General features: G+C 43.2%; 57 protein-coding genes (2 of these 57 cut by a window edge). 31 read left to right on the plus strand and 26 right to left on the minus strand.

Going from position 1 to position 57671, the window contains the following annotated elements; translation table 11 throughout:
- Positions 1-519: the 3' end of a response regulator gene (locus tag QQL36_RS22710; protein WP_321566868.1), read on the plus strand. It extends 528 nt beyond the left edge of the window; the window shows 519 of its 1047 coding nt (coding positions 529-1047); the start codon falls outside the window, past its left edge; the stop codon is at positions 517-519.
- A 141-nt stretch (positions 520-660) separates the two neighbouring features.
- Here the strand turns inward: QQL36_RS22710 and QQL36_RS22715 are convergent, their stop codons facing one another.
- From QQL36_RS22715 to QQL36_RS22735, 5 genes are all read right to left on the minus strand, one after another.
- A complete protein-coding gene (locus tag QQL36_RS22715) occupies positions 661-1704 on the minus strand; it encodes a zinc-dependent alcohol dehydrogenase family protein (protein ID WP_321566869.1) in 1044 nt (347 codons plus the stop codon).
- Between the two features lie 11 nt (positions 1705-1715).
- Positions 1716-2120, minus strand: a complete 405-nt coding sequence (locus QQL36_RS22720; RefSeq protein ID WP_321566870.1) for a response regulator — start codon at positions 2118-2120, stop codon at positions 1716-1718.
- A 16-nt stretch (positions 2121-2136) separates the two neighbouring features.
- The gene (locus tag QQL36_RS22725; RefSeq protein ID WP_321566871.1) at positions 2137-2859 is read right to left on the minus strand and encodes a polysaccharide deacetylase family protein; all 723 of its coding nucleotides are present in this window, start codon (positions 2857-2859) and stop codon (positions 2137-2139) included.
- 2 nt (positions 2860-2861) lie between these two features.
- Positions 2862-4898, minus strand: a complete 2037-nt coding sequence (locus QQL36_RS22730; RefSeq protein WP_179091242.1) for a site-2 protease family protein — start codon at positions 4896-4898, stop codon at positions 2862-2864.
- Positions 4899-5062: 164 nt separating this feature from the next.
- On the minus strand, positions 5063-5713 hold the full coding sequence (locus QQL36_RS22735) for a BON domain-containing protein (RefSeq protein WP_083726727.1): 651 nt from the start codon (positions 5711-5713) through the stop codon (positions 5063-5065).
- A gap of 494 nt (positions 5714-6207) precedes the next feature.
- Here QQL36_RS22735 and QQL36_RS22740 point away from each other — a divergent pair, with 494 nt between their 5' ends.
- The 6 genes from QQL36_RS22740 to ppsA all read left to right on the plus strand — a co-directional run bounded on the left by QQL36_RS22740 (position 6208) and on the right by ppsA (position 13280).
- Entirely contained in the window at positions 6208-7635 is a 1428-nt protein-coding gene (locus QQL36_RS22740; protein ID WP_321566872.1) for a L,D-transpeptidase family protein, read from the plus strand.
- 10 nt (positions 7636-7645) lie between these two features.
- Positions 7646-8599, plus strand: a complete 954-nt coding sequence (locus QQL36_RS22745; RefSeq protein ID WP_083726731.1) for a 1-phosphofructokinase family hexose kinase — start codon at positions 7646-7648, stop codon at positions 8597-8599.
- Positions 8600-8737: 138 nt separating this feature from the next.
- Positions 8738-9169: an Hsp20/alpha crystallin family protein gene (locus tag QQL36_RS22750; protein WP_083726733.1), complete on the plus strand. Its 432-nt coding sequence runs from the start codon at positions 8738-8740 to the stop codon at positions 9167-9169.
- A gap of 59 nt (positions 9170-9228) precedes the next feature.
- Entirely contained in the window at positions 9229-10059 is an 831-nt protein-coding gene (locus QQL36_RS22755; RefSeq protein ID WP_321566873.1) for a universal stress protein, read from the plus strand.
- Positions 10060-10069: 10 nt separating this feature from the next.
- Positions 10070-10909, plus strand: coding sequence for a universal stress protein (locus QQL36_RS22760; RefSeq protein WP_321566874.1), 840 nt, complete (start codon positions 10070-10072; stop codon positions 10907-10909).
- A 7-nt stretch (positions 10910-10916) separates the two neighbouring features.
- Positions 10917-13280 carry a phosphoenolpyruvate synthase gene (gene ppsA, locus QQL36_RS22765; RefSeq protein WP_083726739.1) on the plus strand — a complete coding sequence of 788 codons (2364 nt, stop codon included), beginning with the start codon at positions 10917-10919 and terminating at the stop codon, positions 13278-13280.
- Positions 13281-13636: 356 nt separating this feature from the next.
- Here the strand turns inward: ppsA and QQL36_RS22770 are convergent, their stop codons facing one another.
- Positions 13637-14611: a helix-turn-helix domain-containing protein gene (locus tag QQL36_RS22770; protein ID WP_321566875.1), complete on the minus strand. Its 975-nt coding sequence runs from the start codon at positions 14609-14611 to the stop codon at positions 13637-13639.
- Between the two features lie 182 nt (positions 14612-14793).
- Here QQL36_RS22770 and QQL36_RS22775 point away from each other — a divergent pair, with 182 nt between their 5' ends.
- The 4 genes from QQL36_RS22775 to QQL36_RS22790 all read left to right on the plus strand — a co-directional run bounded on the left by QQL36_RS22775 (position 14794) and on the right by QQL36_RS22790 (position 17118).
- Positions 14794-15645 carry an aldo/keto reductase gene (locus tag QQL36_RS22775; protein ID WP_321566876.1) on the plus strand — a complete coding sequence of 284 codons (852 nt, stop codon included), beginning with the start codon at positions 14794-14796 and terminating at the stop codon, positions 15643-15645.
- Between the two features lie 202 nt (positions 15646-15847).
- The gene (locus QQL36_RS22780; RefSeq protein WP_083726743.1) at positions 15848-16345 is read left to right on the plus strand and encodes a nuclear transport factor 2 family protein; all 498 of its coding nucleotides are present in this window, start codon (positions 15848-15850) and stop codon (positions 16343-16345) included.
- 13 nt (positions 16346-16358) lie between these two features.
- Positions 16359-16508 carry a hypothetical protein gene (locus tag QQL36_RS22785; RefSeq protein WP_321566877.1) on the plus strand — a complete coding sequence of 50 codons (150 nt, stop codon included), beginning with the start codon at positions 16359-16361 and terminating at the stop codon, positions 16506-16508.
- Positions 16498-17118: an ATP/GTP-binding protein gene (locus QQL36_RS22790; protein WP_321566878.1), complete on the plus strand. Its 621-nt coding sequence runs from the start codon at positions 16498-16500 to the stop codon at positions 17116-17118. The genes QQL36_RS22785 and QQL36_RS22790 overlap by 11 nt, the downstream gene beginning before the upstream one ends.
- A 190-nt stretch (positions 17119-17308) precedes the next feature.
- On the opposite strand, the gene QQL36_RS22795 is transcribed toward QQL36_RS22790, so the two are convergent.
- The 4 genes from QQL36_RS22795 to QQL36_RS22810 all read right to left on the minus strand — a co-directional run bounded on the left by QQL36_RS22795 (position 17309) and on the right by QQL36_RS22810 (position 20670).
- A complete protein-coding gene (locus QQL36_RS22795) occupies positions 17309-17899 on the minus strand; it encodes an HD domain-containing protein (protein WP_321566879.1) in 591 nt (196 codons plus the stop codon).
- A 2-nt stretch (positions 17900-17901) separates the two neighbouring features.
- A complete protein-coding gene (locus QQL36_RS22800; RefSeq protein WP_321566880.1) occupies positions 17902-18588 on the minus strand; it encodes a phosphatase PAP2 family protein in 687 nt (228 codons plus the stop codon).
- A gap of 526 nt (positions 18589-19114) precedes the next feature.
- Entirely contained in the window at positions 19115-20020 is a 906-nt protein-coding gene (locus QQL36_RS22805) for an EamA family transporter (RefSeq protein ID WP_321566881.1), read from the minus strand.
- 290 nt (positions 20021-20310) lie between these two features.
- Entirely contained in the window at positions 20311-20670 is a 360-nt protein-coding gene (locus tag QQL36_RS22810; RefSeq protein ID WP_179091244.1) for a MerC domain-containing protein, read from the minus strand.
- A gap of 259 nt (positions 20671-20929) precedes the next feature.
- Here QQL36_RS22810 and QQL36_RS22815 point away from each other — a divergent pair, with 259 nt between their 5' ends.
- The 5 genes from QQL36_RS22815 to QQL36_RS22835 all read left to right on the plus strand — a co-directional run bounded on the left by QQL36_RS22815 (position 20930) and on the right by QQL36_RS22835 (position 24836).
- Positions 20930-21076, plus strand: a complete 147-nt coding sequence (locus QQL36_RS22815; RefSeq protein ID WP_179091245.1) for a hypothetical protein — start codon at positions 20930-20932, stop codon at positions 21074-21076.
- A 187-nt stretch (positions 21077-21263) separates the two neighbouring features.
- On the plus strand, positions 21264-22025 hold the full coding sequence (gene cysQ / locus QQL36_RS22820; protein ID WP_220388823.1) for a 3'(2'),5'-bisphosphate nucleotidase CysQ: 762 nt from the start codon (positions 21264-21266) through the stop codon (positions 22023-22025).
- A gap of 116 nt (positions 22026-22141) precedes the next feature.
- Complete coding sequence (locus tag QQL36_RS22825; RefSeq protein ID WP_083726754.1) at positions 22142-23140, plus strand: response regulator; 999 nt, start codon at positions 22142-22144, stop codon at positions 23138-23140.
- Positions 23141-23222: 82 nt separating this feature from the next.
- Positions 23223-24032, plus strand: coding sequence for a universal stress protein (locus tag QQL36_RS22830; RefSeq protein ID WP_083726756.1), 810 nt, complete (start codon positions 23223-23225; stop codon positions 24030-24032).
- 24 nt (positions 24033-24056) lie between these two features.
- A complete protein-coding gene (locus QQL36_RS22835; RefSeq protein ID WP_083726758.1) occupies positions 24057-24836 on the plus strand; it encodes a universal stress protein in 780 nt (259 codons plus the stop codon).
- A 157-nt stretch (positions 24837-24993) separates the two neighbouring features.
- Here the strand turns inward: QQL36_RS22835 and QQL36_RS22840 are convergent, their stop codons facing one another.
- Together QQL36_RS22840 and QQL36_RS22845 are read right to left on the minus strand one after the other, a co-directional pair.
- On the minus strand, positions 24994-25230 hold the full coding sequence (locus QQL36_RS22840; RefSeq protein WP_321566882.1) for a hypothetical protein: 237 nt from the start codon (positions 25228-25230) through the stop codon (positions 24994-24996).
- Positions 25231-25292: 62 nt separating this feature from the next.
- Positions 25293-25649, minus strand: coding sequence for a hypothetical protein (locus tag QQL36_RS22845; RefSeq protein ID WP_083726762.1), 357 nt, complete (start codon positions 25647-25649; stop codon positions 25293-25295).
- A gap of 226 nt (positions 25650-25875) precedes the next feature.
- On the opposite strand from QQL36_RS22845, the gene QQL36_RS22850 reads away from it, so the two are divergent.
- Both QQL36_RS22850 and QQL36_RS22855 read left to right on the plus strand, forming a co-directional pair.
- Complete coding sequence (locus QQL36_RS22850) at positions 25876-26850, plus strand: ribonucleotide-diphosphate reductase subunit beta (RefSeq protein ID WP_321566883.1); 975 nt, start codon at positions 25876-25878, stop codon at positions 26848-26850.
- A gap of 22 nt (positions 26851-26872) precedes the next feature.
- Complete coding sequence (locus tag QQL36_RS22855; protein ID WP_235643935.1) at positions 26873-28576, plus strand: ribonucleoside-diphosphate reductase subunit alpha; 1704 nt, start codon at positions 26873-26875, stop codon at positions 28574-28576.
- 463 nt (positions 28577-29039) lie between these two features.
- Here QQL36_RS22855 and QQL36_RS22860 read toward each other — a convergent pair whose 3' ends face one another.
- Positions 29040-29222, minus strand: coding sequence for a hypothetical protein (locus tag QQL36_RS22860; protein WP_321566884.1), 183 nt, complete (start codon positions 29220-29222; stop codon positions 29040-29042).
- 48 nt (positions 29223-29270) lie between these two features.
- Entirely contained in the window at positions 29271-29798 is a 528-nt protein-coding gene (locus QQL36_RS22865; RefSeq protein ID WP_321566885.1) for a dihydrofolate reductase family protein, read from the minus strand.
- 104 nt (positions 29799-29902) lie between these two features.
- Here QQL36_RS22865 and QQL36_RS22870 point away from each other — a divergent pair, with 104 nt between their 5' ends.
- Positions 29903-30781 carry a LysR family transcriptional regulator gene (locus QQL36_RS22870; RefSeq protein ID WP_083726768.1) on the plus strand — a complete coding sequence of 293 codons (879 nt, stop codon included), beginning with the start codon at positions 29903-29905 and terminating at the stop codon, positions 30779-30781.
- Here the strand turns inward: QQL36_RS22870 and QQL36_RS22875 are convergent.
- The 6 genes from QQL36_RS22875 to ilvC all read right to left on the minus strand — a co-directional run bounded on the left by QQL36_RS22875 (position 30765) and on the right by ilvC (position 37824).
- On the minus strand, positions 30765-31283 hold the full coding sequence (locus QQL36_RS22875; RefSeq protein WP_321566886.1) for a GNAT family N-acetyltransferase: 519 nt from the start codon (positions 31281-31283) through the stop codon (positions 30765-30767). The genes QQL36_RS22870 and QQL36_RS22875 overlap by 17 nt on opposite strands.
- Positions 31258-32433: an MFS transporter gene (locus QQL36_RS22880; RefSeq protein WP_321566887.1), complete on the minus strand. Its 1176-nt coding sequence runs from the start codon at positions 32431-32433 to the stop codon at positions 31258-31260. Before QQL36_RS22880 ends, QQL36_RS22875 begins: the two co-directional genes overlap by 26 nt.
- 319 nt (positions 32434-32752) lie before the next feature.
- Positions 32753-34072 carry a serine hydrolase gene (locus QQL36_RS22885; protein WP_083726774.1) on the minus strand — a complete coding sequence of 440 codons (1320 nt, stop codon included), beginning with the start codon at positions 34070-34072 and terminating at the stop codon, positions 32753-32755.
- A gap of 30 nt (positions 34073-34102) precedes the next feature.
- Entirely contained in the window at positions 34103-34756 is a 654-nt protein-coding gene (locus tag QQL36_RS22890; RefSeq protein WP_083726776.1) for a FadR/GntR family transcriptional regulator, read from the minus strand.
- Positions 34757-34761: 5 nt separating this feature from the next.
- Complete coding sequence (locus QQL36_RS22895) at positions 34762-36216, minus strand: ATP-binding cassette domain-containing protein (RefSeq protein WP_321566888.1); 1455 nt, start codon at positions 36214-36216, stop codon at positions 34762-34764.
- Positions 36217-36342: 126 nt separating this feature from the next.
- Entirely contained in the window at positions 36343-37824 is a 1482-nt protein-coding gene (gene ilvC / locus QQL36_RS22900; RefSeq protein ID WP_321566889.1) for a ketol-acid reductoisomerase, read from the minus strand.
- Positions 37825-38294: 470 nt separating this feature from the next.
- Between ilvC and QQL36_RS22905 the strand changes: the two genes are divergently transcribed.
- The 5 genes from QQL36_RS22905 (at position 38295) to QQL36_RS22925 (ending at position 42587) form a co-directional block, all read left to right on the plus strand.
- Complete coding sequence (locus QQL36_RS22905) at positions 38295-39254, plus strand: sensor histidine kinase (protein ID WP_321566890.1); 960 nt, start codon at positions 38295-38297, stop codon at positions 39252-39254.
- Positions 39251-39934, plus strand: coding sequence for a LytR/AlgR family response regulator transcription factor (locus tag QQL36_RS22910; RefSeq protein WP_083726784.1), 684 nt, complete (start codon positions 39251-39253; stop codon positions 39932-39934). The genes QQL36_RS22905 and QQL36_RS22910 overlap by 4 nt, the downstream gene beginning before the upstream one ends.
- A 59-nt stretch (positions 39935-39993) precedes the next feature.
- Complete coding sequence (locus QQL36_RS22915) at positions 39994-41556, plus strand: hypothetical protein (RefSeq protein ID WP_143708997.1); 1563 nt, start codon at positions 39994-39996, stop codon at positions 41554-41556.
- A gap of 54 nt (positions 41557-41610) precedes the next feature.
- Positions 41611-41982: a hypothetical protein gene (locus QQL36_RS22920; RefSeq protein ID WP_083726788.1), complete on the plus strand. Its 372-nt coding sequence runs from the start codon at positions 41611-41613 to the stop codon at positions 41980-41982.
- A gap of 197 nt (positions 41983-42179) precedes the next feature.
- Complete coding sequence (locus QQL36_RS22925) at positions 42180-42587, plus strand: response regulator (RefSeq protein ID WP_083726790.1); 408 nt, start codon at positions 42180-42182, stop codon at positions 42585-42587.
- A 101-nt stretch (positions 42588-42688) separates the two neighbouring features.
- Here QQL36_RS22925 and QQL36_RS22930 read toward each other — a convergent pair whose 3' ends face one another.
- Together QQL36_RS22930 and QQL36_RS22935 are read right to left on the minus strand one after the other, a co-directional pair.
- Complete coding sequence (locus QQL36_RS22930; protein ID WP_321566891.1) at positions 42689-43525, minus strand: DUF2911 domain-containing protein; 837 nt, start codon at positions 43523-43525, stop codon at positions 42689-42691.
- 14 nt (positions 43526-43539) lie between these two features.
- Positions 43540-44310 (minus strand): response regulator transcription factor, encoded by a 771-nt coding sequence (locus tag QQL36_RS22935; RefSeq protein ID WP_321566892.1) that lies wholly within the window; start codon positions 44308-44310, stop codon positions 43540-43542.
- Between the two features lie 40 nt (positions 44311-44350).
- On the opposite strand from QQL36_RS22935, the gene QQL36_RS22940 reads away from it, so the two are divergent.
- The 4 genes from QQL36_RS22940 (at position 44351) to QQL36_RS22955 (ending at position 50997) form a co-directional block, all read left to right on the plus strand.
- A complete protein-coding gene (locus QQL36_RS22940) occupies positions 44351-44995 on the plus strand; it encodes a DUF1349 domain-containing protein (protein ID WP_083726793.1) in 645 nt (214 codons plus the stop codon).
- Between the two features lie 4 nt (positions 44996-44999).
- Positions 45000-45368: a hypothetical protein gene (locus QQL36_RS22945; RefSeq protein WP_321566893.1), complete on the plus strand. Its 369-nt coding sequence runs from the start codon at positions 45000-45002 to the stop codon at positions 45366-45368.
- Between the two features lie 65 nt (positions 45369-45433).
- Entirely contained in the window at positions 45434-47473 is a 2040-nt protein-coding gene (locus tag QQL36_RS22950; RefSeq protein ID WP_321566894.1) for a TonB-dependent receptor, read from the plus strand.
- Positions 47470-50997: a cobaltochelatase subunit CobN gene (locus QQL36_RS22955; RefSeq protein ID WP_321566895.1), complete on the plus strand. Its 3528-nt coding sequence runs from the start codon at positions 47470-47472 to the stop codon at positions 50995-50997. Before QQL36_RS22950 ends, QQL36_RS22955 begins: the two co-directional genes overlap by 4 nt.
- 11 nt (positions 50998-51008) lie before the next feature.
- Here the strand turns inward: QQL36_RS22955 and QQL36_RS22960 are convergent, their stop codons facing one another.
- Complete coding sequence (locus tag QQL36_RS22960; RefSeq protein ID WP_321566896.1) at positions 51009-51500, minus strand: C40 family peptidase; 492 nt, start codon at positions 51498-51500, stop codon at positions 51009-51011.
- Positions 51501-51558: 58 nt separating this feature from the next.
- On the minus strand, positions 51559-51753 hold the full coding sequence (locus QQL36_RS22965; RefSeq protein WP_083726803.1) for a hypothetical protein: 195 nt from the start codon (positions 51751-51753) through the stop codon (positions 51559-51561).
- 39 nt (positions 51754-51792) lie between these two features.
- On the opposite strand from QQL36_RS22965, the gene QQL36_RS22970 reads away from it, so the two are divergent.
- Positions 51793-53343: a S41 family peptidase gene (locus QQL36_RS22970; protein ID WP_083726805.1), complete on the plus strand. Its 1551-nt coding sequence runs from the start codon at positions 51793-51795 to the stop codon at positions 53341-53343.
- Positions 53344-53466: 123 nt separating this feature from the next.
- Here the strand turns inward: QQL36_RS22970 and QQL36_RS22975 are convergent, their stop codons facing one another.
- Positions 53467-54324 (minus strand): helix-turn-helix transcriptional regulator, encoded by an 858-nt coding sequence (locus tag QQL36_RS22975; protein WP_083726807.1) that lies wholly within the window; start codon positions 54322-54324, stop codon positions 53467-53469.
- A 70-nt stretch (positions 54325-54394) separates the two neighbouring features.
- Here QQL36_RS22975 and QQL36_RS22980 point away from each other — a divergent pair, with 70 nt between their 5' ends.
- Complete coding sequence (locus QQL36_RS22980) at positions 54395-56173, plus strand: cation-translocating P-type ATPase (RefSeq protein ID WP_321566897.1); 1779 nt, start codon at positions 54395-54397, stop codon at positions 56171-56173.
- Positions 56174-56369: 196 nt separating this feature from the next.
- Here QQL36_RS22980 and QQL36_RS22985 read toward each other — a convergent pair whose 3' ends face one another.
- The gene (locus QQL36_RS22985; RefSeq protein ID WP_083726811.1) at positions 56370-56792 is read right to left on the minus strand and encodes a hypothetical protein; all 423 of its coding nucleotides are present in this window, start codon (positions 56790-56792) and stop codon (positions 56370-56372) included.
- A gap of 340 nt (positions 56793-57132) precedes the next feature.
- Between QQL36_RS22985 and QQL36_RS22990 the strand changes: the two genes are divergently transcribed.
- Positions 57133-57671, plus strand: the 5' portion of a protein-coding gene (locus QQL36_RS22990) for a DJ-1/PfpI family protein (RefSeq protein ID WP_321566898.1). The gene runs 295 nt beyond the window's last position; 539 of the gene's 834 nt are visible here — the first part of the coding sequence; its start codon is at positions 57133-57135; its stop codon lies beyond the right edge, outside the window.

Consider the following 57671-nt stretch of genomic DNA (forward strand, 5'->3'; position numbering starts at 1 on the left):
TTGAAAGGATTTGTAAAATCCTTCAGGATTGATGAAGATGGAAAAGAATTTATTACCGGATTATTTAAGGAAGGTGATTTTCTCGGATATATTCCTATACTTGACAAAACCCACTTCAGCGATTCGGCGCAGGCTATTGATCACGTGGTGCTGGCAGTTATTCCGATTAGTGACTTCGAAGAATTGACCAACCTAAATAAACATGCCCAGGAACAGATCATCAGAATGTTGACGCATACCATTGAGGAAAAAGAAGTCCAACTCTTAAGAGTGGCTTACGATTCATTAAGAAAGAGAGCCGCAGATACCCTACTTTCCGTCTTCAATAAGTATAATGTGGCAGGAGATAACAACGTAGGAATAAAATTCAGCAGGGGAAACCTTGCGGCAATCGCAGGTGTGGCAAAAGAATCCTTTGCCCGTACACTAGCAGATTTTCGGGATGAACACCTGATTGACATCAGGAAAGGGGTTATCTATTTGCTCGATATTGGTAAACTGAACCAATTGAGTAATTAAAACATTCATGAAAGAGGGAATTCACCAACTGGGAATGAAAACCATTTTCAGGAAAAGGGACTGTAGTGAACAAGCTCTTTTATGCGGATAGCAGACTTTGTCTGACCGCCTATTATTGAATCCACTTTAATACATTCATTTTTATAGTTCATTGCTAATAATTACCTTCAGTGCTTTTTCTTTTGCAGCATTGCCAAATGTGTTGTACGCAGTTTCTATTTCAGATAATTTAAACCGGTGTGTTATAAATACTCCCGGATCCAATTTATTGCTGGTAACTGTTTTTAGTAGCATTGGCGTGGTATAGGTATCTACCAGCCTGGTAGTAATAGTGATATTCTTTGACCATAAATCTTCCAGCGCCAGGGATACTGACTTACCATGTACACCTATATTGGCAATTTTACCGCCGGGCCGGATGATTTGTGTACACAATTCAAATGTGGCCGGTATTCCCACAGCTTCCATAGCTGTATCTACCCCTTCATATTCAGTAAGGGCCATAATAGCTTTGATCGCATTTTCCTGGCTACTGTTAATTGCATGGGTCGCGCCCATTTGTTTAGCCACTTCCAGACGGTTATTATCAGTGTCAATCATAATGATAATGGCAGGAGAAAAGAACTGCGCTGTGGTAAGCGCTGCCAGTCCTATTGGTCCTGCACCCACTATTGCCACTGTTGTACCCGGTTGTACCTGTCCGTTCAGTACCCCGCATTCATAACCCGTAGGCAGAATATCACTCAACATGACCAGGGACTCTTCATTTGTGCCTGCGGGTATATGGTACAGGCTTGTATCTGCATAAGGTATTCTCACATATTCTGCCTGTGTCCCATCTATCAGGTGCCCCAGTATCCAGCCGCCGTTCCTGCAATGGGAATACATCCCTTTCCTGCAGTATTCACACTTACCACAGGATGTAATACATGAGATCAATACATGGTCTCCTTTTTGGAAATTGCTGACATTACTCCCTGTTTCTTCCACGATCCCTATGCCTTCATGTCCAAGGATGGTACCGTGCACGACCTCCTTTACATCTCCCTTTAATATATGCAGGTCTGTACCACAGATGGTTGTTTTTATAACCTTCACGATAGCATCTGTCGATGCAATCAGTCCTGGTTTTTCTTTTTCTTCAAGCATTACCTTGCCGGTGCTCTTGTAAACGAGTGCTTTCATAGCATAATTTTTTATATAATATACCCCAGCATATTGGCAGCTACCTGACAATATCCTGAGTAGTTATCTGGTTTCTCATAATAATTAGTTGCACCATTGGTGATGCAATCGTTCCTGGTAATATAGTCGCAGGCCGTGCTCCATATGATTTTAGGTATCCCCGGCAGCCGATGATGGTCATTCAGTTTTTTTAATACCTCAGCACCCGAATAATAAGGCATGTTGTAATCAAGAATGATGAGTGAAGGGCTGTCCGAACAGTTATCCATATCTACACGGTTCATGAAATCTCTTCCATTTTTAAATACCTCCATCATGATACCGGGATTTATCTGATGAATTGCGTCTATCAGAATTTCCTGGTCATCTGAATCATCATCGATCAGAAAAACAACCTTGTTAGCTTCTTTTTCCATTGCGGTATATTTTTGTTTAAGGAAGAATAAATGCTTTATCTATTGCTTCTTTCAATTGGACTGCAGTCCATTTACCGGATACCATTATACGCCTGACGGTGAAGTTGGGATCCGTAGATTGCTGATGACTAGCCAGCTGGAAGGCGCCGATATAATTAGCCTGTTTCAGGTCTTTGATAGCCTGTTCATTCCACTCGCCATACGGAAATGCAAAATAGCAGACAGATGTGCCGGTTATTTTTTCTAGAAGTGCTTTGGGTTTTACTATTTGCTCATTTACATTATAGGAGGGATGTAAGGCCAGGTTGGTATGATCCCAGGTATGGCAGGCGATAATATGTCCCTGGTCCGACATGTCCCGGATTTCAGAGGCGGTAAGCCACCCTGTTTTATTCAGGCAGACGGTCATAATGAAAAACACGCCCCTGAAATGGAATTGGTTCAATACTGGTACCGCCAGACTGTAATGTGTTTCATGGCTGTCATCAAAGGTGATCATGATTGATTTGGACGGCAGGGGAGCGCCTCCGTTCATGTGGGCATATAACCCGTCGGGGGTAATGGCAGTATATCCGTTATTATACAGGTATTGCATTTGTTGCTGAAAATGTTTTTCACTGATATGTAAAAGATCTTCTTTACCATCATCAGCCTTACTGATATTATGATAACAAAGGATAGGTACCTGCTGGTACTGCAGGCAGTATGACAATAACATGTATATGATCGTATATCCCATTTCTATTGATATTGAATGTAAACAGGTATTGGGTACAATCTGAGAATTTCCTCCGGCTGCATGATGGTCTGCCGGATGGGTGTAATATCATTTTTGTAAAACAGCTTAAAACCCGTATACTGAACTGGTTCTTTCGCAATAAAATATTTATAGGAATCCCTCTTTTTAGCAGGAAAACCAAATCCATCCATATTGATGACTATTTGTACCTGCTCGCAGGGATGTATTTCTCTGTAATTGGTAATCATACCTTGTGTGAACCGGTGTACTACCAATATTTTAGGTGGGAGATGGTATTTCAGTACGAGTGTTTTCAGGTAATCGCAGGCAAAATTTATATCTGCTGCGTCGAAAGTGCCAATTTCTGAACTGGGTACGGCATTGTTCTTCATGGAATATTCAGGATCTATTCCCAGGTGAACATCCGGAAGCTGCAGGTATTTTTCCAGTGTAGTCAGCTCTTCCTGTAGGGTGCTATGGCCCACCTGAACATCCAGTATGATGATGGCATTTATCTCTCTCGCCATTTTAATAATACTGTCTATTTGCTGCCCAGGCATCCGGAGCCGGTACTTTTTATCTCTCCCCGGGTTTCTTTGTGCTGTAATCGCAATGTAATGCAGTGCTGGCTGTACCCGAAACAGTGGGTCCGCAAGCTCCCATTTTCCAGCCTCAGCGAGTAACTGGGCTTTCATTTTATCCGGCGGTAATTCTCCCAATATTCCCATCTTCGGAGAGTACAGGTTGCCATAGAATGCAACAATCCTTTTGTATGGAAGTATTGCACCCGGCAGGGGAGCGGTAGGATTATACTTCCATGCCAGGGTAGGCGTGTCATGCAATAATCTCATGGCATGCTGATGGTAACCAGTGGTATCGGAATGACCTTTTTGCTGTACTGAAAATAGTGAAAGCAGCAATGGAAATGTCCAGGCAAGCGCATATGGTTTTTTATGCTTTTCCGTTGCATGTTTAAGTACCGAACTGAGGATGTTATCCCTGCTGACCACCCCGATCAATTTATTGGTTGAAGTAGTAACCGGCAATATCAGATCTGCTTTGTCTGGCAACCGATTCCATATTTCAATTAACTTACTATCCGCCCTCACAGCAGACAGATCAGGGATGACCAGATCCTGCAGGGTTATTTCGTTCCTGTTGGTCAGTAGTCTGTATAAAATTGTTTCTTTGTCCAATATGCCAATGATGTTTCCATTGTCGGTCAATACATAATACCGGTCATTGCCCATGCCAAGGGTATGAAGGATCTCTTCCGGGGTTGCCCGTACATTTAATGTTTTAAAATCCCGGGATATCACATCACCTACATTTTCATCCTTCATCAGAAATGAGATCAGGTAGTTATCCTTTTCCATGCCTGACATTAAAAGCAGGAAGCAGCCATATAGAATGAATAGCAGATTACCTGTCAGCAATCCGGCTATTGTCAGTAGCAAACTGATAGCCCTGCTTATAAAAAGCGAAGTTTTCAAAGCAGTGTATGGCGTAAAGCGAAGTCCCAGTAATCCTTTTAACATTTTTCCCCCGTCAAGAGGTAATGCGGGCAGCAGGTTGATAATTGCCAGTGTAATATTGATGTTATACAGAAAATGGGAAAAGTTGGCGCTATGAATGCTTGTTATAATCGTACCCAATTTCCAGAAAGGCGTGCCCGCCGGCAGAAATGGTATCAATAAGGTTGCAATTGTGATATTGACCAAAGGCCCTGCCATGCTGACTATTATTTCCTGGCGCGGATTTCCTGGCTGGCCGGAAAAGAATGTGATTCCACCAAAGGGGAGCAACTGGATCTTTTTGATAGGGATGTTGTAGTGAAGAGCAGCAAAGGTATGTCCCAGTTCATGCAACAATACACATACAAATACAGCTAACATTTCACTGATAGTCAGTAATACGATGCTGGCGTGTTCTCTGGCTATTAGTTGCATGAGCAATACCCAGGATATCAATAACAGAAATGTCCAATGTAATTCAATCGGAATTCCTCTGATGAAAAATATTTTAAGTGAATTTTTCATACGAAACTTTTTATCCTGATTATAAAGGAATCGAATTCGTGCATTCACCCGGATCATTAAAGCCTATTATCGGAAAAAAAAGGCCAGTCCGTGAAACGGTGTCGGACTGGCCTGTAGATGTATTGGGCTCTTGATCAGGGTTTTCTTGTCACCGGTACAAGGATTTATGAGATGGTCAGTTCATCATGAACAGTTGTAACACCAGGTGTTGACCACACTGCTCTTTCTACCTCCGCCCGTTCAAGCCATGAATGTACATTACCTGTCAGTTTGATATCGCTGCCTGTAGTCATTACATTTATTTTGTCTGCTTCAAGGTTGGCGATCCGCTGCAAGGCTTTCCGTATATTGTTATTAATAATTTTGCTGCCAGGTCGTGGTTTTACGTGAATAAGGTTTGTAATCCCTTTTATTCCCTGAAGATCTTTTATCGCACTCGTTACAGAATCTTTCTGATATTGCCATTCCACTTCACCTTCCACAGATATATATCCGTTTTCTACCTGTATCATCAATTTTTCGTCAGGAATAATATTGGACCATTTCAGCGCATCGAACGCAGCTTTTGCTATTTCGGCGTCTGTTCTGAGATGTTTTCCCGGCAATTTAATGTCAATATTTACAGCTACAGCTATAACTTCTTTTACTCTTTTGGCGGCACTTTCTGCGGCTATTTTTTTGCTGAAACTATCAACGATCCCAGTCAGCGTCACCACACCATCCTTTACTATAACCCCTATTTCCGGTACGTTGAGTAAAGGATCCCACATCAGTTCATCCTGCACATCCTGTTGTAATTCGTAGTCTGTTTTCATGATTAAGGTTTTTGAGGTAAATAATTGGGATTAGATAGTTGTTGTAAAGAAAGATAGCAATTACGGTTACTACCTTTCTTTCGCTGTTCATTTTATCGGTTATGAAAAAAGCACATCGTTGCTTGCACTAAAGGATTGTAACAAATTATATAGATTCTGCAATCGTAACCGTGGAATTCATTTTGTTTTCGAACTGAAAGGTAGTTTTCTATCTCTATTAAAATCAATGATTTTTGTCATGTTTTTCATTGATATTGCAACCTTCTCTTGCATCAAAGTCAGACTTCTGTATGATCAGTATCATTTTTGTTGGCGCTGGTTATTGCGAATTTTATGTTGTTCCCCAATTATTCCTCTGATATTTCAAAAGCCATGAGAAAAGTATGGCGCACATTATTCTAATAGAGCATATGAATTGGCAAAAAGGATAAATGAAAAGATACTATTGATCGGAGTATTCCTGGCAGGATTATATCGCACATAATATTTTAGATATGAAATATTGGTTTTTGACAATAATATTTTTATCACTGGCGATATCGACAGCCACTGGCCAACATATCGGATGGTTATCGGATACTGTGAACCTGCGCATACTTGTCAGCTTCTTCTCACAGGCCTCTCTGTCAGGCCTTAATGAAAAAGACTATGCTTATAAAACGGTGCAGCAGCTTACATCCGGGATAAAAATTGACGATACTGCCAGTATTGATAAAGAACTGACAAATGCTGCAATCAGTTATTTTTCTGATATCGTTTATGGTAATCAGGAAGTGCGTGTGCCTTATAATGGAATTAACTATTACCCCGCTTGTTTGAATATCCGCGACAGCATATTGACTGCTATGGCAGAAGATCAGTTTGCCACCTTGCCTGCCAGGTTGGAACCGCACAATGTAATGTACATGGAGTTGAAAGAAAAGATAGCTGTGCTGGAAAACCGTAAGAAATTTATATTCTCTCCAGTCACCAGTGATAAGCTGGATACCACTAATCATCCCCTTATCGAAAAGTTATTTCAACTGGGTATTACAGATACCCCTGATTATACCATTCACGAAGATACACTCAGGAATAAACTGAGGTTAGCACAAGGTATGTTTGAAATGCTGGAAGATGGCACACTTCGCCCGGGCATCCTGGAAGAACTAAATATATCCGTAGAAAAAAGACTATATGAACTAAAACATGCTTTAAATACCTGGCGCTGGCTGGATTGTATTCAACAGGAACAACCTGTGATCATCGTTAATATTCCGGCGGCGAATCTTTTTTATATATGTAAAGATTCAGTTTTGTTCTACACCCGCTGTATTGTGGGCAAAGCTGCTACGCCCAGTATACCACTAGCCAGCAGCGTACATGAGGTAATATTATTCCCATATTGGAATGTACCGCGTAGCATCGCTGTAAACGAATTATTACCTGCCATTCAATCTGCTCCGCTGGACTATTTGGACTACGGTAATTATCAGGTGCTGGACAAAGCCGGTAAGGTATTAGATCCGTCCACTATCAAATGGCAGCAGCTGAACAGTAGGAATTTTCCATATACACTAAGGCAGCTATTTGGATGTGATAATTCTCTGGGCATCATCAAACTCAATTTTTTCAGCCCTTACAGCACGTATCTGCATGATACGCCCAATAAAAGCTACTTCATGTTCAACAGCCGGTATTTCAGTCATGGGTGTATACGGGTAGAAGATGTCGATTCGCTGGCAGAAATGCTGGAACCTGCATTGCACCCATTTCTGGCCAATGCTGCGACTAAGGTATGTGATTTAGCGTCAGATAGCGGACAGCTGATCTTTCCCCTGAAACATAAAATTCCACTATTTATTCTATATGAAGTAGCCTGGCCAGATGGAAAAGGGAAAATCTGTTTTTATGACGACGTATATAATAAAATAAAACTTTAAACCCAGTGTTATGAACCGTATCATCACCTTCACTTTTAATCCGGCAATTGACAAAAGTACTACTATCAACCACCTGGTGCCTGAAAAGAAACTGGCCTGTTCACCTCCTGTATTTGAGCCGGGTGGCGGAGGTATAAATGTTGCCAGGGCTATCAGGAACCTGGGTGGTCATGCTACCGCCGTTTATCTTTCCGGTGGGTATACCGGCCGTTTTTTTTCTTCTTTGATTGAAAAGGAACACCTGGATGCTATCAATGTTACCATCAGTGGCAAAACAAGGGAGAACCTGGTGGTAATGGATGTGTCTACTAATCAGCAATATCGTTTTGGCATGCCAGGGCCCACTGTCAGTGAAAAAGAATGGCAGCCCTGTCTTGAAATAATAGGTAAATGTGCAGCAGATGATTTTATTGTGGTAAGTGGTAGTTTACCACCTGGTATGCCTCCCGAAGTAATGGGAGAGATCGCTGCTATCGTAAAAAAAAGAAGAGCCAGGCTTGTGGTAGATATATCTGGTGAAGCCCTCGCCTGTGCGCTAAAAGAAGGAGTGTATCTTATCAAACCCAATCTCACAGAATTAGAATTATTAATTGGCAATTCACACTTATCTGAGCAGGATGTATACCAGGAATCCAGGCAAATCATAAACAGAGGACAGAGCGCGGCTGTAGTCGTATCGCTGGGTGCTGCCGGTGCTATACTGGTTACAAAAGATGAGCAGGTCATGATCCCTGCTCCACTCGTGAAATCTGTCAGTACCGTGGGGGCTGGTGATGCGATGCTTGCCGGTATTGTATATAAGCTTTCAAAAGGTGCGGGATTTTTAGGTGCAATACGTTATGGCATTGCCTGTGGAGCCGCCGCCACCCTGCATCCCGGAACCGCCTTGTGCCAGCCGGAAGATGTAGAGAAATTATTTCAGCAGGTATTGAACAATGCCACGGTAACAATGGCTGCATGGTGATGAGAATCAATGTTTCGGATACTCCAGATCATTGTTTTCAGTATTAAACAAGATGTAAATTCATATTGTAAACGACCCTGAAATTTTCGAAAATATAATCCCAATATTCTTCACAATTTTTAAAACAAGGAGGTAACTATGTCTAAAGAATTAACTAAGGCAACTTCCATTCTGCCATCTGCATTCGATGATTATTTTAAACCCTGGAAAGATTTATTTGATTTTAATGGCGGCAAAACATATACTGCTACCGTTCCTGCTGTAAATATTACAGAAGAAAAAGATCAGTTTAAGCTGACTGTGGCTGCCCCAGGTATGGATAAGGATGACTTTAGGATCGATATTGATAATGATGTGCTGACGATCAGTGCTGAAACAGAAGAAACTGAAGAAACCCCTACCAGGCAGGAATACAACTACAGTAGCTTCTCCCGGAGCTTCAGACTGCCTGTCAGTGTAGTTAAAGATAAAGTGGAAGCAAAATATAAAGATGGTATACTGAAATTATACCTGCCAAAGACTGAAGAAGCCAGGAAGGCAAATGGTACAAAACACGTAGTGATTCAGTAATGAATTCATGGTGTCAGCCCTTTAATGGGCTGACACCTTTATCTGAAAACCTCATTGTTATGAAAAAGATATTGTATGTAACGGATGCACTCGACCTGCATCTTGATAACCTGGATTTTGCAGGTTATATCTGTGAGTTGGCCCAATCGAAGCTCCTCGCTGTTTTTCTTGAAAACGATGAATCAGAAATGCGTACGGACAGTATGATCAGAACTGCCGCCGTTAATGCTGGTCTGAATGTAACTGAAGAACCTTTGTCCCTCAAACAACATACCTGTGATACAAATATTCAACGTTTCAAAACCGCCTGCGAAATCAAAGGCATTGATTGTGTTGTGCACCGGGACCGTGGTAACCCGTTATCCGAACTGATCCTGGAAAGCCGGTATGCCGATCTTTTGCTTCTGAATGTAAGTACTACATTCAGCCCAAATAACGAAGGCACACCCACCGATTTTGTGAAGGATGTCATGAGCAATGCTGAATGCCCTGTTATGCTCATGCCGGCAAGTTTTAACGGCATCGGGGAAATCGTATTCACCTACGATGGCAAACCATCTTCTATTCACGCTATTAAACAATTTACCTACCTCTTTCCACAACTCAATGAACTCAAGACTGTCGTGGTCAGCGTGAACCCCGAAGAAGTAAGTCCTGAAGAACGCTACAAATTCAGGGAATGGATGCATGCTCATTACAATTACCTCGACTTTCTCTCTTCTGAAGGAAATGTAAAAATGGGGCTCGTGGAATTATTGTTTGACAGGGATAAATCTATCGTAGTAATGGGCGCTTATGGGCGGAGTATGATTTCAAATTTCCTTAGTCCCAGTCATGCTAACCCGGTTATTAAAGTGATTAGCCAGGCGGTGTTTATTGCTCACAATTGAATCGTTGGTTATGAAAAAGATTCTGGCTGTTTTTGATGGCTTAAAGTTCTCAGACAGCACCCTGCAATATGCTGTGAAAATGGGCATTCAACACAATGCCATGATTACAGGTGTTTTCCTGGAAGATATGACGTATTCAAGCCGTGGAATCTACCAGTTGTACAGTGAAAAAGAATATGCCGTGGATAATGTTAAACATCTTGTAGAAGAAGACCGGCATGAGCGGGATGCCGCTGTAGACCGGTTTGAAAATGCCTGTAAAGACGCAAGTATAGCATACATGGTTCACCGGGACAAACAACTGGCTGTCCGCGATCTGCTAAAGGAAAGCCGTTATGCAGATCTGTTGCTCCTTGATGCCAGCGAATCTATGAATAGGTATACAGAAGAATCGCCTACTCACTTTGTACGGGAAATTCTGGAAGGTACCAGGTGCCCGGTTTTATTATTGCCCAGGCATTTTACAGATATCAGGAGAGTATTCTGGTTGCATGATGGTTCACCTGTTTCCATATATGCGTTCAAAATGTTTAATTATCTCCTGCCTGTACTGAATGTATTGCCTATGGAGATAATCACCGCACATTTTCCCGGTAGGGAGGAAGAAACGGTAAACAGTGTGCTGTTTAAAGAACTGGTGTCCCTACATACTCCACATGCCGGTTTCATTTCTCTTATAGGGCAGCCGGATGTAGAAATACCCCTGTTCCTCCGAAAACAGGATAAGGAATCTTTGTTGATCTTAGGCGCTTATCAGCGCAATGTATTCTCCATGCTTTTTAAACCAAGTATGGCAGATGTACTGGTAAGGGAACATCAGTGGCCTCTTTTTATCGCTCACAATAAATAGCAAAGAGATGGAAAGCTTTATCATGCATTTTTCAGGTATCGGATTAAAAAACGTACCGGATGTGGGAGGTAAAAATGCCTCACTGGGAGAATTATACAATTCATTTCACCAGGAAGGTATCAACGTACCGGATGGTTTTGCTACCAATGCTTTTGCATTCTGGTCCTTTCTCGATTATAATAATTTGTGGGAACCCCTGCAGCAACTGATGATGGAGCTGGACAGAGAGAATTGGACCAACCTGGCAGAAAAAGGTGAGGCGGCAAGAAAAATGATCCTGAAAGCTAACCTCCCGGAAGAAGTAATTCTTGAAATTTTGGGTGCATACCGTCTTCTATGTGGTAATGATAATAAAGCGGTGGCAGTAAGAAGCAGTGCTACCGCTGAAGATCTTCCCAATGCCAGTTTTGCAGGGCAGCATGACTCATTCTTAAATATCAGGGGAGAAGATGCTCTTATCAGTGCAATTATAAAGTGTTATGCTTCCCTGTATACTGACAGAGCTATCAAATATCGGGAAGATAATGGTTTTAAACATGAAAAGGTGGCATTGTCTGTGGGCATACAGCTTATGGTCAGGTCAGATCTGGCTGCATCCGGTGTTTGCTTTACGCTGGATCCGGATTCTGGTTTCAGAGATCTCGTATTAATAAATGGTATATGGGGGTTGGGTGAAAACATTGTACAGGGTGCTGTGGTGCCCGATGAATACGTTGTATTCAAACCCACGCATGCTATCATCCGGAAGAGTATCGGTAGCAAAGATAAGATGCTTTGCTTTGCAGAAAATGGCGGATCACTGGAAAATGTGCCAGTGTCTACAGCCCGGCAGCAGGAAATGGTGCTCTCCGACAAGGAAATAGCACAACTGGCCGACTGGGCTATCAAAATAGAACAACATTACGGCCGGCCAATGGATATAGAGTGGGCAAAAGATGGTATCGACGAACAGCTATATATTGTACAGGCACGTCCGGAAACTGTCCACTCACGAAAAAAGAAAAGGTATTTGTCTGCCTGGCACCTCGAAAAGAAAGGAAACGTCATGGCCCGGGGATTCGCCATTGGCAATAAAGTTGTCGCTGGCAAAGCGCGTATATTATCTTCCCCTGCCGACGCGTGGCAGATAAAAACAGGCGATATCGTAGTAACCAATACCACCAGTCCTGACTGGGATCCTGTTTTTAAGAAAGCAGGCGCCCTGATCACCAACACCGGCGGGCGCACCAGTCACGCTGCCATTGTAGCCCGCGAAACCGGTATTGCTGCCATCGTAGGATGCAAAGATGCTACTACTACCATTCGGGAGGGGCAAGACATTACTGTGTCCTGTTGCGAAGGAGATACAGGATTTGTTTATGAAGGTATCCTGCCATTCCATGAAGAAAAAAAGGACCTTGAGAGCATATCCATTCCGGAAGGTGTATTGCCTATGCTTATTATCAGCGATCCGGCACAGGCGTTCAGGTTATCCTTTTATCCAAATGCCGGTGTAGGATTGCTGCGGATGGAATTTATTATCGCATCCTTTATAGGAGTACATCCTATGGCACTGGTTAAGTTTAATGAATTGAAAGACCAGGCAGCCCGCGAAAAGATCGAACTACTCACTGCCGCCTATCCGGATAAAACTTCCTATTTTATAGATCGCCTGTCACAGGGAATTGCCACGATTGCAGCGGCCTTTTACCCCAAGCAGGTCATCGTGCGTATGAGTGATTTTAAAACAAATGAATATGCTGCACTGTTGGGCGGGAAACAGTTTGAGCCGGTAGAACCTAATCCTATGCTCGGATTCAGGGGCGCATCCAGGTATTGTCATGATCTATATAAAGATGGCTTCAAACTTGAGTGTGCTGCCATCAGAAAAGTAAGGGACGAGATGGGCTTAACAAATGTAAAGGTGATGATCCCATTCTGCCGTACGGTGGAAGAAGGAGAGAAGGTGCTGGATTATATGGGTGAATTAGGCCTTAAGAGAGGGCAAAACGGGCTAGAAGTATATGTGATGATTGAAATACCTTCCAATGTAATTATGGCTGAAAAACTGGCCGCTATATTCGATGGTTTCTCCATAGGGTCCAACGACCTTACGCAACTTGTATTGGGAATAGACAGGGATGCCACTCTGATAGCAGACCTGTTCAATGAAAAGGACCCCGCTGTATTGAAAATGATTGGAGAAACTATACGGAAAGCGCACGAAAAAATAGTACCTGTTGGTTTTTGTGGTCAGGCTGCCAGCGACTTCCCCGAAATAGCCCTGTTCCTGGTAAGGAATGGTATCACGAGCATTTCATACATGCCGGATGCTATTTTGAAAGGAATTGAGCAGATTAATCTGGCTCTTATTCCGGAACAAATGTTATGATGTAACAAGTTCCCATTTCGCTCGTTTTTTATAAGGCTGTTTCAATCTCACCATTGAAACAGCCTTTGATATTCCGATTTTATTTACTTTTTATCTTTGCATACAAACCTGCCATTTTCATTTCTGACAGGCTTTCGGGATGATAAAGAGAATTTTCCGGAGGAAAAAAATGCCCTTCGGGTCTTCCCGTCAATTTCACGATAAGTGATAATATCATATTTTCCCTCCCTGATAAGATCCTTTGCAGCAGCGGAGATCAATAAATGTGGGACGTTTGTTGTATCTATAGCTGAACACCCGGGCGCGGCCTGGCTTGTTAACTTTTAATATTAGGCCAATGGTAGTGAACTGCATTGTTAATTGGCAGCCCGGAACTCCTGTGGAGTACAGCCAATCTTTTGTTTAAATAAACGTGTGAAGTGTGCCTGGTACTTAAAACCCAATTCAGCTGCCACCTGACTAAGCGATTTGCTTGGGTCAAAGATCTTTTCTTTGGCCACCGCTATGATTTTTGACTGAATATAGTCCTGTGCTGATCTGCCGGTTTCCTTTTTCACCAGGTCACCAAAGTAGTTTGGAGAGAGGTTTAACTCACCGGCGAAGTAGGCTACCGATGGTAGTCCGATGGTAAATGTTTTATCTGAAATAAAATAGTCGTTCAGTATTTGTTCAAATTGGGATAGTATTCCCCTGTGTACGTGTTCGCGGGTAATGAACTGCCGTTCATAAAAACGGGTGCAATATTCAAGGAATAATTCAATATTAGAGGCTATGAGTTTTTTACTGTGGTTATCAATTGGGCGTTGTAGTTCGTATTCAATTTTGGCAAAACAGTCCAGCACGATCTGTCGTTCTTTTTCAGACAGGTGTAGTGCCTCTCTGGTCTGGTAGCCAAAGAAGCCGTAATCATTGATATGTTTACCAAGGATTGTGCCCAGTAAGAAGTCGGAATGAAATACCAATGCATTGCCTTTGGGTTGGTAGGTTTCCCCATTGCTATTGATGCCAGCTACCTGTCCCGGCGCCAGGAATACCAACGTTCCCTCCTGATAATCGTAGGTATGACGTCCATACACCATGTCCCCGCATTTCAAATCCTTGAGAAAGACGGTATAGAATCCAAAGTACATACACCTTCCCTGCCGTGGACTGGCTTTGGAAAGGTCCACCACACTTACGAGCGGATGCAGGGTTTCATTGTTGTTAAAGGCATTGTATTCGCCAATTGTATTAAATCGCAACATATTGTCCATAATACCACTGTTGTTCTTCTCTAAAATTACGGCATATTTTAACCATTTGTTGTTGTCGGGTGCCTGATCTGTAATCAAGGTAAAAAGTGCAGTAATTCAGGTAAGTATCCAGACCCCAATAAGCGTGACATTTGTTTGGCGATGTAGTTAGGTGGAGGTAGCGGACTTTACAGCTGAGTTTATAAGATAGGTTCAGATTGATCAAAGAGGCAGAAAATCCCGGAATAGCTTATAAGTTCAACACAAAATAAAAATAGTATATGCAGAAGATGATTCTAAATAATGGTGTAGAAATGCCCGTGCTGGGCTTTGGCGTATTTCAGGTAACTGATATGGCAGAGTGTGAAAGGAGTGTAATGGATGCCATCGCCACCGGCTACCGGTTAGTTGATACAGCGGCCTCTTATGGCAATGAAGAAGCAGTAGGCCGCGCGATTAAAAAGTGTGGTGTAGCCCGCGATCAGCTTTTTATTACGACCAAACTTTGGATCCAGTCAAATGGATATGAAGATACTAAAAAGGCATTTGAAGAATCGCTTAAACGCCTGCAACTTGATTACCTGGATTTGTACCTGATCCACCAGCCTTACGGAGATGTGTATGGTGAATGGCGTGCTATGCAGGACCTCTATAGGGAAGGCCGGGTAAGGGCAATCGGTGTTAGCAATTTTTATCCTGACCGGCTAATTGACCTGATTATTCATAACGATATAGTACCAGCGGTTAATCAGGTAGAAACGCATCCTTTCCATCAGCAAAATGAAGCGCAGGGATTCATGGCAGAACAAAATGTACAAATCGAATCCTGGGGGCCGTTTGCAGAAGGCAAGAATAATATCTTCAAAAATGAACTTCTGGCTTCCATTGGTGCAAAATATAATAAATCCGTAGCACAGGTGATACTGCGCTGGCTAACGCAACGGTGGGTAGTGGCTATACCAAAGTCTGTACGTAAAGAACGCATGGAAGAGAATTTTAGCATTTTCGATTTTGAACTGAGTACGGCTGATTTAGATGCTATCAAGACGTTGGATACTGCTACCTCTTCATTTTTTGATCATCGCGATCCGGCAATGGTGAAGTGGTTGGGAAATAGAAAGCTCAATGATTAATGATCAGAACTATGAGGGCCTGAACAGGGCATTTATGATCGGTATACAGCATGCTATTAGGCTTATATGCTGACGATCACATTGATGAATGGATGATATTAAAGAACCTCATAGATTAGTTTGTTAATTATGCCTGCCATGTCGGGAGATGATATTTTAATTCTGCTTTGTTATAACCAATAAACCTTTAATTGATAAGACTATGAAAAAACGATTGATCCTTTTCGTTTTACTTGTTTCGGGTTTCCAACTGTGCCGCGCTCAGGCCAATCTGCCTGGCGATTCAGCAACACCCGGCAAACAGGAACAGGAGATCCTTGATCTGTCAAAAGCCAAATGGACTTGGATGGCAGATAAGAATGTGGATGCACTTAACAACCTGTTTACGGACAAGTGTGTTTTTGTGCACATGGGTGGAAGCTGGGGCAAAACGCAGGAGCTAAATACTATTAAGGGCGGCATGATATGGTATAAGAAGGCTGCGGTGTATGGAGCGGCAGTTAATATTTTCGGCAACAATGCTATTTTGTTAAACGATATTGATCTTATTGCTGTAGTGGGTGGTAACGAAGTGGTTCACTCCTTTATGGTGACTGAAGTGTACCTTAAAGAAGATGGTAAATGGAAGATGGGTTCTCTTACTTTTTCTCAACTGCTCAGGCCTGTTAAAATGCCTGATGCAATTAATCAGCAACATTAAAATTACAATTACAATGAATCGTCGCAGCCTTTTAAAAACTGGTTTAACGATAGCTGGTGGCTCACTGCTGGCTTCGGGGAGCAACGCAAGAGAACCGGCGCTTTCTGCAGGTGGAGGATCCTCAAAAGCAGAACCATCAAAGGCCGGATTACATGGGCACTGATGGAAGGATCATTACTAAAGAGTGGTTAACAGGACTTAATTCGAACATGGGGTCTGCGTTGTTCAAAGGACTATTCTATACTACTGCCCCTTCAGGGATTGCGGTTGTTGATGTTGAAAAGGCAGCTGTGATTAAACAGATCCTTATCGATAGTATAGGAAGGCTCAATGATGTAGCTGTAGATAGCAGGGGAGTGGTGTATGTGAGTGATACCAGGACGGGCAAGGTGTATCGTGTTGAGAATGAAAAAGCTATTTTGTACCTGGAAAATATGTCTGGCGCTAACGGTTTGCTGACTGTTAATGATGATCTGTATGTGATAACTACAAATACATTGTATAAGGTGAATGCTAATAAGAAAGTGACAAAAGTTGCTGATGGTTTTGAAAACGGTCTTGATGGTATTGTTATGGTTAGTCCGAATGAATTTATTGTCAGCAACTACACGGGGATCTTATACTATGTGAAGGCCGATGGTAGCAAGGAACTGCTGTTGGATACCCGGGCAGATCGTTTGATGGCTAATGATATTAGCTATGACAGCAAAACAAAAACACTTTATGTTCCGGTATTTAACAGGAACCGCATTATTGCTTACCAGGTAAAATAAGCAGGGGTATGAGAAGGGTGTGATTCCTGAGCAGATTCAGATAAGTGTTTACATCGTGTTTGGCAGATACTGTATCCAACATAAAGTGAAGTTTTCTGCTATATTCGGCCATTTTGTTCCGCATCTGACCACAGCATAGTTTCGTCTGTCACCACCTCCGCAGATAGAATGTCACGGTACTACACAAGAATCATCCACCTATTGATTCATTTAGCCGCTTTACATTTTCTCTTTTCCCTTCAGACAAATGTTGGATACAATAAGAAGTGAAAAATATATGCTGCTCCATAAACCTGAGACTTAAAGCAGGTTTATTATCAAATATTTTTCCTTTTCTTGCTTCGACCTCCTGCCATACTTTATGGTCCTCCCCGAAAAAATCTGTTGTGCCAAGGTGCCAGGTGTCTGCATCACAGATAATCATTTCCAGTAAATTGCCAGGGTGAACCGGCATTTTGGTGGCCATGATGCACTGACGAATATGGTTTAAATAAATTTTAGAAATTGTATCGCCCAGATATTTTTCCATGAGGGTCGCACTAAGGGCTTCATGACCTTCGATCTCTCCGAATAGATGCCCAGTGTCATGAAACCATGCTGCTGCCATAATAATGAAATGACTGTGTGGTTTCAGGTCGTAATATTCCGACAATCTAGCTGTATACCTCACCACATTCTCCGTATGGGAGAGATTGTGGTAAACCAGGTAAGGATGCATATGGATGGCAAATAGATTGCGTACGTGGGCCTCTATTTTCACCAGCAATGATGCGTATGGCATTATTATGGATTTTCAAGATTAATAGCCTGAGTGCGCTTACCCCATTTGTATTGATGGGTCCAATATGCCACTTTCATAGAAAGAATTCCAATACCGGCACCCAGCAATACATCAGAAATGTAATGGCGGTTATTCGCCATTCTAAGCATGCCTACGCCACTGGCTAATCCATAGGCAGCATAGGGCATCCAGTGAAACCGGTCTTTGTATTCTTCACTGAGCAGGGTGGCAGCGGCAAATGCCTGTGCGGTATGTCCGGAAGGGAAGGAGTTATATGTAGAGCCATCCGGGCGAAGCTGATGTGTGTATTTTTTCAGTACATAGACAGATCCCAGCATGAGCAGTTCGCCTTTCATGAGGATGGCCGATCGGTTCAGCAGGTCTGTTTTTGATTTTACTCCCGCAGCATCCAGCCCATAAGCGATGACCAGTGGTGCAAACTGAAGGTAATTGTCTATACTGGTATGGAACTTTGGCATCATTTCATTCCTTTCCTCTACTACTTCCTTTTTGAATGCCTCGTTGCCATTGCCGTTAGAGGCGAGTCCTAAAACAGCCAATGTTAAAGGCAGACTGAGCTGCCGGACTGTAAATGCCGGATAAGTACGAACAATGATGCTATCCCTTGTCTGGGCATGTACTAATGAGATAAAGCAGGTACAAAAATAAAATAGGAGACACTTTTTCATATGCTACTTAGTTGAAGTACAAAATTGAACCCCAATTTGGTAGAAATTCTGGATTGGGCTTCCAACATTTCTGCAAAATCACCAGGTAGCTTGCTGCCTGTGAAATACATGAAATCGGTGTGATAGTAAGCATGGTAGCTGTTTTTGGGGTGAGTCTGGCGCTGCTGGTATCCGGAAATGGATTGAAGCAGGTTAATATAGAAATGTTAAAGTTTATCAACTTACAGCGGATTAGAGGGCTGGATCCTCTCTTTATAGCTTATTACCAATAGCGTTTCCTACAAGGGATTACTTTATTTGTTTCAATATCCATCATCCCGGCCGGTCCGCTAATGCCAGTAGTAATAACGGCAAACCCGTAATAAAGCCTCCAATTACAGTAACCGATAATGATGACAATAATCGGTATTGGTTGCTTCATTTGTGCACCCATTACCGATTACTGTGACCAATAGCATGAGGTCCGGTATAGCATCAATTGCCGGCTTCTGCTTAGGGTGCAGACGTAAGGCATGTTGGTTAAATTTTAGCTGGCTGCCGGGCTCAATTTAAATTGTGTCAGGTTATTCATCGCCACTCCTATTACAATAACTGTTATGCCAATAGCCTGACCGAAAGAGAGGGCTTCGCCTGCAATCAGGGTGCCCGCCAGTACCGCTACGATAGGGTTAATGAACGTGTGTGTACTTACCATAGCCGGAGGCTTGATGGATAACAACCAGATAAAAGACAAATGGGCCAATATCGAACCAAAGAAGATGAGGTATACCAGCGCACTCCAGGATGCCAATGGAATTGCTCCCCATTGAATAACGTGCCATTCTCCCTGTACGGTGGCGATGATTAAGCTAATCACTCCGCCGATAAACAGTTGTTGTGAAACGTTCATCAATAGTGAGGCTTTTGTCGGTTTTTTGGAATGAAATGCACCCAATACCCATACGATCGTTCCAAAGATCATGACCATGAAACCTACTGTTCTGGCGTGATCCATACCTGCCTGCACCGCCAGACTGTCTCTGAAAAAGATCAATAGTCCTACAAAACCGATGATAATTCCAAGTACGGATATCTTATTCGCAAAGTAGAATTTCCAGCTTTTTTTGTCGATGAGCATGAACCAGAAGGGTTCCAGTGCGGCCACAATCGCTGCTTCTGTGGATGTAATGTATTGCTCCGCATAGGTCAGGCTACCGATACCCATGGTCAGGATTAAGATGCCGGAAATGCTGTTTTGTTTCCATGTTTCAAATCCTGTTGGCTTTTCTCCCTTATATATAAGCCAGGATAAAAGCAGGACGCCTGCGGTAGTGAATCGGAGTCCTAATAGAATAAATGGTGGAAAGCCTTTGAGGGCATAGGAAATGCCTAAGAAGGTGGTACCCCAGATAATGTAAATGCATAAGAATGCTGAGATTTCTTTCAGTTTCATGAAAAATGGCAATAGGTATCCCTTGCGGAATTAGATAAGAAAATAAAAGAGTGTGTAGATAGTGAATAGATCAGAACAATGTAACCGGGTAGTTACATCTGGTGTCTTAAGACGGCTGTTCTGAATGCAGATTTCATGTTGGACTTATTAGTAATAATAGGGTGCAAAGGTAGGGGTTGAATATCAGAATTGCAAATTACAAATTACAAAGTAGTGTATCATTTTGAATTTAGTCAAGCAGGCCGCAGGCCCCTGCGATAACTTAATCGACCCCTACCAGCAACCATTTATTAATGCTTGCAGAAATAAATATTCCTGACATGGGCGGTAATGATTAATACAGCACCGGCTAATTTGCACAGAATCTCGGCAAACTGGCCATGCATAAAATTCCCTGCTATCATCAATAGTAAGCCAATAATGAAGTACAATACCAACGACAACCGGTGGTGGTGTTTGCGATAGCCCCTGATCAAAGCCCAGCTTCCTGCACACATGGATAAGACAATCGTCAGTACTTCCAGCAGTTTATTCTCAATAAACTCAACGCCACACAAAGTCAGTGTTGTAAATAGCAAGGGTAATAGCACACAATGTATGGCACAGGCTAATGATGCTCCAATTCCGATAGCATCCCATCCTTTATTCATAAGCATTCACATTTTTTCAGACATTTTGTACGCCTGCGGCCTGCAACATCAATTGATGCAGGCCTGGATTTAAATAAACGGTATATCTATTGCATCGGTGTTGCAAATATAGTAACGATTGTTAAACAATGTTGCAAATATTTTTATTTTCTTGTAAATCAACCAAATACATGACTGATCCTAATCAATCTTTTGCTTGCCGGCCATCATTTCCCGCCATCTATACCCTTGGTAACTTCATATTGTAAACCCGTACATCATGAAAAAGTACATCAAAGCAATCTCCTTTATTGCATGTCTGACAATAATTGGAAACACGGTCAATTTCTTATTAACTAAAACGGTGAAAGGTAGAAAGGTTGCTGCCGGATACAAAACCATGCAGTGCCTGGACGTGCTGGAATAAAAATGATTTCGATAGCAATAATGATTGACAGATTACCCGTGAAGATGTGATGGTCATTATCGTTTCAGGAGCCAAATGCTGGTTACTTTTAGGTGCTAAAATGCTTCGATTTGAAGTTCATACAGCATTTTGTTCCAAAGGTTACGGTGGGTGGATTTCTCTACCCACTCTTTTCTATCTTTGCCACATGATGAGGCAATTATTAGAAATCGCAAATAAGGCTGCTATTGAGGCAGGAAAGGCTATTTTAGATGTATACCATTCGGATAATTTCGATACTGAAAAAAAAGCAGACGAATCTCCCGTTACGGCTGCTGACAAAGCTGCTCACACTATTATCTCCCAAATATTAGCACAGACGGATCTCCCTATTTTATCAGAAGAAGGCAAACACCAGGATTTTCAAATAAGATCTGCATGGGAATATTACTGGTTGGTAGATCCGCTGGATGGTACTAAGGAGTTTATCAATAAAAATGGAGAATTCACCGTCAATATAGCATTGATGCATCATAATAAACCTGTGGGCGGCGTGGTGTATGCCCCTGTATTGGGAGATCTTTATTATGGGAGTGAGGAGACGGGGGTATATAAAAATGATCACGCAATTCCTCCTTTAAAATCCAGACGCACTTTACAGGAGCTATTAATTAAACCTTCTATCACCATCATCGCTTCCCGTTCTCATTTATCAGACGAAACAAAACAATTCATCTCTCAATTCTCCAACGTTACACTTACCTCCATGGGCAGCTCTCTCAAATTCATGCTCCTGGTGGAAGACAAAGCCGATCTGTACCCACGCCTCTTCCCAACTATGGAATGGGACACTGCTGCAGCACACGCTATATTAAACGCATCTAACCGGGGCGTTTATCATACCACTGTCAAAGAAGAACTCACTTATAACAAGCCCGAACTCACCAATTCCTATTTTCTGTCATATTAATTATATTAACTGATATTTATCATAGATAGTTGTTTCCTTGTTGGTTGACAGCCATCAACTAATAGGTCTGCGATTGTGCGTAGTTTTGAGTGAACTCAAAAAAAATCCACAGCTGTATGTCTACTATTCTTGTTATCGAAGATAACACTGCTGTACGGGAGGAAATTGTTGAAATACTTGGGCTGGCAAATTATATGGTATTAGAGGCAGTTGACGGTAAAGAGGGGATATTGCTTGCTGAAGAAAAACATCCTGACCTTATTATTTGTGACCTGACTTTACCCATTTTAGATGGGTTTGTCGTCCTCCAGGTATTGAATAATAATAAGGAAACCAGTAGTATTCCATTTATTTTTCTAACGTCGAGGTCCGACCGGGCAGAGGTTCGGAGAGGCATGGACCTTGGTGCAGATGATTATATTACCAAGCCCTTTGAATCATCGGAACTGTTAAACTCGATAGAATGCAGACTCAAAAAATCTGCGGTAAAAAAAGGGAATCTCCTGTTGGACGATCCTTTGCAGGACCTGATCCGAAACCGGAATATCCGTTATTATAAAAACAAACAACTCATTTACCAGGAGGGCAATCATCCTTCCTGTCTGTTCTATATCTTAAAAGGAAAAGTTAAAACTTTCAAGGTATGTGAAGATGGCCGTGAACTTATCACTGCACTTTATAATGAAGGTTTTCTTGGCCATGTGGCTATTATTAATAAAACCAGTTACCACGAAAGCGCTGAAGCGGTAGACGATGTAGAACTGGCTGTGATACCGAATGCCGACTTTGACCGCATGGTCACTGAAAACAACTATGCCCAGAATCAGCTTATAAAGATCCTCGCCCAGAATGTAGATGATAAAGAAGGACAATTACTAAAAGTGGCATATGATTCACTAAGAAAAAAGACGGCGGACACCCTACTGGCTGTCAATAAGAAATATAACAACGAAGGCATTCGCATTAGCAGAAGTAACCTGGCGGCTCTGGCCGGCGTGGCGAAAGAATCCTTTGCCCGTACATTGTCCGACTTCAGGGATGAGCAGCTGATTGACATCAAGAAAGGAGTCATTTATATTCTGGATGTAGATAAACTAAGCAGAGTCATTTATTAGATTGATGACGGTCATATTTATTGCCGTCTCTTTTAATGAAATTGAAGGCGTTCCCCAATTATTCATTTCTTAATTCAACGCCATGAGAAAAGTAATCGTTGCCTTTGATGGTACACATTATTCTAATGGAGCAATTGGATTGGCTAAAAAATTGAATGAAAGTGAAAAGATCCTATTGGTTGGCGCCTTCCTGCCTGAACTTGATTTTTCGGGACTTGGGTATGTATTTGGAGGCGGAGGGCTCTATGTTCCATTACAGATTGAAATTGATGAAGAAAAGGTAGATGAAAATATTCAGCTGTTCGAAGAGGAGTGTGTCAGGAATAACATTGAATTCCGTATACACAAAGATCATTCGCCGCATGCCATTTCGAAATTGCAGAAAGAGAGTAGGTTTGCAGATCTCATGATACTGGGTAGCCAGAAATTTTATGAGAATCTACGGCTGGAAGTACCCAGCGAATACCTGCGCGATGTGTTGCATGATACAGAATGTCCCGTTATCGTAGCGCCGGAAAAGTTCGACTATCCGGAGAATGTCATACTTGCATATGATGGCACCCGGTCATCGGTATTCGCCATCAAAATGTTTTCTTACCTCTTTAGTGATCTCTGTGATTGCAGTACCACATTGGTATATGCTACGCATAAGCATCAGCCCGAGATACCGGATGAAGATTATATCAGGGAGCTGGCAGGCCGGCATTACAATAATCTTACTTTTCTGCAGTTAGAACTGCAGGAGATGGGTCAGTTTTTAGAAGGCATTTCCAGGCCAATGCTGGTAACAGGGGCTTTTGGAAGGTCGGGTTTGTCTAATCTGTTTAAGAGAAGTTTTTGCACCAGTTACATTTCAGAGTACAGGTATCCTGTATTTATTGCGCATAAATAAAGCGTTATTTTAAATTTCACGGTTATGAAAAAAATAGTGGCTGTTTTCGACGGGTCAAAGTTTAGTGACAGTACCCTGCAATATGCAATAAGAATGGGGTTGCAACATAATGCGACCATTACAGGTGTTTTTGCACAGAAGATGGAATTTGCCTATGCCGGTGGCGGAGGCAGGAGAAGCGTGGATGGGAGTGCGCAGTTTGAACATGCCTGTCAGCATGCGGGTATTCATTACAATGTACGCAGAGGAAGTGATGCGGTTACCCAGAGTATTTTGAAAGAAAGCAGGTATGCGGATATGCTGCTGATAGATGCGAGTGAAACAATGAACCCTTTTACAGAAGAATCGCCGACACCTTTTGTAAAAGATATTCTGGCGAATGCAAAGTGCCCGGTATTATTGTTACCCAGACATTTTACGGATGTACGGAAGATCTGCTGGTTGTATGATGGTTCTCCGGTTTCCATTTTTGCATTTAAGATGTTTTCTTATATCCTGCCGGTGTTTAATGCGTTGCCATTGAATGTGGTGACGGTACAGCCAGGAACGCATGCGCAGGAATTGCCGTATGAGGGCATGGTGAAAGAGTTGATCGGGATGCATGCGCCGCAGGCCCATTTTATATCCTTGAAAGGGCAGCCGGAGGTAGAGATCGCTCATTATCTGAAAGAGCAGGCAATGGAATCACTCGTTATATTGGGAGCGTATCAGCGGAATGCCTTGTCCATGTTATTCAGGCCCAGTATGGCGGATATATTGGTGAGAGAACACCAGTGGCCACTGTTTATAGCACATAATAAATAGGGTACATGTAAGTGTGATTGAAGAGGAGACTTTATAAAAGAGGATGAATTAAAAATAAATAAAAGCACTGAGCATCGCATAAAGGATTATCTGCCTCCATCAGGTATCCGAAATAGAAGAGGGTATATCAAAAGTTTGATACACCCTCTTTTTAATTTTATTGAATCATAAACTGAAACTGATTACTTATCTGCTTACTATCATCCACCAGCACATTATACACTATCAATGTATACGTTCCTGCCGGCAAACCTGACTTTAACCGCAATTGTATTACATGACTTCCCATCGTCCGGTAAAAGGCCGTAGATGCTGTTTCACAATCAGTCGTAGACCTGCTCAGTTCTACATCAATAGACCTTACAATCATTCCCTGGCTGTCACTGATGCTCATATGGGTTTGCACCACTTTAATAGGAATATTGTAAATGTAAGGAGCGAACACATTGAAACCCGCTACACCAAAATTTCCCCAGAAGTAGTCACCTCCATCTTTACATCGTAGGTGCTCAGGTGTTCCAGCCCCTCTGTCAGGTGCATGGTATCGCCTGTAATGGTAAGTTTTTTCCATTCAGTCCAGGCCTTGTCGCTGGTTTTGATGTAGGAAATGGTGGCGGTATAGCCATCCGGCGGAACGATGGTGCCATACTTACCTGTGAAAGTAAATATGATCTCTTCCGGAGTTTTACTCACCAGTTTTAACCGGTGTCCATCTTTATACTCGGTAAGTGTTGGATCTACTGTTGTCTGATTGTCCTTTTTACAAGCCCCGAACAACAGGCTTGCCACAAACAAGAAAAATAGGTTACGCATAGGGTTATAAATTATTAAGGGGGTAAAAATATATTAAATTATTTTAATGTTATAATAAATCTGGTCTAAATCAGCCCTGACAGGGAGAACGATCATTCCAAAAACTGATTATCCCCATATGTTGATTTCTTTTTCCAACTCTCTTTAATTTAATCGGGACATTTGCCTCCGGACATGATAGATATATTTATTTTATCATTTGTTTAAAAGTTTAAAGAAATCAGACATGGGATTATTTGACAAGAGGGTTCAGTACAAACCATTTGAGTATCCGGAGGTCCTCCAGTATACTGATGCGATTAACAAATCTTTTTGGGTGCATTCAGAAGTGGATTTTACAGCTGATATTCAGGACTTTCATGCCCACCTATCTATACCAGAACAAAGCGCTATAAAGAATAGTCTGCTTTCCATTGCACAGGTGGAAGTAGCTGTAAAATCATTCTGGGGCAACCTGTACCAGCATTTCCCAAAACCGGAAATGAATGGTCTGGGCTCTACCTTTGCAGAATGTGAATTCCGTCACTCAGAAGCTTACAGCCGTCTGCTGGAAGTACTGGGTTACAACGATGAATTCACCGAACTGATGAAAGTACCTATTATCCAGGAACGTATCACCTATCTGAGCGCTGCACTGGAAAATGCGAAATCAAACGATAAGAAAGAATATACTATCTCCCTGATCCTGTTCAGTTTACTGATCGAAAACGTGAGCCTGTTCTCCCAGTTTGCCATCGTGCTGTCATTTACCCGTTTCAGAGGTCTGATGAAAAATGTGAGCAACATCATCGCATGGACTTCCGTAGATGAGCAGATTCACGCAAATGCCGGTATCTACCTGATTAGCAAGGTGAAAGAAGAATATCCTGATATTTTCACTCCGGAAGCTGTGAAGCAGGTAGTGGATATTGTGAAATTGTCTATCGAAACGGAAAGCCGCATGCTCGACTGGATCTTCAACGAAGGCGATATTGAGGTAATTAAGAAAGTGGACCTGATCAACTTCATGAAGAAGAGAGCAGATGATAGCTTACAACAGATTGGTATAGCTCCTATCTTTAACGTATCTTCAGAGGAGAGTGGTAAAATGTTGTGGTTTGAAGAAGAGATCTATTCTAATAGCCTGGATGACTTCTTTGCGAAACGCCCTGTAGAGTATACTAAGTTTGATAAGAGTATCTCAGCACACGATTTGTTTTAACTTTTTGACGATATAATAGATAATGATGACTTTATTTGAAACAGCCTCCCCCGAAACTGCTGTAACCAATGAGCAGGATAGCAACCGTCTGTGGTGGAAAAATGAAGAGAGTGAGCAGATCCTGAACAGAGGCTACTTACTGAAAGGTGAAACCGTAGAAGGTGCCATCGAAAGAATTTGTTCTGCTGCAGCACAACGCCTGTACAAACCAGAGCTGAAAGATGTATTCAAAGAAATGATCGAAAGAGGTTGGATGAGCTTAAGCTCTCCGATCTGGGCTAATATGGGAACAGAAAGAGGGCTGCCTATTTCCTGTTTCAACGTACACATTCCTGATAATATTGAAGGCATCACCCACAAACTGGGTGAGGTGATCATGCAGACCAAACTGGGTGGCGGTACTTCTGCTTACTTCGGTTCCCTGCGTGAGCGTGGTAGTGCGGTCACTGACAATGGTAAATCCAGTGGTGCTGTGAGCTTTATGCGCCTGTTTGACACTGCGATGGATACCATCAGCCAGGGTGGTGTAAGACGGGGTGCATTTGCAGCTTACATGGACATCGACCATGGTGACATCGAAGAATTCCTCTCTATCAAAGATATCGGACATCCTATCCAGAACCTGTTCAACGGCGTTTGTGTGCCTGACTACTGGATGAAAGACATGATCGATGGCGATATGGAGAAAAGGCAGATCTGGGCGAAAGTACTGGAAAGCCGTCAGCAGAAAGGCCTGCCATACATTTTCTTCACTGACAATGTAAACAGGCACAAACCTCAGGTGTACAAAGACCAGAACCTGACTATCCACGCAAGTAACCTGTGTTCCGAAATCATGCTGCCTTCTACAGAAGAAGAATCCTTCATCTGTTGTCTGTCTTCCATGAACCTGGAACTGTACGACGAATGGAAAGATACCAACGCTGTGAAACTGGCAGTATTCTTCCTCGATGCAGTATTGCAGGAGTTCATCGTAAAGACTGAAGGTAACCACTTCCTGGAGCCTGCTAACCGTTTTGCAAAAAGACACCGTGCACTGGGTCTTGGCGTATTGGGCTGGCACTCTTATCTTCAGAAGAACATGATTCCATTCGAAGGTTTACGTGCTAAACAACTGACATCTTCTATCTTCAAAGATATCCAGACCAAAGCAGAGAAAGCAAGTAAAGAACTGGCATGGATCTATGGTGAACCAGAATTGCTGAAAGGTTATGGCAAGAGAAATACCACACTGCTGGCGATTGCTCCAACCACTTCTTCCAGCGCGATCCTGGGTCAGACATCTCCTGGTATCGAGCCGTTCAGCAGCAACTATTTCAAAGCAGGTCTGTCAAAAGGTAACTTCATGCGTAAAAATAAATACCTGAAAGCTTTACTGGCCGAAAGAGGTATTGACAATGAGGAAACCTGGCGCAGTATCATGATGAACCATGGTAGCGTACAGCACCTGGAACAACTGACAGCTGAAGAAAAAGAAGTATTCAAAACATTCAAGGAAATCAGTCAGCTGGAAATCATTCAGCAGGCGTCTATCCGTCAGCAATATGTGGATCAGTCTCAAAGTCTGAACCTGAATATACCTTCTAATCTGCCTGTAAAAGAGGTGAACAGATTACTGATACAAGCGTGGGAACTGGGTGTGAAAACACTCTATTATCAACGCAGCCAGAGCGTTTCCAAAGAGTTGGTAACAAACCTGGTGACTTGTAAGAGTTGTGAAGGATAATGAAATTGAAAAAGGGGCGTCTCAATACTTCGGGACGCCCCTTTTTTCTGAAAATGGGTTTTCATTCCCCGTTGGTGAATTCCCACTTTCATGAATGTTTATTCGGGTACCTTTTCGTACATGCAATTCTGATGGCCTTCCTGTTACTTACGATACAGCCCCTTATTTTTTTCACGTTTATGAATATATGTTTATATTTGCCCACATATTTCCTTTCTATCATTTAGCCTAACCTTCTTACTGAGCTGTATGCGAACTTAATGAGCAATGAAATTGCCTGTTATGCTCCTATGCGAATAAACTGCCACACCTTTTCATTTACCACTTCAAAATCATTTGAATCGCGCATAAAACGGTAAGGGCATCGTCATTTATTTAATCACCATATTTTAAAATTGAGTAATTATGAAAAAGTACAGCGTTCATTTGTTGGTAGCATTATTTGTAATAGCAATTAGTTTTACTAGTTGTGCACCACATGGTGGTCCACACGGCGGCGGTGGTCGTCATGGTGGTGAGCACGGTCATCAGCGTTAATGATATGAAGGGCTGGAATGCTTAATTTAATAAGCGTTTCAGCCTTTACAAAGTATATAGCGAAACTCCTGCACAGACCAGCCGCTAATACCAGTAATACAATTTGCATTTGTTTACTTTGTGGCCATGCCGGCTAACGGGCAAAGCAATAATTTCATCAGGCTTTTTTATAATGCAGTTGCGTTAATCCTTTTTCAAAATGTTTTACAGAAATAAGATCCAGTAGTTGTTCCCCACGACCATCCTGGAATAATTTTGTCCCGCTACCCAGCAGTATGGGAATAATTGAAATCACAAATTCATCAATTAAATTGTCTTGTAATAATGCATTGACGATTTCCGCACCCCCATCGCAGAAGATATTTTTCCCTTCCTCCTTTTTCAATCTGGTAACCAGTTCCGGCAGCGAACCTGTATAGAAATGAGTGCTGCCAATTGTCGCCCGTGGCGTTTTTGTGATCACATAAGTTGTTTTATCCGCATGATGGAATTCCGGTACATGGCTCAGTATCCAATCATATGTTTTTCTACCTATGATCACGGTGTCGATGGTATTGATAAACTCCGCATAGCCATAGTCTTCGCCTTCCTTTTCTACAATGGAGAGAAAGCTCAGGTCATCATCGGGTTGGGCTATGTACCCATCAACACTGGTAGCTATATACAGAATTGTTTTTCTTTCCATGGGTTAAAAATTACATGCAATTGCATATTACTAAAATTATGTGGAATAATGATATTGATCATTGTCAATCGTTGCGTGTAACTTAATTGTAACTTGCTTCCAGGATGGAACATAGACAGCTTAAATATTTTCTGAAGGCACAGGAATTGCTCAGCTTTACTGAAGCAGCACAACAGCTGCACATCAGTCAGAGCACCCTGTCACAACAGATCAAACAACTGGAAATGGAACTGAATACCCCGCTCTTCAACCGTATCGGCAGACAGATCACGTTGACGGAAGCCGGCACCCTGTTTACAGATTATGCCAAGCAGGCGGTGAAGAAAGCGGAAGACGGGCTGCAGATGATCAGGGACCTGAATAACCTGCATATCGGTACGGTCACGGTAGGAGTGGCGTATAGTCTGAAGAACTTTTTCACAAAGGCACTCATACAGTTTGCCGCTACTTTCCCACAGATCAACCTGAAGGTAGTATACGACTCCTCCCTGGGATTGTTCGACCGCTTGGACCAGTTCGAACTGGATTTCAGCCTGGCCTTTCACGAAGGGACTGATGTACCCCATTTTGCTTACCAGGAGTTGTTTAGCAGCCCCATGGTCGTGGTGGCCAACAAACAATCAAAGATTGCGAAAAAGAAGATCCTTTCTCTGGATGAAATCTGCCAGCTGCCACTGGTCATTGCGACAAGGGGATACAGCAGTAGTCATATTATCAGTAAGACCTTTACGAGATATGGCCTGGACCCGAAATTTTCCATTGAAGTCAATGATATCCCCACAGTATTAGACCTCGTCAAAACAGGTAAGTGGTACAGCATCGTCGTACAAACGAGTGTGATTGACAAGGACCTGGTGACGATCCCTATTGATGAAAAAACACTGGTGCGCAATACAAATATTATCTCACTGAAGGAAGCCTACGAAACCAGGGCTATAAAAGAATTCAAAAAGATCCTGATCGGTCTTAAGCATGAGGATTAGTTAATACTTTCTCATATGCTTTGCGGGCTGAGCCCCTGAAAAATACTTCACCGCAATATACATATCCGCTTTTTTCGAAGGCGCCCATCATCTTTGGGTTGTCGAAATTCGTATCTGCCCTTACACTGGTAATGCCCTGCTGCAAGGCCCATTCATCTATGTGTTTAAGCATGATTTTGGAGAGCCCTTTACCCAGGTGCTTTTCAGAGATCGCTACACGATGGTATACCACGAAATCGCCATCAGTAAGCCATTTGCCTTCTATGGCTGCATAAGCCGGTTCGTCATTGATAAGCATGGCTACATAGCCAAGAATTTCATCGCCTTCAGTCAACACATAGCCATGCCCCTTTTCGATGTCTTCTTTTACCACGGCCGGATTCGGATAGCCATCCTGCCATTGTCTGCTGCCGTCTTCTTTTCTTCGTTGAATGGCCTGTGCCAGAATGCCCCAGATGGCCGATTGTTCTTCTAAGCTAGCTTTTCTGAAGTTGTAGTTCATATGATCTTATATTCCAGATTAATACGAGATTGATTAATAATAGTGCACACAGTCCACACAGGTAAATAGTAGTGCCGAATTGCTGAATCATAAACCCACCTATAAAAGGCGCTGCCGCCTGCGCGATAAGCGGCATACGGGCCAGCCGGCCTATGACCAGCGGGTACTGATCAGGACCAAAGATCGCTAAAGGTAAAGTGCCCCTCAGCACAGATCGCATGCCGTTTCCAACCCCAAAGATAATTATTCCTATTGTAGCAAGGCTGGGGTGAAAGAAGAGAAGGCCGATACCGAGTAGCATAGCGAAGGTAGAAATGAACGCCATTTCAACCGCGCTGCGGTTGGCGATCATGAGTTCCAGTGTACGGGCAGCTGATTGACTGGGGCCGAGAAAGGCCACGATCATCAATATAACAGACATCTCAATTTTTTTAGCACTAAGGATGTCGATAAGGTGTACCACTACACCAGTAGTGATGATGGCGCCGATGGTAAAGTTGGCAAGAAGGAGGTAAAAGATCCTGGAACGGAAAGAAACACTGTCCCTTTGGGTGATCGTTTCTTTTATGATTGTTGGCCGGAATATGTATTTATGAATAGGATAGATCCCCATCATTAGGATCCCTGCAAATGTGAAACAGGTATGCCGCCAGCCCAGTTCATGAAGTAAAAACGAAGTAAATGGCCATGATATAGAAGGCGCCAGACTGGCTATCAGTGTGACCCATACAATCACCTTTTTCGCCTTGCTGCCATATAGCTTTCCCAGCGAAGCAAAGAGGGCATCGTACAGCCCCATGCCCATACCTACACCAATAACAACCCAACCCAGTACAAACAGCAAATAGCTTTGTGCGGATCCAATCATAATAAGCCCTATGCCCATTACAATCCCCGTATAATGCAGGATGAAGTTCTGATCGTATTGCTGGATCATCTTCCCGATAGCTGGCAATAGCAAGCCCGAAATCAACAGCGATAAAGATAAACACCCGTATACCTGCTGGTACGACCAGCCCGTTTCCTGCATAATCGGTCCGGATAATACGGATAAAAGAAAGTAAGACCCGCCCCACAAAAGTATCTGTGACAAGCCTGATAGCAACAATACAGTATAAGGTGGCTTTGAATTTTCGATAAGCTGTTCCATAAACAGCTGCAAAGGTCTGAAGTTTCCTGGATCGGCAAAACGTTATTTTTCAATCCAAACAATCGAATAAACCGATTTGAAAAAAGGGATGTACCAAGTAACAGGAAGGCCAGGAGAATGACATGTACGAAAAAGGTACCCGAATAAAACCTTCATGAAAGAGAGAATTCACCAACGGGGAATGAAAACCATTTTCAGAAAAAGGAGGCGCCTCGAAGTATTGAGACACGCCCCCTTTTTTCGCACAAATATTTTTAAGAAGCAAACAAATAGATAGTTGTAAGAAATGACGTAGAAAAAGAACAAATACTTGTAGATGCTATTTAGCACTCAAAATATCCTTCACACGTCCATTCTTTGGATCCAGCTCCATTACTTTTTTATAATTGATCTCAGCATTCGCTTTGTCACCTATCTGCGTATACGCATTGCCTAAATATTCATATGCTATAGCTGAAGTTGGAAATAGCTTTACATTCAGTTTAAACAACGCTATTCCAAACCCCGTTTGCTTGCTCTGCATAAAAATATCACCATTGGCATTTAAAAAATCAGCATCAAATTTTCTGCCCTCCTGTTCACAAAGTGAACGCACATTTTGCTCTACATAAGGCATTCCATTCCCCGTGATCCACTTGTACAGCGTTAGCTGCGTAGGCGGTGTAAATGGTTTATATGTCCCATCCTTCATCACTGAAATTACCCGTGGCGCCAACCTATCAGCCGACTCACCCATATTACACAGTATCACATAACTATATCCATCTTCTGTATACCCGATCGCCGATGTCCACGTAGGCAACCTACCCGTCATATGCATTGTGAGCGGATAACTATAATGGGAGGGAAGCAACTGCTTCCGCTTAGCCTCCACAAATTTCAGCATATCATCCAGCGTAATATACACCCCCTCATCAGGATGCCCGTTTTCAATATCGTCCACATTGGTTTTGGTCCCATCAGGATTGACGATCTGGCCATACGCACGGTTAGTGGCCGCCAGTTTCTCTGCCCTGGTATAAGCGATCGAAGTCATGCCCAGTGGGGTCCCGATGCGTGTACGCACCGCATCGCCATAAGGCTGTCCGGTAATTTTTTCTATCACCGCCCCCAGTACCACATAAGCGGAATTGGAATAAGCCTCGCCCGTACCCGGGTTAAATAATAACGGCTGCCAGGAAATGATCTGCAACAGGTCGTTGAGCTTAAAATCCGTCTTCCTGATCTTCGCATAATCCGGACTATGCTCATAATCCCCTAATCCGGATCGCATGGTCAGCAATTGAGCGACTGTGATCGCCTTGCCCGTTTCAGGCGGAAAAATGTTCACAAACTTGTCTACAGATGCCAGTTCATCCAGTTTTCCCTCGCTGATCAGTTGGCGGATAATTTCTTCAGTGAATTGTTTGGTAAGATAATTTGTATTGTACAGGGTATTGGCAGTCAATGGTCTTTTGGTAGAGTTCTCAGAAAAGCCGTTTTGCTTGCCGTAAAAAACAGCCCCATCTTTCAGAATCACCGCCTGTCCTGAGAACATGCCCGACTCTATCGCCTGCCGGAATAATTGTGTGAAGGGTTGTGCATAGGTCGGAATAGTCAGTATCATAGCCACCCCCAATGAAAATATGGCCTTTTTCATAGGTTTTTTGGGGGTAAATGTACGTTATATTCAATATTCCAGTATTTCTTTGATACAGGCAATGGCCTGTTCGCAATCCTGGCGGCTAATAGCGTCTAATAATTCTACATGCAGATCCTGTGTTACGGTCATGATAGAAGTATCCCGCATGGTGTCCAGCAGGTATCTTTTTACATGTTTGGCTGTTGCCTTGTATAGGTCTTCCAACACGGGATTGCAGGTTGCATGGGCCATACAGCTATGAAAAGCCAGGTCTTCATCAATACTCTGTTCTATCTGCCCGGTTTTGCCAAAGTGATCCCTGCGCTGCAGCACTTCTGCCATGTTGCGGATATCCGCTTCTGTACGGTTCATTGCCGCTTTCTCCGCCATCTTGATTTCCAGCCAGGCGCGTACTTCATCTATGTGTTTGGTATCCGCCTTGCTCAGACGAACATCGATGGGCTCGCGGGAGCTCACCATCTCATTTACAAATGAACCGACACCATGGCGAACATCTAGTATGCCAATGTTAGCCAGCAACTTTATAGCTTCTCTGATTGTAGACCGGCCCACCCCAAAAGAAGCCATCATATCCGTTTCGTTCGGCAGCTTTTCGCCTACCTGATATGTACCATTGACAATCAGATCGTTTATGCGATCAGCAACTTCTTCCGCAAGTGTTTTCCTATGTATTTTAGTCATGTCAGCTATTGAATCGTTTCTATTTTTACCACATGTCCTTTATCCAGTAAAATCCTTTTTTCCAGGCAGGATGGAAGGGCCGATTCGTAATGGCCTACATAAATTAATGTTGTCCCGTTTGCGCACAATTTGTCGACAAACTTATTGAAGTATTGTGTCTGGTCATTGTCCAGTCCCTGACACGGTTCATCCAGAATTAACAATTCAGGATTCTTGATGATCGCTCTCGCCAGCAGTGCCAGGCGTTGTTTACCCAATGGCAGGGTGTTGAGTAGTTCATGCTGTACATCCTTCATGTTCAGGAACGCTATCAGTTCTCTTACTTTCACAGTCTGCGAGTAAGGGAGCTGTTTGAACAACCCGATAGAATCATAAAAACCGGATGCTATACTGGTGAATACCGTTGCACTGGGATCAAAATACCAGTGCAGTTCCGGACTGATTAAACCGATCTTTTCCTTGATGTCCCAGATACTTTCACCACTCCCACGTTGTTTACCAAAGAGGAAGAGGCCATCTACATAAGACTGTGGATGATCTGCACAGACCAGGCTTAGTAAAGTTGATTTACCGGAACCATTGTGTCCCTGCAATAACCACTTTTCACCGGCGTTCACTTCCCAGTTAATATTATTCAGTACCTGCTTTTCACCATAGTGAATATTCATATCGACCATCTTCACTACCTGTGCTGCATGATACACTGGCTTTTCCGTGAGGAATTCAGGCAGTGGTTCCAGTTCGTGCAATATCTCGCTGGAATGCTCATTGGTAGAAGAGGAGACCAGTTTACCATCAATGATCTGCGCATACTGATGCACATTATTGGGTACGGCAGAGTCGTTGGTGATAAGAATGTATTGAGATCCCACCTGGGTAAGTTCTTGCAGCAGGGTATTTAAGTTCTTTCTGGAAGCTACATCCAGACCGGCGTAAGGCTGGTCCAGGATTAGCAGTTGTGGCTTGAGCCAGAGGGCCTTGACCAATTGCAGCTTTTTGTGCTCCCCGCTGGAAAGTTCTATCAGCTGAGAGTCCAGCAGTTCTCTATATCCGAGTGCATCGATAATATTATCGGCATCGGCGATATCGAGGTTCTTTTCTTTTCCAAAGACTTTAAAATCGCCAAGTACGGTAAGGGTTTCTCTCGCCTGTTTACGATTATAGCGCTGTTGGTAGTAAAAATTCGCGTCGCCTTCTAAGTTCTTAAAGTGGTACCAGTTGGAAACGTAGAGTACCTGCTGAGGAAGCAGGCTGTTTTTATCAAAGTTATATTCGATGTTGCCGTCGATACCTTTAGGTGTTTCTATCAGTTGGGCGAGGGTGGTTTTTCCGCTCCCGCTTATTCCGTTCAGCACCCAGTTTTGTCCACGAACTATATTCCAGCTTAAATTATCTAATACGATCTTGTCTTTAAACCTGACATTCAGATTTAAAACTTTAACAACGGGCTCTGACATCATATTCCAATTTCTGAGAGGAAGAGGCAGGATGTATCTTCAATAAATGAAACTCCTGAGAATCGCATAAATGGATCCGAATTTTAAAGAGCGTGTATCAAAAGTAAGATACACGCTCTTCAATATATTTTAGGTAGTCTTAATTGACTTCATAGCTGTCATAGCTTTACGCAGTTTTCTTCCTACTACCTCAACCGGATGGTCGCGGAGGATTGCGTTGATGTTTACCAGTTCAGCGTTATCAACGGAACCGGTTTTACCTTCGTTGAAGTTTTTACCAACCAGGTCAGTATCAACAGTCTTCATGAAACCAGCCAGCAATGGTTTACAAGCCTGATCAAACAGGTAACAGCCATATTCAGCGGTGTCAGAGATCACGCGGTTCATTTCGAACAGTTTCTTACGTGCAATAGTATTTGCGATCAGTGGAGTTTCGTGCAGAGACTCATAGTATGCAGATTCAGCTTTGATACCAGCTTCTACCATTGTTTCGAAAGCCAGTTCCACACCTGCTCTGATGAATGCTACCATCAGGGTGTAGTTGTCAAAGTATTCCTGTTCGCTGATCTTCACGTCGCCAGCAGGTGTCTTTTCGAAGGCAGTTTCACCGGTTTCAGCTCTCCATTTCAGCAGGTTCGCATCACCATTAGCCCAGTCTTTCATCATGGTGCTGCTGAATTCGCCGCTCATGATGTCATCCTGGTGTTTCTGGAACAGCGGACGCATAATGGTCTTCAGTTCTTCAGAAATTTTGAAAGCAGCTATTTTCGCAGGGTTGCTCAGACGGTCCATCATACCACTTACACCACCGTGTTTCAGTGCTTCAGTCACTACTTCTACACCGTATTGAACTAATTTGGAAGCGTAACCAGCATCGATACCTTTCTCCAGCATTTTGTCGAAAGACAGGATAGAACCGGTTTGCAGCAGACCACACAGGATGGTTTGCTCACCCATCAGGTCAGACTTTACTTCAGCTACAAAGCTGGAACGCAGTACACCAGCTCTGTGGCCACCTGTACCTACGCAATAAGCTTTTGCCTGCTCCAGACCTTTACCTTCAGGATCGTTCTCCGGGTGAACAGCGATCAGGGTAGGTACACCAAAGCCTCTCAGGTACTCTGCTCTTACTTCAGAACCTGGGCATTTAGGTGCCACCATTATTACAGTGATGTCTTTACGGATTTGCATTCCTTCTTCTACAATGTTGAACCCGTGAGAGTACAGCAGGGTAGAATTCTTTTTCATCAAAGGCATTATCTTAGTTACCACAGCAGTGTGTTGCTTGTCGGGAGTGAGGTTCACTACCACATCTGCACCTGGAATCAGTTCTTCGAATGTGCCAACCTTAAAGTTGTTGTCAGTTGCATTTTTCCAGGAATCTCTCTTGTTGTCGATCGCTTCCTGGCGCAGTGCGTAGGAAATGTCCAGACCACTATCTCTGAGGTTCAGACCCTGATTTAAACCCTGAGCACCTGCTCCAACGATAACTACTTTCTTACCCTTGAGGGCTGCTACGCCGTCAGCAAATTCAGCGATGTCCATGAACTCGCATACACCTAATTGGTTCAGTTGCTCCCTGAGGGGTAAAGAATTAAAATAATTTGCCATTGCTTCTTAAAGTATTAATTAAAGTCTAAATGTTAAGTCCGATGTCGTGTCATCTGATGACAAAGTTATCAGGATTTTTATTATTGTCAATACCCATTTTATATTTCGGGAATTATTTCAAAGAGACCCGGAATTTTTTAGATATTATTTAATTAGGCTACCCTTTCTGCCTGATTTTCGAATGATGAGGCTGTAACGGAAGTATACCACGAACCCGATCAGCAGCCATCCAATAAGGCGTAACCAGTTTTCTATGCCCTTCTAATGTTTTAGAAGTTTCCGTTTTTCATATAGTGGGGGAATAAAAAGGTGGGTAAAAACAACAGTGAGAGCGTGAAGTGGACAAATTTAACGATTGATGACCAACTTTAACAATTTTTTGTCTACGAAAAAGAGGTTTTCATCTCTGAATTTTAGGATTTCTGACTAAGGGTATAGGATGAATATTTCCTTCGTTATAATTTTCACCTATGAAAAATACTTTTCATGGCATACTGATAGTCGTCATCATACTCCTGACCATATTTGTACCATATCCGCCTAAGCATTCCCTGACCATCACTGCGCGGGAATTGTACTATTCCGTGATGTTGGACAATGTGATGGCCGCCGGTGGATATTTCCTGAATTTTTATGTCTTTATTCCCTTTTTGTATTACGGGAAAAGGGCGTTTTATTTCCTGGTATTAATCGCCTATGCAATATGCGTGATTTATATTCCCACAATACTCAACTACTTTTTTTCAGGGTTTCACTTTTTAGATCCGCTGCACTTTCCCATACCTCAATTAGTATTGCTGGCAGCAGCGCTCATGTTATCGTACATCGCACGCAAACGCTATGAATGGAAACAGTTGTCAGAAGAAAAGACGGCGTTTGAATTGTCCGCATTGAAACAACAAATGCAACCACATTTTTTCTTCAATACGCTGAATGGCATTTATGGGTTATCTATACAGCAATCAGAAAAAACACCTGCGTATATTCTGAAACTGGCAAACATGATGCGGTATGTACTATACGAAAGCAATGCAGACAAAGTATCGCTTGCCAAAGAACTGGACCACATCAGCAACTACTGCCAGATGCAACAGCTCAGGCTTGGATTGAACAACCAGGTATCACTGCGCATCACCGGGGAGGCGGGTACAAACCAGATTGCACCATTTATCCTAATACCTTTTATCGAGAATAGTTTCAAACATGGTATCTCTTCCAGCAGGGAGACGCAAATGCTGATTGAAATAAACACAACCACAGATTCACTTCATTTTTCAGCAACAAATACAATTGTAAAAACAGCTTCGAATGACGGTGTTGGTATCAAAAATGTAAAACGCAGACTGGATTTAATTTATCCCGATCAATACACGCTGACCATCAGTCAGCAAACGCAGCAATTCATCGTTCAACTCAGTGTAAAGTTATGAGACCTTTAGATGCTATTACTATCGACGACGAGCCGATCGCCCACGAAATCCTGGCACACTACAGCAAAAGGCTAAACGGGATCAGGCTGAAACGGCAATTTACCAATCCGGAGCAGGCATGTAAATACCTGGCCAGCAACCATGTAGACCTGATCCTGCTGGATATAGAAATGGCAGATGTAAATGGGTTTGCGTTTTACAGATCGTTGCCACAGCGACCTATGGTGATCTTCACAACCGCACATCCGGAGTATGCATTAGAAGGATTTAACGTGTCGGCGGTAGACTACCTGCTGAAACCCTTTTCGGAAGAGCGTTTTGAACAGGCGATCCTGAAAGCCGGTATGCAGAAAGATGTGCAGGAAATGGCGCCCTCACTCACTATCAGGGCCGACTATGAAACGAGGAATGTGCAGCTGAAAGACATCCTGTATATCGAAGGGTTAAACAACTACGTTAAAATCTATACCACATCGGCCACACATCCTTTATTGTCTATGATTTCGCTGAAAGAGATGATGAGCCGCTTGCCGGGCCATCAGTTCATGCGCATACACAGATCTTACATCGTGCCTCGCCCCAGGGTGAGCGCTATTACCAGCCGTTACGTCACGGTGGCAGGGAAAAAGCTGCCGGTAGGAGATACTTATCGCAGTAGTGTGATGACGATTCTCCAATAAAATAGGATGGTTTTCCCTTATTATTTTCTGCCGGATATATAGGAATATAGATTTGCCGGATGAAGTATTTATTGCCTGTCACTCTACTTGCTTTTATCCCTTTGTCTGTCTGGTCACAGCCTCCCGGTCCGCCTATGCCTACCGGTCGTACGCAAAAAGTGCTGCTTATTCTGAATGAAAAGACAGGAAAAACTGACACGGTTAAAATGGGTAATTTTATCAGGTTGTGGTTCTGGTCCGATACGAAACTGAAGATGGAACAACCACTTACCCGCACCGACTTCAGAAAACATACCTATTATGTAGAATCCAACCTGATGGGGGTGACGGATAGTGCCCTTATATTTTTAAAACGGTCTCCTTTTATCCCTGTACCACCCATTCCATTGCCGATCCCACTTCCCATCCGCCTGCCCAACAAGATCCCGATGCATGAATACGATACCATCAAACTAAGCCAGATCAAAGGTATCCGTATGGTCAACATGGGCCTGGAAGGTGCCGCTGTCGGCGTCACCATGGTTCCTGCCATGTCTATCGTACCGGATTACTTTACTACCTGGCCGGGCATGATGTTCATGCAACCCAGTATGTCTATTGTATCCACCTATGTGGGCGATGTCATGTTCCCAATGCATAAAGTGAACAGGGAACGGAAAAAGACCCATTATACCCTGGGCACCAGCGAAATACCAACGGATACCATGTACTATATCCAGAAGCGGAAGATGAATGGTGAAAACGATTATGAATGGGAAGTGGAAAGGCTGGAACGCTACGAAAAAATGTATAAACACATTAAAAAGGAGCTGTCAGACGAAATGCTGGATCATTATCAGGGTAATACCATCTTCAGCATACCCCTGGGCGTTACCCTCATCCCGGATGGTTTCAGAAGCGGGGAAGATATGAAAACAAGGATCAGTATCACTGAACGGAAGTTCTTCTTTGGCTTCGCTACTGAGAACTTTATCACCGACCGGCACCGCATCGGGAATGAATTGACCCTCAACAGGACGGAACGGTTTATGTCGGTGACTGGTACCAACAGTATATCCATCAATTCTACAATGGGTATGATCCTGTCTAACTTCACTTACCTGAAGTGGGGCCTGAAAGGCATATACAGTGAGGGATATAAGAAACGGCAATGGATTAAGATTCACCAGCTGGACGACGAAATCGCTGCTTCTGAAGAGGTAGACGATATAGAAACGGGACTGCTCATGGCAAAGCGGAATTACTTCAGGACCATGCTGGCCGCAGAGCCGAAACCTTACCTGCTATTCGGGGTAGGTGCCGTGAATACCACCCTGATCAAAGTAAAGGGTAGTGATGCCAGCGGTATCGGCTCTACTGACTACTCCCAGCAGAAATTTGCACTGGAAGGCGGGTTTGGGATGTTCACCCGCGTGGGAAAACGCCTCACGTACGACTTTTCTGCCAAATACATCTGGACACCGAAGTACAGCCCTTACATCGGCGGATTGGAGCGCTATAGCGGGTTTAGATTACAATTGAACATCGGTTATATGTCAGGCGTGTCTTTTATGAGAATGAGACGAATATTAAAGATGGCAAATACAAACAGAGATCCTAAAGGAGATGAATTAAAGCTATAAATTGGATATTTGATAATTTTTTATAATTTACGGTCCCATATTTTTTACTATCCTATGAGTATTGAAAAGATCGTATTTGACAAGGTGTATGACGGCCCTATTGATGCAGACATTGACTGGGTGGCCGGCGGAAATTTTGATGGTTATATCTACAAAACCACTTTACGTTTTACGGAGGAAAAGAACGAAGTAGTCCTCACTACAAAGATTGTCGACCAGTCCAGGTATGATGGAGAGGAATGTGATACAAATGACATCGGAACTTTTTCAGTTTCTGACAAACGGGCAATTGTTTGTCAGTTCCCCGGTTTCGATATGAGAGGAAGATTCCTGGGTGAAAATTGCGAATTTATTGCGTTTTCTATCTGGCATAATAAGGACAGAACGCGCGCTTACTCCAGGGTGTATACGCTTACAGCCGACTAAAATGCGTATTCCGCTCTTTTGTAGCAGGGGGGCCAGGCATATTCTTCCGCACTGTATTCCCCGATCAGGGAAGAATTGCATTGCAGGGTGTGGGCTTTAGCAGATGGATATAATCGAAACCAGTTTTATCACTCATTACTTGAAATTGATAAAAATTGCTAATTTGCGGCACCCTAATAGCCGGGGGACTTACACTTATGTGCAAAGACCAGATTACCATTTTACTGGTAGATGATGATATTGAAGACCAGACATTACTTTCTGAAGCCATTCATAAAATAGCGCCAGCTATTTGTATTAAATTATTCAATAACGGGTCAGAGGTTTTACATTATTTATCTTCCAGGGAGGATGATACTCCTTGTTTAATAGTATTGGATTACAACATGCCAGGCATCAATGGCCTGCAGGTGTTGGAGCGGATAGGAGAGATCCACAGGCTCACCAGCATACCAAAAATAGTTTGGAGCACGTCCAATTCTCATCACTTTAGAACACAATGTTTGAACGCCGGAGCATTCAGGTATATAGTAAAGCCGCAAAATCTGCAGGACCTGAACCAGATTGCAGCGGATATTATTGATACTTGTGAGCGGGCGGCTTAGGTTATTCAAAAAAAGAGCGGGGCACCTCAAAGTGCCCCGCTCTTTTTCTGAAAATGGTTTTCATCCCAGTTGGTGAATTCACTCTTTGATGAAGGGTTTAATTATTTACCTGCTTGCTTCAGGAACTCGTTGTTGAGATTAATATACTCCTGTATATTATCTTTCTTTGCCAGCTCAATACTCTCTTTGGAAGAAGCAATTGCACCGGCTTTATCACCAGCTTTTAGCTGCATCTTCGCTTTCCAGTATTTAATATAAAATACGTTCGGCTGTGCCTTGTCCATTTCATTGATCCATTCCAGCGCTTTTTTAGCATCTATATTATTGTCGTAATAATATTGTGCTGCCTGCATGTAAGGCTTCTTTTCAGTCGCCATAGCTGAATCAATGCTTGCCATGATCTCAACTTTCTGATCGACAGTCATGTGCAGTTGCACCTGTGTATGATCCCATGAAATGCTCAATACAGCAGCAGCCGGCTTTACATTTTCGAAAGCCATGGTGTAAGTTTCTACTGCATAAGGCAGGGTAGATGGCTTTACATCAAAACGCAACAGATCGTCTTCTTTGCTGTAGGAATAAGAACCCCACTGATTAGATTTTTTGCTGATGATGATCGTCCATTTATCTTTTTCAGGAATAGCGAACAGGCCATAAGTACCTGCTTCGATCTTGTGACCTTCTATGCTAACTGCATCTTCAAAGGTAATAGCAGGAATACCGTTCGCACCCAGTCTCCATACGGAACCGTAAGGTACCAAACCTCCAAAGATCTTACGACCGTTCATGTTTGGACGGTTGTACTTTAAAGTTACATCGTGAATACCTACTTTTTGTGTGATGCTGGTGCCGCTGCTGGCAGCTGGTACTTTCAAGGTTTGCGCATATATCCCGGTTGATAGCGAAAGGGATATAAGGGTGGTAATTATTGTTTTCATAGGGCAAATGTAGGCTAATTCTCTAACAGATGAATAGCATCCGCAATCCTTAAAGCCGCCATGGAGTTGTTCACATGGAGCTTTTGCAGAATATTCTGCCGGTGCCTGTTCACTGTATACACACTAATAGAAAACCGCGCAGCAATCTCCTTGCTGCTACTTCCGGTTTTGATCATACGCAGTACCTCTTTTTCTCTTTCTGAGAGAATATCATTGACCTGTTGCCTGTCTGGCAGCATGATCTTACCCGTTCTTGAATTCACGATCCGCCCGAAATAATTATCACTCTCTACCTGCTGTGGAGGAAAATTGTACAGGCATAGCGCCATCCATACACTGCCATTATCTGCACTCCTGATATAGAACATACGGTGGTGCACAGGTACATATTCATCCTGTGCATTCTGCATATGAAGAATACTGTTTACATAGTAATCGTATCGTTCATGATTCGGCAGATCTTTCAGCATATGAAAGAATTGAAGTTCCATCGCATGTTTCGCTTCCAGATCATCCGGCCGTATCCTGCTAAATAAGCCTTCTTCCCAGATAGAGTCGATCTCCGTTCCGATGTCCAATCCCATTGCTGCGCCTACACCACCGGAATAGATATAACTCCTGTTAGCCTTCAGGTCACTCAATACAGCTACCGCATTTTCGATACCCGCATACATCTTCGCGACCAACTGGCACTGTGCCAGCGGAGAGTCCTGTTGCGAAAAGGATTGCGTCAACAGCGTATCATTCAGTATATTTTGGTTAATATTAACCATTGCACCTTGCATAACCAGCATTTACATTTGCAAAAGTAATAATTCAACAAGTATGAAAAAGATTCTCTGGACCGTAGCTGCTCTCATCGCCATGCACACCGTATCTGCACAGACACTTGAGAAAATGCAGTGGTATAACGAACCCGCCAGATGGGATATTAAGGATAAGGCATTGACGATGTTCGTGACCCCGCAAACCGATTACTGGCGTATTTCCCACTATGGCTTTACCGTAGACGACGCCCCTTTTTATTATGCTGATTACGGCGGAGAATTCGAGGTAAAGGTAAAACTCACCGGCAATTATAAAGCACGTTTCGATCAGATGGGCCTGATGATCAGAACAGACCAGGAGAACTATATCAAGACAGGAGTGGAGTTTGTAGATGGTAAGTTCAATGTAAGCACTGTAGTGACCCACAAAACCAGCGACTGGTCTGTAACCACACTGGAAAAGGTGCCGCCGTTCATCTGGATCAAAGCCGTAAGAAGACTGGATGCAGTAGAGATCTTTTACTCTTTTGACGATGTGAATTACGTCATGACCCGCAACTGCCCTTTGCAGGACAATCGCCCTGTAATGGTAGGCATGATGGCTGCTTCTCCTGATGGACAGGGCTTCGAAGCAAAGTTCGAAAACTTTACTGTGAAGCATTTACCTGACCAGCGTCGTTTAGAGTGGTTGAATAAAAAATAAAACATTGTTGCATTTATTGGGGATGATCTTATATCTTTGCCGCGTGTCTGACAAGAGAAATATCATCTTCAAAAGATGTCTTGCCTGGTGCCTGCTTGCCTTGCTGGCGGTAGTACACAGTGTAAAGATGTTCCACCACCATGCGGTACCGCAGGGGGAGGGGCGACAATTGCAGATAATTTCTTTTCAGCAGCCCGGTCATCATTGCGCCATTTGCGACTTTCACCTCACCAGAGATGTGGAGGTACCGGGTCTGCCCACTTATTTCCCTCCTTTACTGCCTGTCGTACAGCAGTATGCTGCATATACTGCAGGTTTTATTTCCCTCACATCCCTTCACTACCCACTTCGCGGCCCGCCAGCAATAGCCTGACAATTCTTTTGTTTTTTTGACGTGAACACCCGTTCGCGCAGGGCTCATTTTTTCAAAATATTACAATGAAGTTGACTATACCCGGCATATTATTGCCGTTATTTTGCGTGCTCCAAACTCACGCGCAGACACCATTAAATGAAGTAACCGTCACGGCATCCGCCATGCCGGTAGAATTGCGAAAGATTTCATCCAGCGTCTCCATCATCAAGAGCAGTGATCCTGAGATGAAACAGATACAAACCATTGATGAGGCATTAAGATACATCCCAGGCGTTGCAGTAGATCGTAACAGGGGATTGACCACTACAGGTTCTCACACCACCGTAACCCTGAGAGGTACTGGCTCCGCAGGGCGTACACTGATCCTGAAAGATGGCATTCCATTAAATGATACTTACACCGGTGGGGTTTCCTTATGGAACAGCATTGCGTCAAACAGTATTGCAAGAATTGAGGTCGTACGTGGTCCCGGGTCTTCTATTTACGGTTCCAGTTCTATGGGTGGTACGATTAATTTAGTGACTGAAAATCCCCGCAAACAAACCACGTTCGGCGCAGATGTACGCTATGGATCTATGAATACTTTAATCGCCAATGTGAAAGCCGGTAAGCTCTTTAACAACGGCTTTGGTATTATCGCATTTGTAGAGTATAAGAAAACAGGTGGTTACCAATACATGGCAGATAGCCTTTGGAAAAGCTATTATCAAAAGCCAGTCATGGAGTTATTAAATGCAAATGTAAAGGTCGTGTATCAGCTGAATGAACGATCCAAACTGGAAGGTATCGTAGACCTGCACACTGAAAACCCCGCTTCCGGTACATCCATATTATATAAAGAGAAAAACAATGTAGCCAATTTCCTCCTGCGGTATACAGGAAAAAATAACTTGTTCGACTATAGCGCTTCCGCTTATTATAATCATGAGAAAATGAATACGGATGCGCTGAATTACAATACAGAAAAAGGTTCCTTTAGCACAAACTATTATACAACTAATGTGCCTGTTGATGTAACGGGTTTTATTGGAAAGATCAGCCGTAAAATAGGCGTAAATGACCTGACTATTGGCGGAGATATAAGATTAAATAAATTGTCTTCAGAAAAATACTATTACGGCAAAGGCAATCAAAACTATTCTGGCAATCAGAATTTCTATTCCTTATTTATAAATGATGATCTGTCTATAGGCAATTCCCTGAATTTCAATGTAGGCTTGCGCTGGGATAACTGGCACAATGACAATGGTAAATTCTACGATAACCAAAGTGGTACACCTACGGCTATTCACTACAGCAATGCTTCGTCGTCAGTACTGTCTCCAAAAGCAGGTGTAGTATATCGTATCACTGACCAGTTCCGGCTTAGGGCTGTATATGCCATGGGATTCAAAGCGCCCAGTATGTATTACATGTACAATTCGTCACTGCTGGGTAGTACTTTCCGCTTAGGAAACCCGGATCTGAAACCTGAGCGGATGGTGTATTCTGTAGAAGCAGGTGCTGATTATACCATCGGTCAGGTGCTGGAAGTAGCTGCTACTGCTTACACTTCCCGCTATAAAGATTTCCTGGATGCGGTTCTCATAGATGCTTCAAAGGTGCCCTCATACTTTGATCCGGGTTCATGGGCTGTACGTCAATACATTAATATCGGCGCAGTCCGACTCTCAGGTATAGAGGCATCTGTACGTTACAAAGTGGCACCTTGTCTCACCACGATACTGAGTTATTTCTACAATGACTCAAAGATCCTCAAATACGAATCCAATACTGCCTACGAAGGCAATGAAATGGACGGCAACCCGCATCATCGATTGGATGGCGGTATAGCATTTTCAAAAGCCAAACTCTTTGATGCAAGTGTTTGGGTAAGGTATGCCGATAAAAGTTACGGTGATCTGGAAAATACCAAAGCAAGAGAGCTGGCAGCTACCACTGTATTTGATATAAGGGTCGCAAAACAGATTGCAAAATTCAATGTATATGCCAATGTTTTGAACCTCTTTGATAAGTTGTATTACGGCTACTATGGCTCTGCTACCAGTTATTATTATGCACCCCGCCGCTCATTTAATGTAGGCTTATCTTATAATTTATGAAGAAATCAGTGATCCTGTTATGGGCAATGCTATTTACCACAATTGTATCTGCCCAGGTAAAAGTAAGTCTGGTCCTGTCTGACAATTTTAGTCAGACAGGGGCCAGGGTAAAGGAATTATTGTCGAATGACTGCAATATGCATGTATTCTCCACTGCCTCTTATGATAGTGCACAGGCGGTATGGCTGGGGCAGTCTGATCTTATATTTGTATATATACATGCCTCATCGGTATTCGAACAGGTGCGCCCACAAATAATAAAGGCGGTCTCACATGGCGCGAAAGTTTACGTACTGGGCACCACACCCGATGAGGAAAGCTATAAAAAGGACGGTGTCATCTTCAACCAGAAGGTTTTGAGCTACTTTGCGCAGGCCAGTCTGGAGAACCTTAAAAACATGGTGCGCTTCTGCCTGAACAAAGATTTCAAAACCAACTTAGATTACAAAGACGTGATCCGCTATCCGGAGAATGCGATCTATAATCTTACCACCGATTCAGTATGTGGTAGTTTTGAAATTTATAAAAATACCTACAAACATTACAAACCCGGCCAGCCCTGGATCGGCCTCTATAGTTTTCGTTATGAGTTCCTGACAGGGCAACATGGATATATTGATAAACATGTGGAAGCACTGGAAATGGCAGGGTACAATGTTATGCCTTTCTTTGGTTTCCCGATGGTAAATGCATTGAAGCAATTCGGTGCTGAACTCAATCTGCTCATCACAGCATCTACCTTAACAGGATCGTCTACAGAAGCGTTACAGGAACAGTTTGCAAAAATGAAGATCCCTGTTATCAGTATCATTCAATTAGATGGCAGTTATGAAGATTGGGCACATTCTAAGACGGGTCTCAGTATCTTTGCAAGAGGGATGTACCTGAGCAGACCTGAACTGACAGGACAAATACAACCCACTGTCACCAGTAGTCAGGAGTTAATGAATGGCATCGTAGAAAAAACCGTCATTCCGGATCGTGTAAAACGCCTCGTAGACAGGGTGACAGCCTTGATCAACCTGCAAAACAAACCTAACAAAGACAAACATATTGCAGTCGTATATTATTCCAACCCTCCGGGAAAAGATAATGTAGGCGCCAGTTACCTGAATGTATTGCCTGCCAGTATGGAAACAATTCTCCATAGAATGCAGCAGGAAGGATATAACTTAGGTAGTGATAGCTTGTCTGTATTCAAAGATGTAATGAAACAGGGGCGGAACATCGGTACCTGGGCACCTGCCGAAATAGATCGTCTTGTGAAATATGGTCATCCCGTTTTAGTTTCCATGGAAGAATACCAGCAGTGGTTTGCCACCCTAAGCGTATCTTTCCAGAAACAGGTGATTGCCAAATGGGGGGCGCCTGCATTTTCGAAAATCATGACATGGCGCGATGCGGAGGGTAAGGCTTACTTTGTATTACCTGCTGTGCAATATGGCAATATCATGCTCCTGCCACAACCTGCCCGTGGCTGGGATCAGGATGTAAATACCATGTATCATGATATTACATTGCCACCACATCACCAGTATATCGCATTTTATTTGTACCTGAAACATAAATACCATGCAGACGCGCTCATTCACTTAGGTACACATGGTACCCACGAATGGCTGAGTGGGAAGGAAACTGGTTTGAATGATGATGATGCGCCCGAAGCACTGATCAATAACATGGTGAACATTTATCCCTACATCGTAGATGATGTAGGTGAAGGCTTACAGGCAAAAAGAAGAGGGATGGCCATAGTTATTGATCATATGACACCACCATTTGATAGTGCAGGGTTAAACCCGAAGATGAAAGAATTAGGAGCGCTGATCAATGAATACATGGCTGCGAAAGAAAAGAGCGAGGTATTGGCAAATGCAAAACTAGCAGCCATCAAAGCACTCAGTGTCCAACTTTCCCTTACAAAAGAATTTAATAAAGGCATTCAATCGCTTGAACATTTTGTGCAGGAAACAGGCGAAAAACAAACCCCCTTTGGTCTCCATACTTTCGGTGTTTCTCCACCTGATACCAATCGCAATGTCATTGCCAGTGGTCCAGCCGAGATGAATGCACTCATGGATGCCCTTAATGGCAAATACATCGCCGCAGGGCAGGGGAATGATCCTATTCGTAATCCTGCATCCCTACCTACAGGTAGGAACTTTTATGCTTTCGATCCGGCTAAACTACCCTCTAAAGATGTATACAAAGCCGGTAGTGAGCTGGCAGAAGAACTCATTGCCCGCTGTGATACTTTTCCTGAAAAGGTCACATTCAATCTTTGGTCTACAGAGACGATCCGGCATGAAGGCGTGATTGAATCACAGATATTACGGCTCATGGGGGTAGAACCTACTTACGATAGCTTCGGGCGGGTAAGCGGTGTAAAGCTTTCGCAGTTGAACCGTCCAAGAGTAGATGTAGTCATTATTCCATCTGGTTTATACAGGGATATGTTCCCTAATCTGATGGAACTTTTAGACAAAGCTGTCTCTCTTGTGAAAGAAGCGGATGAACCGGATAACTATGTACGCAGGCATATTTTAGCTACCCAACAAAGACTAAGAGCCAGCGGTATCAACGACTCCCTCGCTGCCAGACTCGCCGCTGTCAGAATGTTCTCCGTACCCAGTGGCGCCTATGGCACCGGCCTCGATGATGTAATCCAATCCTCAGGTACCTGGAATGATGAAACACAGGTATCCGATGTATACTTTAACAGGATGAGCCACTTATACGGCCAGCATTTCTGGGGTGATAAAGCTGAGGCGATCGATAGTAGCTTACCACACAACCTTAGTATGCAACTGATGAAAAGCACGCTCTCCGGCACAAAGGTCGTAGTGCACAGTCGCTCCTCAAATCTCTATGGCGCATTGGATAATGATGACCTGTTCCAATACCTTGGAGGTGCTGCGATGGCTATCAGGGCGATCGATGGTAAATCTCCGGCCGTGGTTATTTCTAATCTAACAAAAGGAAAAGGTGTACAGGAATCACTGGATACCTACATCAGTCAGGAATTGCAGAGCCGGTACCTGAATCCCAAATGGATAGACAAAATGTTGCAGGAAGGCTACGCCGGAGGCAGAATGATCAATAAAGTGGTTGCGAACGTATGGGGTTGGCAGGTCACCGTACCCGAAGCTATTGATGAAAATAACTGGCAGCAGTTCTACAATACCTACATCAATACCCGGCGCAAAAAACAATTTGCTGAAGGGCATAATTTATATGCTTATCAGGTGATGATCTCCCGTATGCTGGAAGTAGTGCGGAAAGACTATTGGCACCCCGATCAATCGGTGACTAAAAATCTCGTAAAAGAATATATCCAGACCATGCGGGAAACTGGTCTGTCATGCAATGAAAATGTATGTGGGAATGAAGCTTTGTCAGCTTTTGTAAAAGGACAGATCACCAATCAGAAAGACCTGGATGATTTCAAGAAAATTCAGCAGAAGAGCCAGCAGAAAGCACCAGCTACACAGTTACAGTTTCAGTCAGAAAAGCCGGGGTTATAACCCGGCTTTTGCTATATATACCTGATGATCTTTACAAACCGTCCCATATAATACTTATCAAGTGGGGTCTCCGTTACACCATACGCCTTCCCTGACGTAGAATGAATAAACACAATACGGTCACCTACCTGCGTAATAATTCCCATATGCCCAACAGTACGTACTGTACTATCAGTGCCTGTGAATAAGATCAGGTCTCCGGGTTGCGCTTCAGCCAGTGCAACAGGTCTGCCTTCATTGGTAAATCCCACGCTGCTCCGGGGCACATCGATCCTGAAATGATTAAACACATACGTAATAAATCCGGAGCAATCAAAACCTACACCGGGATTGGCCGAACCATATTTATAAGGGGTGCCTTTCAGTGTTTTGGCAAAGCGGAGGACCTTGCCAGTCAGGGTAGTAGTATCTACAGGTGCTACGATGAGCGTAGAATCAATGCCCCGATCTTTGGGTGCATCATTACAGGCTAAAACCAGGGATAGCAATAAGGTATTCAACATAAGTATAATGGCAGGGCATACGGAGATTATCCTCTGTATGCCACTGCTGTAAATATACTTATTTTTTATCATCTTCCTCATCTTCCTCCCCATTATCAGGCAAATCGTTATGTGACGCCATTTCTTCTCCCACTTTGCGTACAAGCGTAGAGATCGGTCCGTCCATATGTTCCTCAGGATGGCCTCCCGTGGTTTCAGGATCGGGTTTTACTAATGGCTCGTCTTGTTTCTTTTTGGGATCTTGCTGTATCATATCACATCGTTTTGTTGCAATGATTCAGGTAACAAAATCATGCCTACATTTGTAGCTATGAAAAATGTACTGTTATTGCTCCTGTTATTCCAGCAGGGGGTAAGCGCACAACTTATAAGAAAAGATAGCCTTGAGCGCTACAATAAAACCCTGAATCCCGGAGAAATGAAATCTGACCTGACCATCTTCCTTAACATCCGTAAGGCGGCTAATTCAGGCCTTTATCGCTATCGGTCACAAAAGCAGATAGACAGCATTTATAAATGGGCATTTAAGGAGGTTAAAAAGCCTATGACAACGCTGGAATTTTTCCATATTATTCTGCAACTCACAGATTTTGAAGGTAGTTGTCACAACTATACCGAACCCGGGTCAGCACTGGTGGAATATTTAAATCGCCAGAAAGCCTTTTTCCCTTACGCATTGAAATACATAGAAGGAAAAATAGTCTTCAATAACAGCGGTGAACAAATCCCTGTTGGCGCTGAAATATTGAGTATCAATGGTGTTCCGGCGCAACAACTGATGCAATCCTTTTACAAATACTGCACTACCGATGGCTTTAATATCACTGAAAAACAATCCAATAGCGTAGATAGAAGTTATGGTATCAGGTACCTCTATGAATATGGTGTAAATGATAGCTTTAAAATAGCTTACCGTGTGCCCGGTAGTAATCAGTCCCAAACTATCACTGCTGCTGCCATCACAAACGATGAACGGAATGCTATGTTTCCAAAACGCTATAGCGCCCCGGTAGATAGTATTACTGACTGGCGGGTACAGCCTTCTTATAGTTTTAAAATGGTCAGTCCGAATACGGGGCTGTTCAATTTCCGTATATTCAATATGGCGGATGATGATACGGATCCCCGTTTCCCCGGTTATGTAAAATACCTCGATAGTGTCTTCCGGTTGCTGGCGCAAAATAATGTGCCCAATCTCATCATTGATCTGCGTGGCAATCCCGGTGGTAGCGACCCGACCTTCGAACAACCGGTAATGTACCTGACGGATTCAAATTTCAAAGAGAATGCAGTAGCCTATAGCATTTTGGGAGACGGTATCCCATATGAACAATACTTCTGGGGCACTTCCACTTCGCATAAAATGGATTCGGTGGAGAAAGTAGAGGGCAAGATTTTTTTAAAGGATTATTTTCCTGTTTTAATAAATGGGCGAAATATGCAGAACCCCAAATACAACCCTGTCTATCATCCAAAAAGTCCCGGTTATAAAGGTAAATTGTATATGCTGATTGATGAAGGTGTCGCTTCTGCGGGTTCGCACATGGCATCGCTGGTGAAAGCATATGCAAGGAATGTAACAGTAGTTGGAGTAGAGACGACGGGCGGGTATTATTACCACAATGGACACATGCCGCTGGTCTATGAATTACCGAATTCAAAGATCAGGTCGAAGTTTTCAATCGTGCATGTAGAGCAGGATGCGGTGGTGAAACCTGATCAGCCGGAGGGTAGGGGTATTATTCCTGATTATACGGTATGGCCTACGTTTGAAGGCTTTATGCAGAACAGGGATACGCAGATGGAATATGTTTTAAAACTGATTAATAATGGAGGTATTTAATCTTAAAAGCACGGCTCAAAGTATACCTGGTTAACCTGGTAAAAGTGAGGCCGAAAGCATTCCCCCTTCAGGATGTAATCAAAAAGAGTATACCAGTTCATTTACAATACTCAAACGATACACTCAAGGAAGTGATAAAAAAGCTGTCTTCCTGAACTGTCCCGCTGTCAGACCTTCCTGTCGTTTAAACAATTTATTTAAATGACTTTCGTCTGTAAAACCTAATTCCTCTGCAATCTGGGAAATAGACAAGCTGCTATACCTGAGCCGGCTTTTAGCCAGTTCCAGTTTATAATCCAATATAAACTGCCTGATGGTTTTGCCTGTTTTTTTATTAAAATAGGCACCGATGTAATCTTTCGAAAGATTGAAATGTGCAGCTATGCCATTCAGGCTGATCTTCTCGTTGTCATATATATTATGCTGTATAAACTGGGTCATTTCGTATCCGGCAGATTCTACCTGTACAGGGATTTCACTTGTTACAGGCTGCTGGGCATAGCGTGCGATGATATTTAACAGTAAAAAAACAAGATTTTGGAGCACAACTTCCCTAAAAATGCCATTTTGCTCCCATTCTGTCACGATCCTTTGGATGAGTGAACCGGAAAACTCCCTGTCAGCTTCATTTAACCCGATGAACCCCTTAAAATGTCCGGCGTGTTGAAAAATATATTCCAGCTGGCGGAAGTAATGACTCAGTTCCGGTTTGTCGTAACCGATAGGAGAATTGCGTCCGAATAACGCTGCTGTAAAATCAATAATTACGAAAGAAGACCTGCTGGCTGCCAGAAACGCGTGTTTGTCTGCAGGGTTGAGGAGGAACAGGTCCCCTTTGCCATAAGGGAACTGATTATCATTGATTAAATGCATACCACGACCATCCTGTATAAAGATGATCTCAAAACAGTCATGCCTGTGCATGGGGGTGTGATCAGCAAAATACTCCTTAATAGCCAGGGCAAAGTCACTTTTAATCATGCCTGAAAATTACGGAAATATCTTCGTTTTTTACCTGTTTTAGGAAAATGCCCCTGGGTACTTTTGAGCCATGAAATATCATTTATCCGATCTTATCCGGATAGCAGGCGCCGCCCTGGCGCTGGCACTATCCCTGTCCGGTTATTTGCCGTACATCATTATCCCTGTTGCAGCCACCCTGATTTGTGGTTATCCTATGTTTAAAGAAGCTTTTGACGCTATCAGGGAGCGTCATATGACCATGGAGCTCTCGATGTCGATAGCCGTACTGGCTACGCTGCTGGTAGGGCAGTATACAACAGGGTTGGTCATTACGCTATTTGTCCTCGTTGCCGAATTACTGGAACACCTGATTGTAGATCGTGGCCGCGATGCATTAACCGGGTTGGCTGCATTGATGCCACAAACCGCTAAGGACCTGCAACCCGGTGATACAGTTGTTGTAAAACCAGGGTCACATATCCCGGTGGATGGTATTGTGCTCAAAGGGAACAGCTTTGTAAACCAGGCCGCTATTACAGGAGAATCGTTGCCGGTAGAAAAAAGCATCAATAGCGAAGTATTGGCCGGAACCATCAATCAGGATGGCGTACTGGAGATCATTGCGACCAGTGTTGGGAAAGATACCATTTTTGGCCGGATTATAGGCGTGATGGAATCAATCCAGGCCACTCAGTCCCCCATTGAAAAAACAGCCGATAAACTGGCCGCAAGGCTCGTTTATTTTGCTCTCGGAGGTGCGTTGATCACCTACCTCGTCACACATAATATCAATGCTACCATCTCTGCGCTCGTAGTGACTGGTGCCTGTGGTGTGGCAGCTGGTACGCCACTCGCTATCTTAGCAGGTATTGGTCGTGCGGCCCGCGAAGGCGTAGTCATAAAAGGGGGTGTTTATTTAGAACAACTGGCGCAGGCAGATACCGTTATCTTAGACAAAACAGGCACTTTAACATTGAATAAAGCTGTAGTCACAGACGTTACCAGCTTTAACGGCATTGGCAGAAACATGCTTTTGACCTTGCTTTCCACCGGTGAGCAACATTCCGATCACCCATTGGCAGCGGCTATCATGGATGCTGCAAAGAAGGAAGCTATCCTGCCTGTTGACTATGACACGTATAATTACCTCCCAGGAAAAGGGTTAGAATTTTCCCGGCAAAATACCAGGTACCTGATCGGGAATGCAGGTCTTTTTACTGAAAACAATATCAACTTACACGCTGCAGAACAATGGTTGGATACAGCCCGTCAAAACGGAGAATCAACTGTTTTAATCGGTAATGATCAACATATTTTAGGTGGCGCCCGAATCATCGACGTTGTTCGTTCCGAAGCGTGCGAAGCCATTTCTGACCTGCACGATCATCACTTAAGAACCATTTTATTATCTGGAGATAATGCAGCCAGTGTGGCGGGTATAGGTAAAAGCCTGCGCGTAGACGAAGCCGTCGGCAACCTGCTGCCTACAGATAAATTAGGGTACATATCAAGTCTGAAATCCCGTGGCCACAAAGTCATTATGGTTGGCGATGGCATCAACGATGCGCCAGCCCTTATGGAAGCCAATGTCGGCATTGCCATGGGTACCAGTTCCCATGTGGCTTTCGAAAGTGCAGACATGGTGCTCACGAACAATGACTTACGAAAAGTGGCTACCGCTATTGCGATTGCTAAGAAATGTATGAACGTGATTCAGTTTAATTTCTGGGGGACCATCATTGTAGATGCTATCGGCATTGTACTGGCTTTCCTGGGGTATTTGAGTCCCATGACAGCCGCAATGATTCATGTAGGTTCTGAATTGATTTTCATTCTAAATGCTGCACGGTTATTTAGAAAAGGGTAAAGCGCTATATTGATCGCCTGTTGTTATATTAATAATGTGGAACGTCCTGTTTCCGCTGGCATTGCTAAATTTGACGGAGAGAAATTTGAACCATATGGTAAATAGTTTTGGCCCAAAATATCAAACCTGCTTCAGCGCTGCCTTTTGTAAGGACAGTCCTGAAGCAGTTACAGTCAGATTTAGTAGCTGCCCGGGACTATGCAATCCTGGGTAGTCTTACTGCAGTCAGCACAATGCACCCCGCTTGTTTGCTTCCATCCTTACAGGAATTATCCTGCAATATATCGGCCACTGCTGTATGTGTACCATAATGGGCTACTACGCCATTTACTACCCCTTCCATCAGTTCCATGTTGGAGTAATCATAAAATATAGGCTCGACCTTGATAATAGACCTGAATTCCTGTTCCAGCTGAAACCTGATTTTCTTCTCTACGTCAGGTAGTGCCTGTTCGTTACATCTCACGGCATTGATGATCACCTGGGTGTCCCATACGATTCGCTCTCTTACCCAGCCAAAATAGTTTTTCCCTGAAGTAATAATTTGCTCTTGTTTAAAGTTGTGATCAGGAATCAGTTTGTTGATCTCTTCAATGATGTGGCTTTTAGAGTAATCCATTTTAATTGTAATTTTTATCGAAGGTCTTTTTCAACTGTGAGATTAATACTCCCCGCATTGATAATTCATGTTCAAAATCTCACCATTGAGTGATCTTTGTCAGTCATAACATAAGACGTGGCATAGGCGGATTATCAATTCAACAATTTAGACAATTGTAGTTAAATAATCAAAAGCAGACCATTTTATTTATAACTTGCGGATGATGCAACTTCGTCTCATAACGGTCTACCCGCTACTGACCGGCTTTTACCGGTTTTTTGCATTGTCGGGGTTCCCTCCCTCGGCACGCCTGTTGGCGGTCTCCTAACGTTTACGAATATTTTTTAATTTTTTACTCATGAGAATGATTTTTTTAATCGTCTCCTTCTTAACGGGAGCAGTAGCGCTATATGCGCAAACGCCGGTTGTAAAAGTGGCGGTATTGTTATATCCGGGAATGGAACTGCAGGACTTTGCAGGCCCGGCAGATGTATTTATAAAAGCAGCGGAAATAACACGTGGAGAGTACCAGTTATATACCGTGTCAATGAAACAGGAATGGGTGTATTCAGAAGGACATGTGGGTATACAACCCGATTACACCATCCGGCAGATGCCAAAGATGGATGTCCTGGTGATTCCCGGTGCATCTATGGGAACGATTGATTCGCTTAGCAAGGATAGTGCGATGTTATCACTGCTCAGGCAGTACCAGGATAGTGTTTCTGTAGTAATGTCCGTATGCACCGGTGCTTATTTACTCGCGGCGGCTGGCTTGCTGGATCATCAGAAAGCCACGACCCACTTCTTTGTGGCGGATGATTTTGCGAAGGCATTCCCGGGCATCACATTGGTCAGAGACGTCCGCTATGTAGATGAAGGGAATATCCTGACCAC

Source organism: Chitinophaga sp. LS1 (genome assembly GCF_034274695.1).
Taxonomy (GTDB): domain Bacteria; phylum Bacteroidota; class Bacteroidia; order Chitinophagales; family Chitinophagaceae; genus Chitinophaga.

Coding starts and splice junctions, on each gene's coding strand:
- QQL36_RS22715 (WP_321566869.1), bottom strand. CDS start 1,704: ATGAAAGCACTCGTTTACAAGAGCACCGGCAAGGTAATGCTTGAAGAA.
- QQL36_RS22720 (WP_321566870.1), bottom strand. CDS start 2,120: ATGGAAAAAGAAGCTAACAAGGTTGTTTTTCTGATCGATGATGATTCA.
- QQL36_RS22725 (WP_321566871.1), bottom strand. CDS start 2,859: ATGGGATATACGATCATATACATGTTATTGTCATACTGCCTGCAGTAC.
- QQL36_RS22730 (WP_179091242.1), bottom strand. CDS start 4,898: ATGAAAAATTCACTTAAAATATTTTTCATCAGAGGAATTCCGATTGAA.
- QQL36_RS22735 (WP_083726727.1), bottom strand. CDS start 5,713: ATGAAAACAGACTACGAATTACAACAGGATGTGCAGGATGAACTGATG.
- QQL36_RS22740 (WP_321566872.1), top strand. CDS start 6,208: ATGAAATATTGGTTTTTGACAATAATATTTTTATCACTGGCGATATCG.
- QQL36_RS22745 (WP_083726731.1), top strand. CDS start 7,646: ATGAACCGTATCATCACCTTCACTTTTAATCCGGCAATTGACAAAAGT.
- QQL36_RS22750 (WP_083726733.1), top strand. CDS start 8,738: ATGTCTAAAGAATTAACTAAGGCAACTTCCATTCTGCCATCTGCATTC.
- QQL36_RS22755 (WP_321566873.1), top strand. CDS start 9,229: ATGAAAAAGATATTGTATGTAACGGATGCACTCGACCTGCATCTTGAT.
- QQL36_RS22760 (WP_321566874.1), top strand. CDS start 10,070: ATGAAAAAGATTCTGGCTGTTTTTGATGGCTTAAAGTTCTCAGACAGC.
- ppsA (WP_083726739.1), top strand. CDS start 10,917: ATGGAAAGCTTTATCATGCATTTTTCAGGTATCGGATTAAAAAACGTA.
- QQL36_RS22775 (WP_321566876.1), top strand. CDS start 14,794: ATGCAGAAGATGATTCTAAATAATGGTGTAGAAATGCCCGTGCTGGGC.
- QQL36_RS22780 (WP_083726743.1), top strand. CDS start 15,848: ATGAAAAAACGATTGATCCTTTTCGTTTTACTTGTTTCGGGTTTCCAA.
- QQL36_RS22785 (WP_321566877.1), top strand. CDS start 16,359: ATGAATCGTCGCAGCCTTTTAAAAACTGGTTTAACGATAGCTGGTGGC.
- QQL36_RS22790 (WP_321566878.1), top strand. CDS start 16,498: ATGGGCACTGATGGAAGGATCATTACTAAAGAGTGGTTAACAGGACTT.
- QQL36_RS22795 (WP_321566879.1), bottom strand. CDS start 17,899: ATGCCATACGCATCATTGCTGGTGAAAATAGAGGCCCACGTACGCAAT.
- QQL36_RS22800 (WP_321566880.1), bottom strand. CDS start 18,588: ATGAAAAAGTGTCTCCTATTTTATTTTTGTACCTGCTTTATCTCATTA.
- QQL36_RS22805 (WP_321566881.1), bottom strand. CDS start 20,020: ATGAAACTGAAAGAAATCTCAGCATTCTTATGCATTTACATTATCTGG.
- QQL36_RS22810 (WP_179091244.1), bottom strand. CDS start 20,670: ATGAATAAAGGATGGGATGCTATCGGAATTGGAGCATCATTAGCCTGT.
- QQL36_RS22815 (WP_179091245.1), top strand. CDS start 20,930: ATGAAAAAGTACATCAAAGCAATCTCCTTTATTGCATGTCTGACAATA.
- cysQ (WP_220388823.1), top strand. CDS start 21,264: ATGATGAGGCAATTATTAGAAATCGCAAATAAGGCTGCTATTGAGGCA.
- QQL36_RS22825 (WP_083726754.1), top strand. CDS start 22,142: ATGTCTACTATTCTTGTTATCGAAGATAACACTGCTGTACGGGAGGAA.
- QQL36_RS22830 (WP_083726756.1), top strand. CDS start 23,223: ATGAGAAAAGTAATCGTTGCCTTTGATGGTACACATTATTCTAATGGA.
- QQL36_RS22835 (WP_083726758.1), top strand. CDS start 24,057: ATGAAAAAAATAGTGGCTGTTTTCGACGGGTCAAAGTTTAGTGACAGT.
- QQL36_RS22840 (WP_321566882.1), bottom strand. CDS start 25,230: ATGAGCATCAGTGACAGCCAGGGAATGATTGTAAGGTCTATTGATGTA.
- QQL36_RS22845 (WP_083726762.1), bottom strand. CDS start 25,649: ATGCGTAACCTATTTTTCTTGTTTGTGGCAAGCCTGTTGTTCGGGGCT.
- QQL36_RS22850 (WP_321566883.1), top strand. CDS start 25,876: ATGGGATTATTTGACAAGAGGGTTCAGTACAAACCATTTGAGTATCCG.
- QQL36_RS22855 (WP_235643935.1), top strand. CDS start 26,873: ATGATGACTTTATTTGAAACAGCCTCCCCCGAAACTGCTGTAACCAAT.
- QQL36_RS22860 (WP_321566884.1), bottom strand. CDS start 29,222: ATGCAAATTGTATTACTGGTATTAGCGGCTGGTCTGTGCAGGAGTTTC.
- QQL36_RS22865 (WP_321566885.1), bottom strand. CDS start 29,798: ATGGAAAGAAAAACAATTCTGTATATAGCTACCAGTGTTGATGGGTAC.
- QQL36_RS22870 (WP_083726768.1), top strand. CDS start 29,903: ATGGAACATAGACAGCTTAAATATTTTCTGAAGGCACAGGAATTGCTC.
- QQL36_RS22875 (WP_321566886.1), bottom strand. CDS start 31,283: ATGAACTACAACTTCAGAAAAGCTAGCTTAGAAGAACAATCGGCCATC.
- QQL36_RS22880 (WP_321566887.1), bottom strand. CDS start 32,433: ATGGAACAGCTTATCGAAAATTCAAAGCCACCTTATACTGTATTGTTG.
- QQL36_RS22885 (WP_083726774.1), bottom strand. CDS start 34,072: ATGAAAAAGGCCATATTTTCATTGGGGGTGGCTATGATACTGACTATT.
- QQL36_RS22890 (WP_083726776.1), bottom strand. CDS start 34,756: ATGACTAAAATACATAGGAAAACACTTGCGGAAGAAGTTGCTGATCGC.
- QQL36_RS22895 (WP_321566888.1), bottom strand. CDS start 36,216: ATGATGTCAGAGCCCGTTGTTAAAGTTTTAAATCTGAATGTCAGGTTT.
- ilvC (WP_321566889.1), bottom strand. CDS start 37,824: ATGGCAAATTATTTTAATTCTTTACCCCTCAGGGAGCAACTGAACCAA.
- QQL36_RS22905 (WP_321566890.1), top strand. CDS start 38,295: ATGAAAAATACTTTTCATGGCATACTGATAGTCGTCATCATACTCCTG.
- QQL36_RS22910 (WP_083726784.1), top strand. CDS start 39,251: ATGAGACCTTTAGATGCTATTACTATCGACGACGAGCCGATCGCCCAC.
- QQL36_RS22915 (WP_143708997.1), top strand. CDS start 39,994: ATGAAGTATTTATTGCCTGTCACTCTACTTGCTTTTATCCCTTTGTCT.
- QQL36_RS22920 (WP_083726788.1), top strand. CDS start 41,611: ATGAGTATTGAAAAGATCGTATTTGACAAGGTGTATGACGGCCCTATT.
- QQL36_RS22925 (WP_083726790.1), top strand. CDS start 42,180: ATGTGCAAAGACCAGATTACCATTTTACTGGTAGATGATGATATTGAA.
- QQL36_RS22930 (WP_321566891.1), bottom strand. CDS start 43,525: ATGAAAACAATAATTACCACCCTTATATCCCTTTCGCTATCAACCGGG.
- QQL36_RS22935 (WP_321566892.1), bottom strand. CDS start 44,310: ATGCAAGGTGCAATGGTTAATATTAACCAAAATATACTGAATGATACG.
- QQL36_RS22940 (WP_083726793.1), top strand. CDS start 44,351: ATGAAAAAGATTCTCTGGACCGTAGCTGCTCTCATCGCCATGCACACC.
- QQL36_RS22950 (WP_321566894.1), top strand. CDS start 45,434: ATGAAGTTGACTATACCCGGCATATTATTGCCGTTATTTTGCGTGCTC.
- QQL36_RS22955 (WP_321566895.1), top strand. CDS start 47,470: ATGAAGAAATCAGTGATCCTGTTATGGGCAATGCTATTTACCACAATT.
- QQL36_RS22960 (WP_321566896.1), bottom strand. CDS start 51,500: ATGTTGAATACCTTATTGCTATCCCTGGTTTTAGCCTGTAATGATGCA.
- QQL36_RS22965 (WP_083726803.1), bottom strand. CDS start 51,753: ATGATACAGCAAGATCCCAAAAAGAAACAAGACGAGCCATTAGTAAAA.
- QQL36_RS22970 (WP_083726805.1), top strand. CDS start 51,793: ATGCCTACATTTGTAGCTATGAAAAATGTACTGTTATTGCTCCTGTTA.
- QQL36_RS22975 (WP_083726807.1), bottom strand. CDS start 54,324: ATGATTAAAAGTGACTTTGCCCTGGCTATTAAGGAGTATTTTGCTGAT.
- QQL36_RS22980 (WP_321566897.1), top strand. CDS start 54,395: ATGAAATATCATTTATCCGATCTTATCCGGATAGCAGGCGCCGCCCTG.
- QQL36_RS22985 (WP_083726811.1), bottom strand. CDS start 56,792: ATGGATTACTCTAAAAGCCACATCATTGAAGAGATCAACAAACTGATT.